This window comes from Streptomyces sp. NRRL B-1140 (assembly GCF_001280065.1).
In the GTDB taxonomy this organism is placed as follows: Bacteria; Actinomycetota; Actinomycetes; order Streptomycetales; family Streptomycetaceae; genus Streptomyces.
In genome coordinates this window covers 1-56,464 of the sequence record NZ_LGEA01000173.1, presented here as the reverse complement: position 1 = coordinate 56,464, position 56,464 = coordinate 1, and the positions used below count along the sequence as shown (strand labels likewise).

Annotated in this window: 51 protein-coding genes (1 of these 51 cut by a window edge); 31 read left to right on the top strand and 20 right to left on the bottom strand. The window is 71.9% G+C overall.

All coding sequences use genetic code 11. From position 1 onward, the window contains the following. The 3 genes from ADK65_RS35815 to ADK65_RS35805 form a co-directional block, all read left to right on the top strand. A protein-coding gene (locus ADK65_RS35815) for a formimidoylglutamate deiminase (RefSeq protein WP_107092467.1) crosses the window boundary here: on the top strand, positions 1 to 510 show its end. The gene continues 843 nt to the left of window position 1, outside the view; only the last 510 of its 1,353 coding nucleotides appear in the window; its start codon lies off the left edge, out of view; its stop codon occupies positions 508 to 510. Beyond that, the gene (gene hutI, locus ADK65_RS35810) at positions 507 to 1,784 is read left to right on the top strand and encodes an imidazolonepropionase (RefSeq protein WP_053675712.1); all 1,278 of its coding nucleotides are present in this window, start codon (positions 507 to 509) and stop codon (positions 1,782 to 1,784) included. Before ADK65_RS35815 ends, hutI begins: the two co-directional genes overlap by 4 nt. An 81-nt stretch (positions 1,785 to 1,865) precedes the next feature. Continuing rightward, on the top strand, positions 1,866 to 2,186 hold the full coding sequence (locus ADK65_RS35805) for a hypothetical protein (protein WP_053675710.1): 321 nt from the start codon (positions 1,866 to 1,868) through the stop codon (positions 2,184 to 2,186). A gap of 85 nt (positions 2,187 to 2,271) precedes the next feature. On the opposite strand, the gene ADK65_RS35800 is transcribed toward ADK65_RS35805, so the two are convergent. Further along, positions 2,272 to 3,186, bottom strand: coding sequence for an RNA polymerase sigma factor SigF (locus ADK65_RS35800; RefSeq protein WP_107092471.1), 915 nt, complete (start codon positions 3,184 to 3,186; stop codon positions 2,272 to 2,274). A 251-nt stretch (positions 3,187 to 3,437) separates the two neighbouring features. Between ADK65_RS35800 and ADK65_RS35795 the strand changes: the two genes are divergently transcribed. The 4 genes from ADK65_RS35795 to ADK65_RS35780 all read left to right on the top strand — a co-directional run bounded on the left by ADK65_RS35795 (position 3,438) and on the right by ADK65_RS35780 (position 6,797). After that, positions 3,438 to 3,815: an STAS domain-containing protein gene (locus ADK65_RS35795; RefSeq protein ID WP_031102780.1), complete on the top strand. Its 378-nt coding sequence runs from the start codon at positions 3,438 to 3,440 to the stop codon at positions 3,813 to 3,815. 243 nt (positions 3,816 to 4,058) lie between these two features. Continuing rightward, the gene (locus tag ADK65_RS35790; protein ID WP_053675706.1) at positions 4,059 to 4,613 is read left to right on the top strand and encodes an ATP-binding protein; all 555 of its coding nucleotides are present in this window, start codon (positions 4,059 to 4,061) and stop codon (positions 4,611 to 4,613) included. A gap of 276 nt (positions 4,614 to 4,889) precedes the next feature. Next, positions 4,890 to 5,591: an LPXTG cell wall anchor domain-containing protein gene (locus ADK65_RS35785; protein ID WP_053675703.1), complete on the top strand. Its 702-nt coding sequence runs from the start codon at positions 4,890 to 4,892 to the stop codon at positions 5,589 to 5,591. 216 nt (positions 5,592 to 5,807) lie between these two features. After that, positions 5,808 to 6,797: a hypothetical protein gene (locus ADK65_RS35780; RefSeq protein WP_053675701.1), complete on the top strand. Its 990-nt coding sequence runs from the start codon at positions 5,808 to 5,810 to the stop codon at positions 6,795 to 6,797. Between the two features lie 57 nt (positions 6,798 to 6,854). Here ADK65_RS35780 and ADK65_RS35775 read toward each other — a convergent pair whose 3' ends face one another. Further along, the gene (locus ADK65_RS35775) at positions 6,855 to 8,360 is read right to left on the bottom strand and encodes a peptide MFS transporter (protein ID WP_053675699.1); all 1,506 of its coding nucleotides are present in this window, start codon (positions 8,358 to 8,360) and stop codon (positions 6,855 to 6,857) included. A gap of 514 nt (positions 8,361 to 8,874) precedes the next feature. Here ADK65_RS35775 and ADK65_RS35770 point away from each other — a divergent pair. Together ADK65_RS35770 and ADK65_RS35765 are read left to right on the top strand one after the other, a co-directional pair. Then, positions 8,875 to 9,552, top strand: a complete 678-nt coding sequence (locus ADK65_RS35770; protein ID WP_053675697.1) for a response regulator transcription factor — start codon at positions 8,875 to 8,877, stop codon at positions 9,550 to 9,552. Positions 9,553 to 9,580: 28 nt separating this feature from the next. Next, the gene (locus ADK65_RS35765) at positions 9,581 to 10,858 is read left to right on the top strand and encodes an ATP-binding protein (protein WP_053675695.1); all 1,278 of its coding nucleotides are present in this window, start codon (positions 9,581 to 9,583) and stop codon (positions 10,856 to 10,858) included. Positions 10,859 to 10,901: 43 nt separating this feature from the next. On the opposite strand, the gene ADK65_RS35760 is transcribed toward ADK65_RS35765, so the two are convergent. Next, positions 10,902 to 11,402 carry a GtrA family protein gene (locus ADK65_RS35760; protein ID WP_053675693.1) on the bottom strand — a complete coding sequence of 167 codons (501 nt, stop codon included), beginning with the start codon at positions 11,400 to 11,402 and terminating at the stop codon, positions 10,902 to 10,904. 163 nt (positions 11,403 to 11,565) lie between these two features. Between ADK65_RS35760 and ADK65_RS35755 the strand changes: the two genes are divergently transcribed. The 3 genes from ADK65_RS35755 to ADK65_RS35745 are packed head-to-tail and all read left to right on the top strand — an operon-like array spanning position 11,566 to position 14,422. Further along, positions 11,566 to 12,705: a 5-(carboxyamino)imidazole ribonucleotide synthase gene (locus tag ADK65_RS35755; protein ID WP_053675692.1), complete on the top strand. Its 1,140-nt coding sequence runs from the start codon at positions 11,566 to 11,568 to the stop codon at positions 12,703 to 12,705. Then, positions 12,702 to 13,229 (top strand): 5-(carboxyamino)imidazole ribonucleotide mutase, encoded by a 528-nt coding sequence (gene purE / locus ADK65_RS35750; RefSeq protein WP_107092465.1) that lies wholly within the window; start codon positions 12,702 to 12,704, stop codon positions 13,227 to 13,229. The genes ADK65_RS35755 and purE overlap by 4 nt, the downstream gene beginning before the upstream one ends. Before the next feature lie 5 nt (positions 13,230 to 13,234). After that, complete coding sequence (locus ADK65_RS35745) at positions 13,235 to 14,422, top strand: dipeptidase (RefSeq protein ID WP_053675688.1); 1,188 nt, start codon at positions 13,235 to 13,237, stop codon at positions 14,420 to 14,422. Here the strand turns inward: ADK65_RS35745 and ADK65_RS35740 are convergent. Then, complete coding sequence (locus ADK65_RS35740; RefSeq protein ID WP_053675686.1) at positions 14,362 to 15,501, bottom strand: alkene reductase; 1,140 nt, start codon at positions 15,499 to 15,501, stop codon at positions 14,362 to 14,364. The two genes, ADK65_RS35745 and ADK65_RS35740, sit on opposite strands and share 61 nt — an antisense overlap. A gap of 54 nt (positions 15,502 to 15,555) precedes the next feature. Here ADK65_RS35740 and ADK65_RS35735 point away from each other — a divergent pair, with 54 nt between their 5' ends. After that, positions 15,556 to 15,915, top strand: coding sequence for a MerR family transcriptional regulator (locus ADK65_RS35735; RefSeq protein ID WP_053675684.1), 360 nt, complete (start codon positions 15,556 to 15,558; stop codon positions 15,913 to 15,915). A 111-nt stretch (positions 15,916 to 16,026) separates the two neighbouring features. Beyond that, positions 16,027 to 17,163 carry a dipeptidase gene (locus ADK65_RS35730; RefSeq protein WP_053675683.1) on the top strand — a complete coding sequence of 379 codons (1,137 nt, stop codon included), beginning with the start codon at positions 16,027 to 16,029 and terminating at the stop codon, positions 17,161 to 17,163. A gap of 40 nt (positions 17,164 to 17,203) precedes the next feature. On the opposite strand, the gene ADK65_RS35725 is transcribed toward ADK65_RS35730, so the two are convergent. Both ADK65_RS35725 and ADK65_RS35720 read right to left on the bottom strand, forming a co-directional pair. Then, a complete protein-coding gene (locus ADK65_RS35725; RefSeq protein WP_053675681.1) occupies positions 17,204 to 17,602 on the bottom strand; it encodes a VOC family protein in 399 nt (132 codons plus the stop codon). 14 nt (positions 17,603 to 17,616) lie between these two features. Beyond that, complete coding sequence (locus ADK65_RS35720) at positions 17,617 to 17,985, bottom strand: VOC family protein (protein WP_053675679.1); 369 nt, start codon at positions 17,983 to 17,985, stop codon at positions 17,617 to 17,619. 114 nt (positions 17,986 to 18,099) lie between these two features. Between ADK65_RS35720 and ADK65_RS35715 the strand changes: the two genes are divergently transcribed. Next, a complete protein-coding gene (locus ADK65_RS35715) occupies positions 18,100 to 18,606 on the top strand; it encodes a CGNR zinc finger domain-containing protein (protein WP_053675677.1) in 507 nt (168 codons plus the stop codon). Between the two features lie 189 nt (positions 18,607 to 18,795). Here the strand turns inward: ADK65_RS35715 and ADK65_RS35710 are convergent, their stop codons facing one another. After that, positions 18,796 to 20,139 carry a UDP-glucose dehydrogenase family protein gene (locus ADK65_RS35710; RefSeq protein WP_053675675.1) on the bottom strand — a complete coding sequence of 448 codons (1,344 nt, stop codon included), beginning with the start codon at positions 20,137 to 20,139 and terminating at the stop codon, positions 18,796 to 18,798. 189 nt (positions 20,140 to 20,328) lie between these two features. Here ADK65_RS35710 and ADK65_RS35705 point away from each other — a divergent pair, with 189 nt between their 5' ends. Continuing rightward, positions 20,329 to 21,486 (top strand): acyl-CoA dehydrogenase family protein, encoded by a 1,158-nt coding sequence (locus ADK65_RS35705; RefSeq protein ID WP_053675673.1) that lies wholly within the window; start codon positions 20,329 to 20,331, stop codon positions 21,484 to 21,486. A 39-nt stretch (positions 21,487 to 21,525) separates the two neighbouring features. Here ADK65_RS35705 and ADK65_RS35700 read toward each other — a convergent pair whose 3' ends face one another. Then, complete coding sequence (locus tag ADK65_RS35700; RefSeq protein WP_234353052.1) at positions 21,526 to 22,782, bottom strand: phospholipase D-like domain-containing protein; 1,257 nt, start codon at positions 22,780 to 22,782, stop codon at positions 21,526 to 21,528. Between the two features lie 225 nt (positions 22,783 to 23,007). On the opposite strand from ADK65_RS35700, the gene ADK65_RS35695 reads away from it, so the two are divergent. Then, positions 23,008 to 23,373, top strand: coding sequence for a four-helix bundle copper-binding protein (locus ADK65_RS35695; RefSeq protein ID WP_053675671.1), 366 nt, complete (start codon positions 23,008 to 23,010; stop codon positions 23,371 to 23,373). A 60-nt stretch (positions 23,374 to 23,433) separates the two neighbouring features. On the opposite strand, the gene ADK65_RS35690 is transcribed toward ADK65_RS35695, so the two are convergent. Continuing rightward, a complete protein-coding gene (locus ADK65_RS35690) occupies positions 23,434 to 24,735 on the bottom strand; it encodes an LCP family protein (protein ID WP_199825760.1) in 1,302 nt (433 codons plus the stop codon). Positions 24,736 to 24,853: 118 nt separating this feature from the next. Between ADK65_RS35690 and ADK65_RS35685 the strand changes: the two genes are divergently transcribed. Next, positions 24,854 to 25,411: an acyl-CoA thioesterase gene (locus ADK65_RS35685; RefSeq protein ID WP_053675667.1), complete on the top strand. Its 558-nt coding sequence runs from the start codon at positions 24,854 to 24,856 to the stop codon at positions 25,409 to 25,411. 54 nt (positions 25,412 to 25,465) lie between these two features. Here the strand turns inward: ADK65_RS35685 and ADK65_RS35680 are convergent, their stop codons facing one another. Continuing rightward, positions 25,466 to 26,947 carry an LCP family protein gene (locus tag ADK65_RS35680; RefSeq protein ID WP_053675665.1) on the bottom strand — a complete coding sequence of 494 codons (1,482 nt, stop codon included), beginning with the start codon at positions 26,945 to 26,947 and terminating at the stop codon, positions 25,466 to 25,468. Between the two features lie 126 nt (positions 26,948 to 27,073). On the opposite strand from ADK65_RS35680, the gene ADK65_RS35675 reads away from it, so the two are divergent. Next, positions 27,074 to 28,111 carry a glycosyltransferase family 2 protein gene (locus ADK65_RS35675; RefSeq protein WP_053675663.1) on the top strand — a complete coding sequence of 346 codons (1,038 nt, stop codon included), beginning with the start codon at positions 27,074 to 27,076 and terminating at the stop codon, positions 28,109 to 28,111. A gap of 75 nt (positions 28,112 to 28,186) precedes the next feature. On the opposite strand, the gene ADK65_RS35670 is transcribed toward ADK65_RS35675, so the two are convergent. The 5 genes from ADK65_RS35670 to ADK65_RS35650 all read right to left on the bottom strand — a co-directional run bounded on the left by ADK65_RS35670 (position 28,187) and on the right by ADK65_RS35650 (position 36,186). After that, positions 28,187 to 29,851, bottom strand: a complete 1,665-nt coding sequence (locus ADK65_RS35670; protein ID WP_078956312.1) for an LCP family protein — start codon at positions 29,849 to 29,851, stop codon at positions 28,187 to 28,189. A gap of 227 nt (positions 29,852 to 30,078) precedes the next feature. Continuing rightward, positions 30,079 to 31,833, bottom strand: a complete 1,755-nt coding sequence (locus ADK65_RS35665) for an LCP family protein (protein ID WP_053675661.1) — start codon at positions 31,831 to 31,833, stop codon at positions 30,079 to 30,081. Positions 31,834 to 32,065: 232 nt separating this feature from the next. Next, the gene (locus ADK65_RS35660; RefSeq protein WP_053675659.1) at positions 32,066 to 33,844 is read right to left on the bottom strand and encodes an LCP family protein; all 1,779 of its coding nucleotides are present in this window, start codon (positions 33,842 to 33,844) and stop codon (positions 32,066 to 32,068) included. Between the two features lie 241 nt (positions 33,845 to 34,085). Next, entirely contained in the window at positions 34,086 to 35,312 is a 1,227-nt protein-coding gene (locus ADK65_RS35655; protein ID WP_053675657.1) for an LCP family protein, read from the bottom strand. A 103-nt stretch (positions 35,313 to 35,415) separates the two neighbouring features. Then, positions 35,416 to 36,186 carry a TIGR03089 family protein gene (locus ADK65_RS35650; RefSeq protein WP_053675656.1) on the bottom strand — a complete coding sequence of 257 codons (771 nt, stop codon included), beginning with the start codon at positions 36,184 to 36,186 and terminating at the stop codon, positions 35,416 to 35,418. Between the two features lie 150 nt (positions 36,187 to 36,336). Between ADK65_RS35650 and ADK65_RS35645 the strand changes: the two genes are divergently transcribed. Both ADK65_RS35645 and ADK65_RS35640 read left to right on the top strand, forming a co-directional pair. Next, positions 36,337 to 37,797, top strand: a complete 1,461-nt coding sequence (locus tag ADK65_RS35645; RefSeq protein WP_053675968.1) for a peptidoglycan recognition protein — start codon at positions 36,337 to 36,339, stop codon at positions 37,795 to 37,797. A 133-nt stretch (positions 37,798 to 37,930) separates the two neighbouring features. Then, complete coding sequence (locus ADK65_RS35640) at positions 37,931 to 39,013, top strand: sugar phosphate nucleotidyltransferase (protein ID WP_053675654.1); 1,083 nt, start codon at positions 37,931 to 37,933, stop codon at positions 39,011 to 39,013. 164 nt (positions 39,014 to 39,177) lie between these two features. On the opposite strand, the gene ADK65_RS35635 is transcribed toward ADK65_RS35640, so the two are convergent. The 4 genes from ADK65_RS35635 to ADK65_RS35620 all read right to left on the bottom strand — a co-directional run bounded on the left by ADK65_RS35635 (position 39,178) and on the right by ADK65_RS35620 (position 43,058). Then, on the bottom strand, positions 39,178 to 40,179 hold the full coding sequence (locus ADK65_RS35635; RefSeq protein WP_053675652.1) for a DNA-3-methyladenine glycosylase family protein: 1,002 nt from the start codon (positions 40,177 to 40,179) through the stop codon (positions 39,178 to 39,180). Positions 40,180 to 40,241: 62 nt separating this feature from the next. Next, positions 40,242 to 41,561, bottom strand: coding sequence for a coenzyme F420-0:L-glutamate ligase (locus tag ADK65_RS35630; RefSeq protein ID WP_053675650.1), 1,320 nt, complete (start codon positions 41,559 to 41,561; stop codon positions 40,242 to 40,244). Further along, positions 41,558 to 42,517, bottom strand: a complete 960-nt coding sequence (cofD, locus tag ADK65_RS35625; protein ID WP_053675648.1) for a 2-phospho-L-lactate transferase — start codon at positions 42,515 to 42,517, stop codon at positions 41,558 to 41,560. Before cofD ends, ADK65_RS35630 begins: the two co-directional genes overlap by 4 nt. Before the next feature lie 34 nt (positions 42,518 to 42,551). Next, positions 42,552 to 43,058, bottom strand: coding sequence for a cysteine dioxygenase (locus ADK65_RS35620; protein WP_053675646.1), 507 nt, complete (start codon positions 43,056 to 43,058; stop codon positions 42,552 to 42,554). Between the two features lie 657 nt (positions 43,059 to 43,715). Here ADK65_RS35620 and ADK65_RS35615 point away from each other — a divergent pair. The 3 genes from ADK65_RS35615 to ADK65_RS35605 all read left to right on the top strand — a co-directional run bounded on the left by ADK65_RS35615 (position 43,716) and on the right by ADK65_RS35605 (position 49,364). After that, a complete protein-coding gene (locus ADK65_RS35615; protein WP_010034659.1) occupies positions 43,716 to 43,979 on the top strand; it encodes a WhiB family transcriptional regulator in 264 nt (87 codons plus the stop codon). Between the two features lie 163 nt (positions 43,980 to 44,142). Further along, positions 44,143 to 47,811, top strand: coding sequence for a glycosyltransferase family 2 protein (locus tag ADK65_RS35610; RefSeq protein WP_078956310.1), 3,669 nt, complete (start codon positions 44,143 to 44,145; stop codon positions 47,809 to 47,811). Further along, positions 47,808 to 49,364 (top strand): DUF5719 family protein, encoded by a 1,557-nt coding sequence (locus ADK65_RS35605; protein WP_053675642.1) that lies wholly within the window; start codon positions 47,808 to 47,810, stop codon positions 49,362 to 49,364. Before ADK65_RS35610 ends, ADK65_RS35605 begins: the two co-directional genes overlap by 4 nt. 43 nt (positions 49,365 to 49,407) lie before the next feature. Here ADK65_RS35605 and ADK65_RS35600 read toward each other — a convergent pair whose 3' ends face one another. Then, on the bottom strand, positions 49,408 to 49,863 hold the full coding sequence (locus tag ADK65_RS35600) for a metallopeptidase family protein (protein WP_078956309.1): 456 nt from the start codon (positions 49,861 to 49,863) through the stop codon (positions 49,408 to 49,410). Positions 49,864 to 50,158: 295 nt separating this feature from the next. Between ADK65_RS35600 and ADK65_RS35595 the strand changes: the two genes are divergently transcribed. The 7 genes from ADK65_RS35595 to ADK65_RS37790 all read left to right on the top strand — a co-directional run. Next, positions 50,159 to 50,581, top strand: coding sequence for a DUF3499 domain-containing protein (locus tag ADK65_RS35595; RefSeq protein WP_053675638.1), 423 nt, complete (start codon positions 50,159 to 50,161; stop codon positions 50,579 to 50,581). A 216-nt stretch (positions 50,582 to 50,797) separates the two neighbouring features. After that, positions 50,798 to 52,162, top strand: a complete 1,365-nt coding sequence (locus ADK65_RS35590; RefSeq protein WP_053675636.1) for a phosphomannomutase/phosphoglucomutase — start codon at positions 50,798 to 50,800, stop codon at positions 52,160 to 52,162. A gap of 69 nt (positions 52,163 to 52,231) precedes the next feature. Beyond that, complete coding sequence (locus tag ADK65_RS37795; protein ID WP_078956308.1) at positions 52,232 to 52,402, top strand: Trm112 family protein; 171 nt, start codon at positions 52,232 to 52,234, stop codon at positions 52,400 to 52,402. A 111-nt stretch (positions 52,403 to 52,513) separates the two neighbouring features. Beyond that, complete coding sequence (locus ADK65_RS35585; protein WP_053675634.1) at positions 52,514 to 53,641, top strand: SIS domain-containing protein; 1,128 nt, start codon at positions 52,514 to 52,516, stop codon at positions 53,639 to 53,641. A gap of 54 nt (positions 53,642 to 53,695) precedes the next feature. Then, positions 53,696 to 54,847, top strand: a complete 1,152-nt coding sequence (manA, locus tag ADK65_RS35580; RefSeq protein ID WP_053675632.1) for a mannose-6-phosphate isomerase, class I — start codon at positions 53,696 to 53,698, stop codon at positions 54,845 to 54,847. Positions 54,848 to 54,999: 152 nt separating this feature from the next. Further along, a complete protein-coding gene (locus ADK65_RS35575; protein ID WP_053675629.1) occupies positions 55,000 to 55,983 on the top strand; it encodes a cation diffusion facilitator family transporter in 984 nt (327 codons plus the stop codon). 298 nt (positions 55,984 to 56,281) lie between these two features. Continuing rightward, the coding region (locus tag ADK65_RS37790) for an adenosylhomocysteinase (protein WP_234353051.1) at positions 56,282 to 56,464 on the top strand (183 nt) is incomplete at its 3' end.

Sequence of the window (56,464 nt, the reverse complement as noted above, 5' to 3'; positions counted from 1 at the left end):
TCCCTCATCGGCGGCAGCGGCACCGGCACCTGCATGTGCCCGACCACCGAACGGGACCTGGCGGACGGCATCGGCCCGGCCGCCGCCCTGCAGAACGAGGGCTCACCGCTCAGTCTCGGCTCCGACAGCCACGCCGTGATCGACCTGCTCGAAGAGGCCCGGGCGATGGAGCTGAACGAACGGCTGCGCACCCGCACCCGGGGTCACTGGACGGCGGCGGCCCTCCTGCGGGCGGCCTCGGAGGACGGCCACGCGGCCCTCGGCTGGGACGAGGCCGGAGCCCTGGAGGCCGGCGCGCTCGCCGACTTCACCACCCTCGCGCTCGACTCGGTCAGGACGGCAGGGCCGCTTCCGCGGCTCGGGGCCGAGACGGCCGTATTCGCCGCGTCGGCAGCGGACGTGTCGCATACGGTCGTGGCAGGCCGGCACGTCGTACGGGACGGGGTCCACTCCCTCGTACCGGATGTGCCGCGGGCCCTCGCGGACGCCGTCGAAGCCCTGCGCGGATGAGGCCGAAGAATCCGGGCAGCGCATCCGAACCCACCGCCGACCAGGCCACCAAGGACGCCATGAGCAACGCGACGACCGTCAGCCCCGCCCACTCCGCGAGCACCGCAAGCACGCTCATCACCAACATCGCCAGTCTGGTCACCAACGACCCCTCCCTCGGTGACGGTTCCCCCCTCGGACTGGTCCAGGACGCGGCCGTCGTCATCGAAGGCGACCGCGTCGTGTGGACCGGTGACCGAAGCAAAGCACCCGCCACTGACAACCGGGTCGACGCGGGCGGCCGTGCGGTCCTCCCCGGCTTCGTCGACTCCCACTCCCACCTCGTCTTCGCGGGCGACCGGACGCAGGAGTTCAACGCCCGGATGTCCGGGCGGCCGTACAGCGCGGGCGGCATCCGCACCACCGTGGCGGCCACGCGGGCGGCGAGCGACGAGGAACTCGGGGCCAACGTCACCCGTTACCTGAGCGAGGCCCTCCGCCAGGGCACCACCACGTTCGAGACCAAGTCCGGCTACGGCCTGACCGTCGAGGACGAGGCCCGGGCCCTGCGCATCGCCGCCGCCCACACCGACGAGGTCACCTACCTGGGCGCCCACATCGTTCCGCCGGACTTCGCCGAGGACCCGGCCGGCTACGTCGCGCTGGTCACCGGCGAGATGCTGGAGGCCTGCGCCCCGCACGCCCGCTGGATCGACGTCTTCTGCGAGAAGGGCGCCTTCGACGGCGACCAGGCCCGCGCGATCCTCACCGCCGGCAAGGCGAAGGGCCTGCACCCCCGCATCCACGCCAACCAGCTCTCCTACGGTCCCGGTGTGCAGCTCGCGGTCGAGCTCGACGCGGCCAGCGCCGACCACTGCACCCACCTCACCGACGCGGACGTGGACGCCCTGGCCTCCGGCCGTACGGTCGCCACCCTGCTGCCCGGCGCCGAGTTCTCCACGCGGGCCGAGTGGCCGGACGCGCGGCGGCTGCTGGACGCGGGTGTCACGGTGGCGCTGTCCACGGACTGCAACCCCGGCTCGTCCTTCACCTCGTCCGTCCCGTTCTGCGTGGCGCTGGCGGTACGGGACATGGGGATGACCCCCGACGAGGCGGTGTGGTCGGCCACGGCGGGCGGGGCGGCGGCCCTGCGGCGCGACGACGTCGGCCGTCTCACCCCGGGCGCGTACGCCGACCTGACGCTCCTCGACGCCCCGAGCCACGTCCACCTGGCCTACCGGCCCGGCGTCCCCCTGGTCAGCGGGGTGTGGCGGCGCGGAGAGCGTGTGGTGTGATCACCGGCCCGCGATAATGCGATGCCGAGTCGGACGACGGCCGGCATCGGCTGAGGGCGGGGACACATGGGGCGGGGACGGATGGCGAAGCACTGGTCGGCACCACTCGTGGTGAACGTACTGCTCGGGATCCCGGGCGTGGTGCCGTTCTGGCTGCTCTGGTACCTCGCGGCGAACTGGCCGCTCGCCGACGCGGGCTGGACCACGCGGGAACCCACCGAGAACGACGGCATGGCCCCCGCGCTCGTGATCGTCGTCCCCGTCGTCACGCTCTACGGCCTGATCTGGTGGCTCGCCAACAGGCCGCTCCGGCGCCGGACGGCACTCGCCCCGCACACCTACTGGCTGCTGAGCCTGACGGCCCCGCTGCTGCCGACGGCGGCGCTGTTCCTCAACTCCTGAAGGGCCGCCGCCACCACCGGTGGCACGCGCCCGGGGGCGGGCCGTCCGGCCCGCCCCCGAGGGACACGTACACCAGGGTCGAGGATCAGTCCTCGACGGTCAGCCCCTTGCGCAGCTTCACCAGCGTCCGCGACAGCAGGCGCGAGACGTGCATCTGCGAGATGCCGAGCTCTTCGCCGATCTCCGACTGCGTCATGCCCGCGACGAACCGCAGGGACAGGATCTTCCGGTCGCGCGGCGGGAGTTCGGCAATCAGCGGCTTCAACGACTCGACGTATTCGATGCCTTCGAGTCCGTGGTCCTCGTAGCCGATGCGGTCCGCGAGCGCGCCCTCGGAGTCGTCCTCCTCCGGCTGGGCGTCCAGCGAGGAGGCGGTGTAGGCGTTCGACGCGGCCATGCCCTCGACGACCTCGTCCCTGGAGAGGCCGAGACGCTCGGCCAGCTCCGTCACCGTCGGGGCGCGGTCCAGCTTCTGGGCCAGCTCGTCACCGGCCTTGGCCAGGTCGAGCCGCAGCTCCTGCAGCCGCCGCGGGACCCGCACGGACCACGAGGTGTCGCGGAAGAAACGCTTGATCTCGCCGACGATGGTCGGCATCGCGAACGTGGGGAACTCCACACCGCGGGACAGCTCGAAGCGGTCGATCGCCTTGATCAGGCCGATGGTGCCGACCTGGATGATGTCCTCCATCGGCTCGCTGCGGGAGCGGAACCGGGAGGCGGCGAACTTGACCAGCGCGAGGTTCAGTTCGACGAGCGTGTTGCGGACGTACGAGTACTCGTGGGTCCCTTCCTCCAGCGTCTCCAGACGCTCGAAGAGGGTCCTGGACAACGCCCGGGCGTCGACCGCGTCGACTTCCTCGTACGGGGGGATGTCCGGAAGTCCGGCGAGGAGGCCGTCCTGTGTGACGAGCATCTCGGCCTGCTCGATGGGTTCCAGATGGTCCGGAGGGGGTGTCGACGTCGCTTTGTGGGTACGCGATCCGTCGAGCCGGGGTGACATGATGTCCTCCATCGTTCTCGGCATATGGCTGCCGGAGCCGTCAGGTGCACTGCGGTGTGCGGCGCCTCCAAAGCCGGCCGTGTCGGGTACGTGTCCTTACTAGGCCTACCCGCTTTCCCGAGCCCACCGCAAGTGCGTTCTGTGGGCATATGTCCGTTTGTGTGTAGTTGTTCGGGTGTCGGACCGTGCCGGGAAGGCGTAGTGTTCGAGGGCGTCAGCAACCAGCCTCGACGTCAGGAGAGAGAGACGGCATGGACCGCGGGACGGTCGGCAGCGCACAGTCTGGCCGGCTTCTGGTGGAGGTGCGGGAAGAGGGCTCTAGTGCCGTCGTGACCCCGGCGGGTGAGTTGGATCACCACACCGCCGATTTGTTGCGTGAGCCACTCGAGGACTGCCTCGCCAAGGGATTCAAGCGCCTGGTCATCGATTGCGCGCGCCTGGAGTTCTGCGACTCCACGGGGCTCAACGTGCTCCTCGGGGCGCGGCTGAAGGCGGAGGCCGCCGGTGGCGGCGTCTCGCTCGCCGGTATGCAACCGGTGGTGGCACGCGTGTTCGAGATCACGGGTGCGGACGCGGTCTTCAGTGTCCATGACTCGCTCGAGGCGGCCTTGGCCGACGAGTCGGGCTGACCGGCGGTGCGTCGGCGCGCGGTGCCTCGGCGATCCCTCTGTGACCGGTGTCCCAGCCCTGTCACGTCATTCGTGCGGAATGCATGGGTGTTCAGCCGGTCCACCCGGGCAGGAGACATCCTGAACCTGTCGGGCACCCGGGTGGCGGGGCGGCCGTGAAACCGATGTGCCGCACATCGCGTGACTGACTGTGTAGTGAACGTTTTGAATTGTGAACTGGTGAATCGGTGAGGTGAAGCGCTGATGAGCACCACCCGGCCCTACCCGCCGGGCGACCGCGGGCCGGAGCCCGGCGGCGCTTCCGGGGCGTCCGAGGGTGGCGTAGCGGCGACCGGTGCGTCCGGCGAGGGCGCGGAAGCGCCGTCCGGGGCCGCGTCGTCGCAGGGGGGTCCGCAGGTGCGTCGGCTGAGCTTCGAGGACGAGAGCGGCGTCGTTCCGATGGCCCGCGACTTCACCCGCCAGGCGCTGTACGCGTGGGGCTGGCTGCCTGCCGCCTCCGCCGACCAGCGGGCCGCGGCCGAGGATGTGCTGCTGGTCGTGTCCGAGCTGGTGACCAATGCGTGCCTGCACGCCGAGGGGCCGGACCAGTTGCGGATCTCCTGCGACAACAAGGTGATCCGCGTCGAGGTCGCCGACCGGGGAACCGGCCAGCCCGCACCCCGTACGCCGCACCGCGCGGGACGCCCGGGTGGTCATGGCATGTTCATCGTCCAGCGCCTCTGCCTGGACTGGGGCGTGGTCCGTACGCCGGGAGTCTCCGGCAAGACGGTGTGGGCGGAACTGGGCGCACCCGCCTGATCCTGGGGACTCCTGTTCGGCCGGGGGCGTCCGCGTCACGAGCGCGTCCGCCCGCATCCCGTGGGGCGCCTTCGGTCACGGTGCTCTCGGTCGTGCGTCCGAACGGGTGACTGCCCGCACCGCGCGGCCGCCGCGTTTCCCCCCGCGCGCGTCGCTCACCGCACGCCTGATCCCTCACAGATCCGGCGTGCGCCGTGTCTTCCTTCCTCGAGGCCCCGGGCGTACCTTGACGGCCCGATCTGATACGCCGTCAGAAACAGGAAGGGGAGCGGCACCGTGTCGTACCGGAAACGAACCGCCGCGCTCGCGTCCGCCGCGGCCCTGGCCGGCTCGGCGGTGTGGATGGCCGCCCCCGTCGCCCGGGCCGAGGTCGTCGACGTCGACTACCAGTGCAAGACGCCGATCGGCGACAAGAGTGCCGTCTCTCCCATCGACATCAAAGGCGTCAAGAAGGGCAACGGCTACCGGCTCACCATGTCCTGGCAGAAGGGCGTCTCCTCCAGCCCGGTCGAACTGGGCAAGGGCGCGATGACGCCGAGCGCCACCATCGCCCTGGGCGGTGCGGACAGCGGCACCCTGTCGGTGACCGGCCCCGCCAACGACGCCGCGATCCCGGCCAACACGCCCATCAAGATCAGCGACCTGAGCGGCACGTACACGCCGAGGAAGAGCGGCGCAGTGACCTTCACGGCCGGCGTGCTCACGATCAAGGCGCTCGGCACGACGACCACCTGCACCCCGACGAAGGACCCGGGCCCGTCCCTCACCCTCGACGTCGAGGCCAAGGGGGGCGGCGGCACGACCGGCTCCGCCCAGGGTGGCGATTCCGGCCCGGACACCGGCGCCGGACTTCCGCGGACCGGGCCCGAGGACTCGGCGGTCGCCCTCGGCACCCTGGGCGGCACGGTCCTGCTCGCCGGAGCGGCAGGTGCCCTGTGGCTGACACGGCGCCGTCGAGGAGCAGAAACGGCCCGTTGACCGGAGACCCTCCGGCAGACGTACCGCTCCGGGGGGTACGGGCGGGACCGCTGCCCCTGCGCCCCTCCCGGCCGGTGCACTGCCGAGTGGGCGACCGCACGCTGCTCGGCCGCGCACAGACCCCGTACGACCGTGTCCGGTGCACCGCTGAGCGCAGGACCGTACGCCGCCCGGTGCCGGCCCCGCGCCGGCACCGTACGACCGCTGGAGCCGCCGATGCCGCCCGCCTTCCGCCTTCCCTACGTGTCCCTGTGGGTGCTGTCGGCGCTGCTGTCGGTCCTGGCGGGCGCCGGGCCCGTCGCGGCGGCGGACCGGCCCCTCGTCGAGCTGTCCAAGGCCCAGGCCGGCACGGGCGGTTCGGTCACGGTCAGCGGCAGTGGCTGGCGGCCGCGTGCCCTGCTGACACTGCTCGTGTGCGGGCAGGCCGAGCCGCGGCGGGGCGTGACCGGCGGCACCAACTCCTGTGCCAACGCCGACGGTCGCGCCGTCACCACCGGCGCCGACGGGCGCTTCCGCCGCGAACTGCCTGTCGTGGAGCCGCCCGTGCCGTGCCCCTGCGTGGTGCACGTGGCCACCGCGACCGGAGCCGCCGCCGAGGCCGACGCGGCCCTCCAGGTCGCCGGGCACGCGGTCGAGCCGCTGCCCGCCGACGCGGCCGGCGGACGGCTGTCCCCGCTCACCGACACCCGGCTGCGGGGCTCGGGAGGACTGCTCACCTGGTTCGGCTCCCCGCCCTCCCGGACCCTCGTCGTCACCGTCGGCAACGTCGGCACGTCCCCCGTGAGGAACCCGGTCTTCCAGGTCGGCACCTCGCACGGCGTATACGCCCCCCAGTGGCAGGCCCAGCGGTGGCGCGGCACGATCCGGCCCGGCGGCAAGGCCCGCATCGAGCTGCCCGTGGAGCTCGGCGCCGGGGCGCACGGCGACTACACCGTGTCGCTGAAGTACGGCGGCAAGGTGCTCGCGGAACATCCCTGGGGCGTGGGCCGCCCCTGGGGTGTGACGCTGTTCTGGGTCCTCGTCCTCCTGGTCGTACCGGCGGCGCTGGTGCGCGGCGCACTCGCCGCGATCGACCACGCACGGCCCCGCAGCCCGGGCCACGCGGCCCGCCCGGCCCGCCGCCTGCCGCCACCGGCCCCACGCCGGGCCTCCGCCACGCCCTGGTTCGCCCCGGAGGGTGATCCCCCGAGATCGACCGGGACATGAGGAAGGGCCGTCACACCCCGGTGTGACGGCCCTTCTCCCGTGGTCAGGCAGCGGCGGTCAGCGGACGTCGCCCATCATGGCCTTGACCTTCCGGCGGTACATGTACACCGCGAAACCGGCGACCACGGCGAGCGCCGCCTCCAGGGCCACGAAGCCCGTCCTGTCGAGGTTGACCCCGCCGACGGCCGGGTTGGACAGCAGCGCGGTGACGGAGTCGCCCGCGGTGACCGCGAGGAACCAGACACCCATCATCTGCGAGGCGTACTTCGCCGGCGCCATCTTCGTCGTCACGGACAGACCCACCGGCGACAGCGTCAGCTCGCCGACGGTCTGCACGAAGTAGATCGCGACCAGCCACATCGCCGCGGCCTTGTGGCCGCCCTCGGCGATCGAGAGCGGGGCGAGGAAGAGGAAGAAGGAGGCACCCACCAGGACCAGGCCGGAGGCGAACTTCACGATGGTGCTCGGCTCCTTGCCGCGGCGGTTCAGCCACAGCCACAGCCAGGCGAAGACGGGCGCCAGGGCCATGATCAGGACCGGGTTGACCGACTGGTACCACGAGACCGGGAACTCCCAGCCGAAGATCGTGTTGTCGGCGCTCTTCTCGGCGAACAGCGACAGGGTGGAACCACCCTGGTCGTAGATCATCCAGAACACGGCGGCGGCGACGAAGAACCAGATGTACGCCGACACCTTCGACCGCTCGCCGGAGTCCAGGTCCTTGTCCCGCATGATCCGGGAGATGACCAGGATCGGCACGATCAGGCCGAGGAGCGTGAGCGGGATCAGCGCCCAGTTCAGGGTGAAGTGGCCGGTGCCGCCGACGAGGCCGTAGAAGACCACGGCGACGGCCAGCCAGATCAGGCCCTTGCGCAGGGTGGAGGCCTTCTCGGCGGGCGTCAGCGGGGTCGGGACCACACTGCTCTTCGCGTCCAGGTGGCGGCTGCCGAGCAGGAACTGGACGAGGCCCAGCGCCATGCCGAGCGCGGCCAGCGCGAAGCCCAGGTGCCAGTCGACGCTCTCACCGACGGTGCCGATGACCAGGGGCGCGATGAAGGCGCCGAGGTTGATGCCGATGTAGAAGACCGTGAAGCCACCGTCGCGGCGCGGGTCCTCCGGACCGTCGTAGAGGTGGCCGACCATCGTGGAGATGTTGGCCTTCAGCAGGCCGGAACCGACGGCGACGAGACCCAGGCCGACGTAGAAGCTCGCGGCCGCGGGCAGCGCCAGGCACAAGTGGCCCAGCATGATGACCACGCCCGCGACGGCGACCGTCTTGCGGGGGCCCAGTACCCGGTCGGCGAACCAGCCGCCGGGCAGGGTGAGCAGGTACACCAGCGACAGGTACACGGAGTAGATCGCCGTCGCCGTACCGGCGCTCAGGTGCAGGCCACCCGGGGCCACGAGGTACAGCGGGAGCAGGGCCCTCATGCCGTAGTAGGAGAAACGCTCCCACATCTCGGTCATGAACAGAGTGGCCAGTCCGCGGGGGTGGCCGAAGAAGGTCCGCTCGGCACCGGGGGTGCCCGGTCGGGCCGAGTCCTTCGTCAGGCTGGACGCCATGGTCGTTCCTTGCTGCTCGGGACGCGCCCCGTGGCAACGGAGGTGCGCCCGGTGGGGGTGTGCCGGCACCGGCGGGCAAGGCCGTCCGCCCGACGCCTTCGGGAGGTCCGCTCCGGGTCACGAAGCGGTGGGCGGTAGCCGCCGGGATCCATGCCTCTACGCGCGTCGCCGCACGACGAGGCCCGGCCACAGGTCGTTTCGGTGGGGGGCCGGCGAGAACCGGCCCGCACACAAAAGAGACCTTCAGGGCAAAGGCCTCCGAAGGTCGCCATGGTGCTACAGGCGTTGATTCACCATACGGCAGGACACCGCCCCATATGGAAGGACTTGAGACAAGGATCACAGGTGTCGCTGGAACCGCACACCCGTTTCCAAGGTCCTTCTTACATTCCCATCCCAGAGGCGGAGGTTCTTACGCTTACCTCAAGGACGTAAGAACCGTGCATGCCGACGGTAAGAATCAAGGGTTCCGGTCACACCCCAGCTCAGGGCGTCGCAGGTCTACCATCACCTCATGACCCGTGTACTGCTCGCCGAGGACGATGCGTCCATCTCGGAGCCGCTGGCCCGTGCTCTGCGCCGGGAGGGCTACGAGGTCGAGGTCCGTGAGGACGGACCCACCGCTCTCGACGCCGGACTGCAGGGTGGCGTCGACCTGGTCGTGCTCGACCTCGGTCTGCCCGGCATGGACGGCCTGGAAGTGGCCCGCCGCCTGCGGGGCGAGGGACACGCCATCCCGATCCTCATCCTGACCGCGCGCGCCGACGAGGTGGACACCGTCGTCGGGCTCGACGCGGGCGCCGACGACTACGTCACCAAGCCGTTCCGGCTCGCCGAGCTGCTCGCCCGGGTGCGGGCCCTGCTCCGGCGCGGCGTCTCCGAGCCGCAGCAGCCGCCCGCCACGCACGGCGTGCGCATCGACGTCGAGTCGCACCGCGCCTGGATGGGCGAGGAGGAGCTCCAGCTCACCGCCAAGGAGTTCGACCTGCTGCGGGTGCTGGTGCGCGACGCGGGCCGGGTCGTCACCCGCGACCAGCTGATGCGGGAGGTCTGGGACACCACCTGGTGGTCGTCGACCAAGACCCTCGACATGCACATCTCCTGGCTGCGCAAGAAGCTCGGCGACGACGCGGCCAACCCCCGCTACATCGCCACCGTGCGCGGTGTGGGTTTCCGTTTCGAGAAGAGCTGAGCCGCGAGGCGGGCTCGGGTAACAGGACATGCGTCGCCGACTGATCCAGTCCACGCTCGCCGTGGTGCTCGTCGTGATCGCCGTCTTCGGCGTCTCCCTCGTCATCGTCGAGACCCGGACGATCAGCAACAGCGCCCAGGAGCGGGTGGACTCCGAGGCGGTCCGCCTCGCCAGCGTCGTCGACAGCCGGCTCTTCGGGGCGCAGCAGGTCGACGCGGAGGTGCTGCGCCAGCAGGTCACGCAGGACCGCTACTACGCGGTGATCCGCATACCCGGCGAGGCGCCCATCGAGGTCGGCGACAAGCCGGACGGTGACGTCATCACCGCGACCGCGCCCGGCGAGGAGGGCGAGACGGTCACCGTCCAGGAGCCCCGTTCCTCGGTGACCCGTGAGGTCGGACGGACGCTGCTGATCATCGCGCTGGTCGCGCTGCTGGCGGTGGTGGCCGCGGTGCTGCTGGCCGTCCGCCAGGCGAACCGGCTGGCGTCGCCGCTGACCGACCTCGCGGAGACGGCCGAGCGGCTCGGCTCGGGCGATCCGAGGCCCCGGCACAAGCGGTACGGGGTGCCCGAGCTGGACCGGGTGGCGGACGTGCTGGACGGCTCCGCCGAGCGCATCGCCCGCATGCTGACCGCCGAACGACGGCTGGCCGCCGACGCCTCCCACCAACTGCGCACGCCGCTCACGGCGCTGTCGATGCGGCTGGAGGAGATCACCCTCACCGACGACCCGGACACGGTGAAGGAGGAGGCGACGATCGCGCTGACGCAGGTCGAGCGGCTCACGGACGTCGTGGAGCGGCTGCTGACGAACTCCCGCGATCCGCGCACCGGCTCCGCCGTCTCCTTCGACCTCGACGAGGTCATCCAGCAGCAGCTCGCGGAGTGGCGGCCGGCGTACCGCAGCGCGGGGCGGGCGATCGTCAGCTCCGGCAAGCGGCATCTGCGCGCGGTGGGCACGCCCGGCGCGGTCGCGCAGGTCCTGGCCGCCCTGATCGAGAACTCCCTCATGCACGGCGGCGGCACGGTGGCCCTGCGCACCCGCGTCACCGGCAACCAGGCGGTCATCGAGGTCACGGACGAGGGGCCCGGCGTCCCCGCCGACCTGGGCGCGCGCATCTTCGAACGGGCGATCAGCGGCCGCAACTCCACGGGCATCGGCCTGGCGGTCGCCCGCGACCTCGCGGAGGCCGACGGCGGCCGTCTGGAGATGCTCCAGACCAAACCCCCGGTCTTCGGCCTGTTCCTGTCCCGCACGCCCCTGCAGAAGCCCGCGGACGACGACGAGGAACCGACGGTCCGCTAGAACCGCCGGTCCGCCGAAGCCGCGCCGCCGGGCCTCGGGAGGGCTACGGCACCTGCTGCTTCGTCTTCTCGTGGGCGGCGGGCCCGGTTGGCTCGAACGGGGCCGGGGCCGACTCGTCGGCGGGCAGCGCGCGGAAGACCCAGGAGCGGTAGGACCAGAAGCGGAACAGGGTCGCGATGCCGATGCCCAGGAACTTGAAGACGTTGTTCTGCAGCGGCGTGTTCCAGCCGAAACCGTACGTGGCCGCGTACAGGACGCCGTTCTCGATGACCAGGCCGATCGCGCTGAACAGCAGGAAGAGGGTCATCTCACGCGTACGGCGGCTCTTGTCGCGGTCACGGTAGGTGAAGTAGCGGAAGCCGACGTAGTTGAAGACGATCGCCACGACGGTCGCGATGACGCTCGCGCGGACCACCTGCAGGTCCGTGGTGTGGCGTACGAGGTTGAAGACGAGGAGGTTGACCAGCACCCCGGCGCCGCCCACCGCGCCGAACTTGGCGACTTCGTGAACGACCCGTCGGAGCCGGGAGGCACCATGTCCCATGGTCGTACAGGCCCCCGTCCGTTCGTCGGCGTCAACCAAGCCATGCTAACCACCCTCCCGCGCGATCTTCCTGCCGATGCCGGTGGGCGGCCGGAGATGGTCCGGGGAGAGCCGGTGGGGGACAGGAAACCGGCCACTCTGGCGCGGCCGATACCCTGGGGGCGTGACGTTCCCGGTAGTCGGCATGGTCGGCGGTGGCCAGCTCGCTCGTATGACACACGAGGCGGGCATCCCGCTGGGCATCAGGTTCAAGCTCCTCAGTGACACCCCGCAGGACTCCGCTGCGCAGGTCGTGAGCGATGTCGTCATCGGCGACCATCGCGACCTCGACACGCTGCGCGAGTTCGCCCGGGGGTGCGATGTGATCACCTTCGATCACGAACACGTACCCACCGAGCACCTCAGGGCCCTGGAGGCGGACGGCATCCCCGTCCGCCCCGGCCCCGACGCGCTCGTGCACGCCCAGGACAAGGGGGTGATGCGCGCGAAGCTCGACGCGATCGGCGTTCCCTGCCCCAGACACAGGATCGTCTCCGATCCGCAGGACGTGGCGGCCTTCGCGGCCGAGGGCGAGGGCTTCCCGGTCGTCCTCAAGACCGTCCGCGGCGGCTACGACGGCAAGGGCGTGTGGGTCGTCGACTCCGTCGAGGAGGCCGCCGACCCCTTCAAGGCCGGTGTGCCCGTGCTCGCCGAGGAGAAGGTCGACTTCCTCCGGGAGCTCGCCGCCAACGTGGTGCGCTCCCCGCACGGTCAGGCCGTCGCCTACCCGGTCGTGGAGTCCCGCCAGGTGGGCGGCGTCTGCGACACGGTCATCGCCCCGGCCCCCGACCTCGACGAGGCCCTCGCCCTGGAGGCCTCCGAGATGGCGCTGAACATCGCCAAGGAGCTCGGCGTCGTCGGGCACCTCGCGGTCGAGCTGTTCCAGACCCGCGACGGCCGCATCCTCGTCAACGAGCTCGCGATGCGCCCGCACAACTCCGGCCACTGGTCGATGGACGGCGCCGTCACCAGCCAGTTCGCCAATCACGTGCGGGCCGTCCTGGACCTCCCGCTCGGCGATCCGCGCCCGCGCGCCCCGTGGACCGTGATGGTCAACGTCCTCGGCGGGGACTTCCCGGACATGTACTCCGCGTACCTGCACTGCATGGCCCGCGACCCCCAGCTCAAGATCCACATGTACGGCAAGGACGTGAAGCCCGGCCGCAAGGTCGGACACGTCAACACCTACGGCGACGACCTGGACGACGTGCTGGAGCGCGCCCGTCACGCAGCCGGCTACCTGAGAGGCACCATCACCGAATGAGCCCTGTTGTTGGCATCGTCATGGGGTCGGACTCCGACTGGCCCGTCATGGAGGCCGCCGCCAAGGCCCTCGACGAGTTCGAGATCGCCTACGAGGTCGACGTCGTCTCCGCGCATCGCATGCCGCGCGAGATGGTCGCCTACGGCGAGCAGGCCGACGCCCGCGGGCTCAAGGTGATCATCGCCGGGGCGGGTGGCGCCGCCCACCTGCCCGGCATGCTCGCCTCGGTGACCCCGCTGCCGGTCATCGGCGTGCCCGTGCCGCTGAAGTACCTCGACGGCATGGACAGCCTCCTGTCCATCGTGCAGATGCCGGCCGGTGTCCCGGTCGCGACGGTCTCCGTCGCCGGGGCCCGCAACGCCGGTCTGCTCGCCGCCCGCATCCTCGCCGCACACGACGAGGAACTGCGCGGCCGGATGCGCGACTTCCAGCAGGAGCTGAACGACCAGGCCACCGAGAAGGGCAAGCGCCTGCGCTCCAAGGTCGAGGGCGCGGGCGGATTCGGCTTCGGCGCGGGGAAGTGACGGCGGTGACCTCCCAGGAGGCGGCCCGGGAACTCCTGCGCGAGTTCCCGGTCGTCGACGGCCACAACGACCTGCCCTGGGCGCTGCGCGCACAGGTGCGCTACGACCTCGACGCCCGGGACATCGCCGCCGACCAGAGCGCCCATCTGCACACCGACATCCCCCGGCTGCGCGCCGGCGGGGTCGGCGCGCAGTACTGGTCGGTGTACGTCCGCACCGACTCGCCCGACCCGGTCGCCGCCACCCTCGAACAGATCGACTGCGTACGGCAGTTGCTGACCCGCCACCCCGAGGACCTGCGTCCCGCGCTCACCGCGGCCGACATGGAGGCGGCGCGCGGGGAGGGCCGGATCGCCTCCCTCATGGGGGCGGAGGGCGGCCACTCCATCGCGGGCTCCCTGGGCACCCTGCGCGGCCTGTACGGCCTCGGCGTGCGGTACATGACCCTCACCCACAACGACAACGTCGACTGGGCGGACTCCGCGACCGACGAGCCGAAGGCCGGCGGCCTGACCGCGTTCGGCCGTGAGGTCGTCCGGGAGATGAACCGGCTCGGCATGCTCGTCGACCTCTCCCACGTGGCGGCGACGACCATGCGGGACGCGCTCGACGCGAGCTCCGCCCCGGTGATCTTCTCCCACTCCTCCGCCCGGGCCGTCTGCGACCACCCGCGCAACGTCCCCGACGACGTCCTGGAGCGGCTGCCCGCCAACGGCGGCATCGCGATGGTGACGTTCGTGCCGAAGTTCGTGCTCCAGGCGGCCGTGGACTGGACCGCCGCGGCCGACGAGAACATGCGCGCCCACGGCTTCCACCACCTCGACACCACGGCGGAGGCCATGAAGGTCCACCGCGCCTTCGAGGAGCGGTACCCGCGCCCGGTCGCGACGGTGTCGACCGTCGCCGACCACCTGGACCACATGCGCGAGGCGGCCGGCATCGACCACCTCGGCATCGGCGGCGACTACGACGGCACGGCCTTCACCCCCGAGGGCCTCACCGACGTCTCCGGCTACCCGAACCTCCTCGCGGAACTGCTCGACCGCGGTTGGTCCAAGGCCGATCTGGCCAAACTGACCTGGAAGAACGCGGTCCGGGTGCTGGACGCGGCGGAGGAGGTCGCCCGGGGTCTTCAGGCGACGCGGTCGCCGTCCAACGCCACGATCGAGTCGCTGGACGCGCCCGCCGGCTGAGCGTCGAGGGCGGGGTAGTCGGTGTAGCCGGTCGCCCCGCCCACGTACATGAAGGTGCCCTCGCGCATCGCGTTCAGCGGTGCGCCGAGCCGCAGCCGCGTCACCAGGTCGGGGTTGGCGAGGAAGGGCCGGCCCAGCGCGATCAGGTCGGCTCCGGCGGCCAGCAGCGCCCCGGAGGCCCGGTGCACCTCACGCGTGGAGACCTCCTTCAGCACCGGATTGCCGACCAGCACGCCCGGCCAGGCGGCGCGTACGTTGCGGAACACCCTCGTGTCCGGGTCGGCGTGCACCAGGTGCAGATAGGCGAGCCCCAGCCCGCCGAGCCGCTCGGCGAGCGCCGGGTAGAGGTCCTCCGTCTCGCCCTCCGCGATGCCGTTGACGGTGTTGCCGGGGGAGACCCGCAGCCCAGTGCGCCCGGCTCCGATCTCGGCGGCCACGGCTTCGGTCACCTCGGCGGTGAACCGTATCCGGGCGGCGACGGAGCCGCCGTAGCCGTCGGTGCGGAGGTTCGTGTTGCGGGCGAGGAACTGGTGCAGCAGATGGCCGTTGGCGGAGTGCACCTCCACGCCCTCGAACCCGGCGTCGATCGCGTTGCGGGCGGCCCTCGCGAAGTCCGCGACGGTGGTGCGGATGTCATCGGAGGTCATCTCGCGCGGGACGACCGACGGCAGGCGTCCCCGCGGCGTGTGGATCGTCTCCGGCAGCGGGACGGGTGAGGGTGCGACCGGCGTGAGCCCGCTGGTCGCGGGATGGCCGACCCGGCCGCCGTGCTGGAGCTGCAGGAACATCCGCCCGCCCGCCTCCCGCACGGCATCGGTGACCTGGCGCCAGCCGGCCACATGCGCGGGGCTGTGGACGGCGGTGATGTTCGGGTACGTCTGCCCGGTGGCGTTCGGTGTCGAGGCCTCGGCGATGATCAGCCCGGCCGAGGCGCGCTGGGCGTAGTACGTGGCCATGAGCGGGGTCGGAGTGCCGTCGGCCCCTGCCCGGTTCCTGGTCAGCGGAGCCATCACCAGACGGCTGGGCAGGTCCAGACCGGGCAGACGGGCCGGTTCGAAGAGTGCGGTCGAGTACGTCATGCCGGTACGCTAAAACCTGACACTGATGTCAGATTCAAGTCCCGGGGGTGGCGTGTGCGGATCGGTGAACTGGCCCGGCGCACCGGCGTGAGCGAGCGGTCGCTGCGCTACTACGAGAAGCGGGGGATGCTGTTCGCCGAGCGCACCCCGGGCGGCCACCGGGAGTATCCGGAGGCGGCCGTGGACCGCGTCATCCGCATCCAGGAACTGTTCGCGGCGGGGCTTGGCAGCGAGAAGATCGTCCGGTTGCTCCCCTGCATGCGGGACACCGACGGCGGCCCCTCCGTCGTCGCGACCCCGAAACTGGTCGCCGACCTCACTGCCGAGCGGGCCCGTATCGAGCGGATGATCGCCGATCTGGTCCGCTCGCGGGACACCCTGGACGAGGTCATCGAGGCCGCCCGGCTGCCCTGAGGGCACTCGCGCGCGGCGCCGGTTCCGTACTCCGAACGCCCCGCCCACCAGGAACCACGTCCCGCTCCGTGCGACGGTGACCGTATCTCACGAACGACGTACGGAGCCGCCATGGCAGATCTTCAGGACGACCTGCGCACCGCCGCCCCGGCCGCCGACGAGTTCGACGAGCTGGCCGAGCCGTACCCCGACGAGGGCCTTGTCCCGGCGGAGCCCTACGAGCCCGTCTCCGATCCGGACGACGCACCCATGACCCGGGCCCGCGCCATCCTCGCCGCCCACCCCGTCGCCGACGGCTACAACGGGCTGCCCTGGGCCCTCAAGCGCCTGTCCTGGTACGACCTGCGGGACGGCGAGAGCACCGTCGACACGGACGTGCCCCGGCTGCGCAGCGGCCATGTGGGCGCCCTGTTCTGGTCGTTGCATCTGCCCGAGGGCATCGACGGCGACCGGGCCGTCGGCGCCACCCTGGAACAGCTGGACCTGGCGAAGACCATCGTGCGCACGTGCGAGGAGGGTCTGCGGCCGGCCTGCACGGCCGGGCAGGTCGCCGACGCCCGTAACTGCGGCCGCGTCGCCGTGCTGCTCGGCCCCGCCGGTGCCCCGGCCCTGGGCGACTCGCTCGGCATCCTGCGTCAGCTGCACCTGCTCGGGTTGCGGGTCCTCACCCTGACCGGGGTGTCCTGGGCGAGTGACGCGGGGCTGACCCGGTTCGGTGAGGAGGTCGTGCGCGAGATGAACCGTCTCGGCGTGATCGCGGACCTCTCGGGTGCCTCCGCGCAGACCCTGCGCCGGGCCCTGAGCCTCTCCCGGGCTCCCGTCCTGTGCAGCCGCTCCGCGGCCCGCAGCCTGCGCCCCCACCCCGCCAACCTCCCCGACGACCTGCTGGCGGAGCTGGGCGCGGCCAAGGGGCTCTGCCTGGTGCCGCTGACCGCCGAGCAGGCGGGCCCCACCGTCCGCGACGTCGCCGACCACCTCGACCACATCCGGGACGTGGCCGGAACACACTGCGTCGGCCTGTCCGGCACCTACGACTCCGGGGCGGCCCACCCGCGGGAGCTCGGCGACACCTCCTGCTATCCGCGGCTGATCGCCGAGCTGCTCCGACGCGGCTGGGAGGAGGCCGATGTGGCCCTGCTGACCTGGGGCAACGTCCAACGCGTCCTGCGGGGGGCCGACTTCACGGCCCGAGCCGCCCAGCAGCGCCGGGAGCCGTCGACGGCGACGATCTCGGAGCTGGACGGCTGACGGAGCCACAGGCAGGAGCCCGCAACCGTCTCCTGCCCGGCTAGCCGTGCTCGATCCGGCACAGGCAGAACGGGTGCCCCGCCGGGTCGGCGTAGACGCGGAAGTCCTTCTTCTCGTAGTCCTCCTTGTCCAGCACTCGCGCACCCAGCGCCAGCACCCGCTCCTCGGCCGCGTCGATCTCCTCCCAGGTCGCCCCGGCGTCGAAGTCCAGGTGCAACTGCTGGGCGTTGCGGTCGGCCCGCGGCCACTCCGGCGGGGTGTGGTCCGGGGAGCGCTGGAAGGCGATCCGGGGCCCGCCGGGGACCCGCAGCACCACCCAGCCGGGGTCGTCGTCCTCCCGCTCCGGCGTACCGCCGACGACCTGCGCGTAGAAGCGGGCCAGCGCGTGAGGGTCGGGGCAGTCGACGACCACGGAACGGAAACGGGCCACGGCGGACATGGAGCCTCCAGGGGTCAGCAGGCGCAGAGGCAGAACGGGTGCCCGGCCGGATCGGCGTAAACCCGGAACGACCGCTCCCGGTCCTCGGCGTCCAGCGCCTTCGCGCCGAGGGCCAGCACACCCTTCTCGGCCGCGTCCAGGTCGTCCACCACCAGGTCGAGGTGGAACTGCTGCGAGCCGTCGGACGGCCACTGCGGCGGTACGTGCCCGGGAGCCGACTGGAACGCCAGGGGGGTGCCGCCCGGCACCTCCAGGTCGATCCACACGTCGTCCCCGTCGGTCTCCACCGTCGGCGTGCCCCCGAGCACCTCGGCGTAGAAACCGGCGAGTGCGTGCGGGTCCGGACAGTCCAGGACGACGACACCCAGCTTGGCGAGAGCCATGACTTCCTCCTCGAAGTCGGTTACCCGAAGAAGCGGGTAACCAGTAACCGTTACTGAATGCTCCCCCATGGGCGGTAACCTCGCAAGGGGATTCGCGAGAGGTACGGTCCAGCCATGACGGAGAGATCGCCCGCGCCCGGCGGCCTGGCCCTGGTCGAGGCCCTGGTGAACACGCTGGACATCGAGTCCGGCGCCGACGCGCTGGGCACGCCCGAGGGCCGGGAGCGCCTCGGCATCACCGCGGACGGGACCGACCGGGCCCGCATCCTGCGCGAGTCCCTGCGCGCGACCCTGCTCGCCCACGCCGGCCACCCGCCGCACCGCGATGTCACCCCGCTCGGCGAGCTCCTGGCCGAAGCCCCGCTCCTCGTCACCGTCGACGCGGCGGACGGCTCGGCCGCCCTGGCCCCCGCCGACGACCGCTCCCTGCACGCACGCGTGGCCGCCGCGGTCGCCGAGGCCCTCGTCGCCGGCACCTGGACCCGCCTCAAGGCCTGCGAGGCCGCCGACTGCCACTGGGCCTACTACGACCGCAGCCCGGCCGGCCGCGGCCGCTGGTGTTCCATGCAGGTCTGCGGGGCCCGCGCGAAGATGCGCCGCTACCGGGCCAAGGGGGCGTAGACCGCCTCCGGCGGATCTCCGCGGCGCCGCGCCGCCCGGCACCCACCGGGCGGCAGCCCCGGCACACTTCGCCCGGAAGCCCTCCGGTCGCCCCGCCGTACGTCCGGGTGGTGCAGAATGCACGAAGACGCCGGTTCGGCCGACTGAGCCTCGGCCGAACCGGCGTCGCCTGTCTCACGCCTCCGGCGTTCAGGCCTTGGGACGCCCCATCGCCCGGTACGTCCACCCGGCCTTGCGCCACAGCTCCGGGTCCAGGGCGTTGCGGCCGTCCAGGATGACCCGCGCCGCGGCGACCTCGCCGAGGGCCTCGGCGTCCAGCTCCCGGAACTCCCGCCACTCCGTCAGATGCAGCACGATGTCGGCCCCGCGCACGGCGTCCAGGGCCGAGTCGGCGTAGCCGAGGGTCGGGAACACACTGCGGGCGTTGTCCATGCCCTTGGGGTCGTAGACCGTGACCTGGCCGCCCTGGAGGTGGATCTGCCCGGCGACGTTCAGCGCGGGGGAGTCCCGCACGTCGTCCGAGTCGGGCTTGAAGGTCGCACCCAGCACCGCCACCCGCTTGCCCAGGAACGGCCCACCGCCCAGCGCCTGCCGGGTCAGCTCCACCATCTGCCCCCGCTGGCGCATGTTGATCGAGTCGATCTCCCGCAGGAACGTCAGCGCCTGGTCCGCGCCCAGCTCACCGGCGCGCGCCATGAACGCCCGGATGTCCTTCGGCAGACAACCGCCGCCGAAACCGATCCCGGCCCGCAGGAACTTCCTTCCGATGCGGTCGTCGTACCCGATGGCCTCCGCCAGCTTGGCGACGTCACCGCCCGCGGCCTCGCACACCTCCGCCATCGCGTTGATGAACGAGATCTTCGTGGCGAGGAAGGAGTTCGCGGAGGTCTTCACCAGCTCCGAGGTCGGGAAGTCCGTCACCACGAACGGCGAGCCCTCCGCGATCGGCGTCGCGTACACCTCCCGCAGCAGCTTCTCGGCCCGCTCGCTGCGCACACCCACCACGAGACGGTCGGGGTGCAGTGTGTCGTCGACGGCGAAGCCCTCGCGCAGGAACTCCGGGTTCCATGCCAGCTCGGCGTCCTGACCGGCGGGCGCGTGCGCGGCCAGGTAGGCCGCGAGGCGGTCAGCGGAGCCGACCGGCACGGTCGACTTGCCGACGACCAGCGCCGGACCGTGCAGGTGCGGGGCGAGCGAGGAGATCGCGGAGTCGACGTAGCTCATGTCGCAGGCGTACTCGCCGTGCCGCTGCGGGGTGTTCACGCAGACGAAGTGCACGTCGCCGAACGCGCCCAGCTCGGCCCAGTCCTGGGTGAAGCGCAGCCGTCCGCTGGAGCCCTCGATACCGGCCACGTGCTTGCGCAGCAGGTCCTCCAGGCCCGGCTCGTACATCGGGGCCTCGGCGCGCTCCAGCTTCTCGATCTTCTCGCGCACCACGTCGAGTGCGAGCACCTCGAAGCCCAGTTCGGCCATGGCCGCCGCGTGTGTCGCGCCGAGATAACCGGTGCCGATCACGGTGATCTTCAGGGCCATGGGGTGCTCCAGGGGTCTACGGCATGCGGTGCGCGCCCGAGCATAGCCGGGGCATGGCCGCACGCTTCACCGGGCAACTTCTCCGCTGTCGCCTAGCTCACGTATCACTCGGGTGGGCGACCCCATAAACTTTTGATTACTTAACGGTAGTTAGCGTCACCATCGCAGCGTTTTGGAGCGTGAGAGACCTTGGCCGGATCGGCTGACTTCGACCTGTACCGCCCGTCCGAGGAGCACGACATGCTCCGTGACGCCGTCCGCTCGCTGGCCGAGGCGAAGATCGCGCCGCACGCCGCCGCGGTGGACGAGGAGGCCCGCTTCCCCCGCGAGGCCCTCCAGGCCCTGGTCGCGAACGACCTGCACGCCGTGCACGTACCGGAGGAGTACGGCGGCGCCGGCGCGGACGCGCTGGCCACCGTCATAGTGATCGAGGAGGTCGCACGCGTGTGCGCCTCCTCCTCCCTCATCCCGGCCGTGAACAAGCTGGGCTCCCTGCCGGTGATCCTCTCCGGCTCCGAGGACCTGAAGAAGAAGTACATGACCCCGCTCGCCAAGGGCGAGGGCATGTTCTCCTACTGCCTCTCCGAGCCGGACGCCGGCTCCGACGCCGCCGGCATGAAGACCAAGGCCGTCCGCGACGGCGACCACTTCATCCTCAACGGCGTGAAGCGCTGGATCACCAACGCCGGCGAGTCCGAGTACTACACGGTGATGGCCGTCACCGACCCCACCAAGCGCTCCAAGGGCATCTCGGCCTTCGTCGTCGAGAAGTCGGACGAGGGCGTCTCCTTCGGCGCCCCCGAGAAGAAGCTCGGCATCAAGGGCTCCCCGACCCGCGAGGTCTACCTCGACAACGTCCGCATCCCCGCCGACCGCATGATCGGCGAGGAGGGCACCGGCTTCGCCACGGCGATGAAGACCCTCGACCACACCCGCATCACCATCGCCGCCCAGGCCCTCGGCATCGCCCAGGGCGCCCTCGACTACGCCAAGGGCTACGTCCAGGAGCGCAAGCAGTTCGGCAAGCCGATCGCCGACTTCCAGGGCATCCAGTTCATGCTCGCCGACATGGCCATGAAGATCTCGGCCGCCCGCGCCCTGACCTACCAGGCCGCAGCGGCCTCCCAGCGCGTCGACGCCGACCTCACCTACCTGGGCGCCGCCGCCAAGTGCTTCGCCTCGGACGTGGCGATGGAGGCCACCACGGACGCCGTCCAGCTCCTCGGCGGCTATGGCTACACGCGCGACTACCCGGTGGAGCGCATGATGCGCGACGCCAAGATCACGCAGATCTACGAGGGCACGAACCAGGTCCAGCGCATCGTCATGGCGCGCAACCTGCCGTAGCCGGGCTCCGGGGGCCGGACGTTCCGGCCCCCGGTGTTCTCACAGGAAGCGGCGGATCGGCGTCACCGCTGCCTCGGCGAGGCGCTCGGTGAAGGGCCGCCGCTTCCAGCGGGTCGCGTCGATCGGCTCGCTCCGCTCCGTGTCGGCCTCGAAGTCGGCGTCGAGCCGGGCGGTGAAGTCCTCGTCGAGGACGGCCAGGACGACCTCCTCGTCGTGCTCCATGGAGCGGCGGTTGAAGTTCGTGGAGCCGATGAGGGAGCAGACCCCGTCCACCGTCATGATCTTCGTGTGGAGCATCGTCGGCTGGTACTCCCGCACGTCCGCACCGGCGTCGACGAGCGTCTGGTAGTGCTGCCGCCCGGCCAGCAGGCACGCCCGCTGGTCGGTGTGCGGTCCGGGGAGCAGGATCTCGACCCGGACCCCGCGGCGGGCCGCGGCGGCCAGGAGGTCGATGAAATAGGTGTCGGGGGCGAAGTAGGCCGTGGACAGCCGCAGGCGCTCCTGCGCCGAGGTGATCAGGACCCGCAGGATCGTCTGCATGTCCTGCCAGCCGAAGGAGGCCGAGCCCCGCACCACCTGGACCGTGGCCTGTCCCGGCTGATCCTGGGCGGTGAAGCGGTCGTGCTCGTCGTAGAGGTCGTCGTGGCACTCGGCCCAGTTCTGGGCGAAGGCCGCGGCGATGCCGTCCACGGCCGGCCCACGGACCTGGACGTGGGTGTCGCGCCACTCGTCCGGGTTCCGCGCGTCGCCGCACCACTCCTCCGCGATGCCCACGCCGCCGGTGAAGGCGGTGTGTTCGTCGGTGACCAGCACCTTGCGGTGGCAGCGGTGGTTCTGCCGCATCGGTGACAGGCGCGTCGGTCTGCGGAACCAGGCCACGTGGACGCCCGCCTCGTCCATGGCGTCCAGCAGGTCCCGCTCTATCTCCTTGGCCCCGAAGCCGTCCAGCAGCAGCCGCACCCGCACACCCGCGCGGGCCCGCTCGGCCAGCGCGTCGGCGAACTCGTGGGCGACCTCGCCGCGCCAGTACACGAACGTCATCATGTCGACGGTGTGCTCGGCGGCCCGGATGGCGGCCAGCATCGCGGGAAAGATCTCGTCCCCGTTGCGCAACGGCACCAGTTCGTTGCCCTCGGTCGCGGCGATGCCGATCAACCGCTCCAGCCGTCTGCGCAGCCGCTGCTTCTGCTCCTCCGGGCCTCCCGGGCCCGTATCCGACTGGCCTCTTTGCCCTCTCTGCCCGTCCTGACCGCTCGGACTCGAGGTCCGGGGTTCGTCGTACATCTGCTGTGTCATGTGTGGGTCTCCCCCCTGCGCGTTTCGCCGCCCCGCCCTGTCGCGCCGGGCTCCGGCGCGCCTGCATCCCCCCTTTTTGCCGCTGTCGGCGCTTTCACGCAGAGCCCGCTGAGTCGTGCCTCACACACGTGGAAGGGTCCGCCCTGTGGTGCTCATGGGGCCGGAGGCGTAGGACGAGAGGAGCGGGCGTCGATCCGCGGCTCCCGCCACCCCTGGGAGGACGTCATGACCCAGCAACCCGCCACCGCCGCCCCCCTGAGCAAGGAGATGCAGGACTGCGTCCAGACCTGCATGACCTGCCACAGCGTGTGCGAGGAGACCATGAGCTCCTGCCTGCAGACGGGCGGCCCGGCCCAGATGCAGATCATGCGCGCGGTCATGGACTGCGCCGAGATGACGCGCATGTGCGCCGACATGATGATGCGCCGCTCGCCGCTCATGGCCGACATGTGCGCGATGTGCGCCCGGGCCTGTGACATGTGCGCCGAGGCGTGTATGTCCATGCCGGAGGACGCGCAGATGATGCGCTGCGCCGAGGCCTGTCGCCGCTGCGCCGAGTCGTGCCGCTCGATGGCGGGCGCCTCGATGTGAGCACCGCGTCAGCGCGAAGGGGGCACCCGCCCGGGTGCCCCCTTCGCCTCGCCTGCCCGCTCAGTTGCCGGAGACGGTGACCTTCTCGTCGTTCTTCAGCTCGTTCACCAGCGTCTTCACCTTCGCGGTGTCCCACTGGAGGTTGCCGTTGGAGGTGTTGCCGGCGATCGGCATGTTCATCGACTTGCCCTCGCCGCCGCTGACGCCCTTCATCGCCCAGAACATGTCGGCCAGGTCGAACAGGCCCATGTCCTTGTCGACCACGAGGGTGTCGAGACCGGCGCTCATGGTCGGGTACAGCTTGAAGGGGTTCAGGACCGTGCCCGGGGTGGCGACCTGGTTGGCCAGGGCCGAGAGGAACTTCTGCTGGTTCTTCGTACGGTCCAGGTCGGAGCCGGCGAGCGCGTAGCGGGTGCGGACGAAGGCGAGGGCCTGTTCGCCGTTCAGCGTCTGCTTGCCCTTCTTCAGGTCCGCGCCGGACTTGGTGTCCTTGATGTCCTGCGGGATGTCCATCTCCACGCCGCCGACCGCGTCCACGATGTTCGCGAAGCCGGCGAAGCCGATCTCGACATAGTGGTCGATGTGCAGGCCGGTGTTGGCCTCGACCGTGCGGACCAGCAGCTCCGGGCCGTCCTCGGCGTAGGCCGCGTTCAGCTTGGTCTGGCGGCCCGTGGCCGGGTAGAGCTTGCCGGAGTCGGAGCCCTTGAACGACGGGATCGTGACGTTGGAGTCGCGCGGCAGCGACACCAGCGTCGGGGCGCCGCCGCCGGTGTGCAGGATCATCATCGAGTCCGTGCGCTTGCCCTCGGCGGACCCGGTGTGCAGCTTCTTCTTCTCCTCGGCCGACATGCCCTTGCGGCTGTCGGAGCCGACGATCAGGTAGTTCGTGCCCTCGCCCGCCTCCGGACGGTCGATGACCTTCGACAGGTCGACCTCGCGGTTGAGCTTGGAGTCGGCCCAGAAGTACGTGCCGACGCTCGTCACGACCAGGAGCGCCACCAGCGTGATGGACGTCACCTTGATACGGCGGCGCCAGTCCGGCGCGGGACGCGGCTCGTACAGGCCGTCGCCCGGGCCGCCGGGGCCTCTGCCGCCGGGGGAGCCGTAGACCTGGCCGGTGTTGTAGCCGCTGTCGTACCCGTCGCCGGGGCCGTAGCCACCGCCGTCCACGTAGGACGGCTGCTGCGGTACGCCTCCGCCGTACGGCGGGGCGCCGCCGTATCCCGCTTGCCCGGGCGATGCCGCCGGGCCGCGGCGGACCTGCCGCATGACGCGTGCACTCTCGGGCTGGGAGCTCGAGCTGCCGCGTCCGAAGCGGTTGCCGCGGTTGTCGCCGGTGAATCCCTCGGGCCAGTCATTCATGCGCCCAGTGTGCAGGTCCCCGTAGTGCGCCATACAAGAGTCGTCGGAAAATCAGAGCACGGCTGTGGCGAAGCTGACACAAAACCCCCACGCGCGGCCTCCGCTTAAGGTGGAGTCCATGACAGACCAGGCCCCGGCTGCGGATTCCGGCAGTCCGGATATCCCGGGCAAGCCGACTTCCGCGTCCCGCACCACGCTCAGCCACATCATGACCCACAACGACACGAACCTTCTGGGGACCGTGCACGGTGGGGTGATCATGAAGCTGGTCGACGACGCGGCGGGGGCCGTGGCCGGACGGCACTCCGGCGGGCCGGCGGTCACCGCGTCCATGGACGAGATGGCGTTCCTGGAGCCGGTCCGCGTCGGTGACCTGGTCCACGTCAAGGCGCAGGTCAACTGGACCGGCCGGACGTCCATGGAGGTCGGTGTCCGGGTCCTGGCCGAGCGCTGGAACGAGTCCGCCCCGCCCACGCAGGTCGGCTCGGCCTACCTCGTCTTCGCCGCGGTCGACGCCGACGGCAAGCCCCGCCGGGTCCCGCCGGTCCTCCCGGAGACGGAGCGCGACAAGCGCCGCTACCAGGAGGCCCAGATCCGCCGCACCCACCGCCTGGCCCGCCGCCGCGCGATCATGGACCTGCGCGAGAAGCGCGCGGCGGAGGGTTTCGAGGACTGACCCGGGTCGGACGCTCGCCCCGGAGCCCCGTCAGCTCCAGGCGGGACGACAGCCCTAACCGCACCCCACCTCGTCCCCCCGCACCACCCCGAACTCGCCCTGTCCCGGGTCCTCGGCCCGCACCTTGCGGACGCGCTCGAAGTCCTGGCCCGCGATCACCTTCAGGGTCGGGCCCAGGCCCGCGACCGCGCGCAGCTCGCTGCCCGGCAGGGCGGTCGCGAGGGACTTCGCCGAGCGGTCCCAGCGGGGGTCGTAGGCGACGACCGTGCGCTTCACGTCGAGGGTGGCGGCGTTCACCGGCGCGTGGGTCGTGCTGAAGCCCGTCGCCGCCAGGGCCGCGTCCACCCTGCGGCCGAGGCCGGGTGTGCGGGTGCCGTTCTCCACCTGGACGCGGATCTGCTGCGGGGCGACCGGGACGACCCGGGCGGCGCCGCGCGGCCGGTGCACCGACAGCGGCTGGTCCTTGCGCAGGGCGTGGAAGAGGCGCTCCGCCTTCACCGGGTCCCACTTCAGGGTGGAGCCGACGCCCTCCACGACGTACCCCATCTGCTCGACCGGGACGGTGGTGAACTCGGAGGAGGAGGGGGAGAAGTTCCGCATGGCGCGGCCCAGGTCCAGCATCTCCTGGGTGCCGAAGCCCTTGTCGGCCCGTACCGAGCCCAGCACCGCCCGCGTCACGTCCCGGAACTTCATCGGGTTGAGGAGGATCCCGGAGGAGGTGAGCCGTTCCACGAGCGCCGCCATGAAGTGCTGCTGCCGCTTCATGCGGCCCAGGTCGGAGGCCGCGTCGACATGGCGGGCGCGCACGAACTGCAGCGCCTGTCCGCCCCGGAGCGTGTGCCGGCCGGCCGGGAGGTTCAGCCCGGTGTAGCTGTCCTGGAGAGGGGCGGCCGTGCAGATCCGCACGCCCCCGACGACGTCGACCGTCTTCATGAAGCTGGTGAAGTCGACCTCCAGGTAGTGGTCGATCTTCACCTTGGTCATGTTCTCGACGGTGCGCACGGTCAGCTGCGGCCCGCCCTCGGCGTACGCGGCGTTCAGCTTCAGGGGGTGCCCGTCGTGCCGCTTGCCGGACGTACGGTCGACATGCGCCGGCGTCACCGCGTACGAGTCACGCGGCAGGCTCACCACGCTGGCCCGGTCCCGGTTCTCCGAGATGTGCACGATCATGATCGTGTCGGTGCAGTGGCAGGGCGCGCCGCCCAGCCGGTACGTGCGCCGCTCCTCCCGGCCGATCTTCTCCCGGCCGTCGGTGCCGACGAGCAGGAGGTTCATGCCGTGGCCCGCCTGCGGGCGGTTCTTCATGTCCTTGAAGGGGTCGACCCGGGCGATGTCCGCGTCCAGGCTCGTCATCACCGCGTGCCCGATGCCGGCGGAGGCGAGGACCACCACGGACAGCGTCGTGACCGCCCGCAGGACCCAGCGCGGTTTGCGCGCGGGCGGTGCGGGCCTGCGGGGAGCGCGTCGGGGCGACGGGGGCTGCGGGCGGCGCTGGGGGCCGGCGGTGGACCGGGAGGACCGCGGCGGCGTGGGCATGGAACACCTCCGGACGACGGCCGTACGTGGGATCTGTGAAACCGTAGGCCGATACGATCTGCGGCCTGCGGTACCGCCCCGGCGGCGCGCAACGGTGTCCCCCGTTCGCGGTAACGTGACCCCCCTATGAACGCCAATCCCGACGTGCGGCTCCCCGCCGTTTCCGTGATCATGCCCGTCCTCAACGAGGAGCGGCATCTGCGGGGAGCAGTCCAAGCGATCCTCGCGCAGGAGTACGCCGGCGAGATGGAGGTCGTGATCGCCCTCGGTCCGTCCACGGACCGCACGGACGAGATCGCCGCCGAGCTCGTGGCCGAAGACGCGCGTGTCCACACCGTCCCCAACCCCACCGGCCGTACGCCCGCTGCGCTGAACGCGGCGATCGACGCCTCCCGGCATCCGATCGTCGTCCGCGTCGACGGGCACGGCATGCTCTCGCCGAACTACATCGCGACCGCGGTACGGCTCCTGGAGGAGACCGGCGCGCAGAACGTCGGCGGCATCATGCACGCCGAGGGCGAGAACGACTGGGAGCACGCGGTCGCCGCCGCGATGACCTCGAAGATAGGGGTCGGCAACGCCGCCTTCCACACCGGTGGCCAGGCCGGCCCGGCCGAGACCGTCTACCTCGGTGTGTTCCGGCGCGAGGCGCTGGAGCGGCAGGGCGGTTACAACGTGGAGTTCATCCGCGCCCAGGACTGGGAGCTGAACTTCCGCATCCGTGAGGCGGGCGGCCTGATCTGGTTCTCGCCCGAGCTGAAGGTGTCGTACCGGCCGCGGCCGAGCGTGAAGGCGCTCGCCAAGCAGTACAAGGACTACGGCCGCTGGCGGCACGTGGTCGCCCGCTTCCACGAGGGCTCGATCAACCTGCGCTACCTCGCCCCGCCGACCGCCGTGTGCGCGATCGGGGCCGGGATCCTGGTGGGCGCCCTGCTGACCCCGTGGGGCTTCGTGGTGCCCGGCGGCTACCTCGCGGCGATCGTCCTCGGCTCGGTCCCGGCGGGCAAGGGCCTGCCGCTGAGGGCGCGGCTGCAGATCCCCGTGGCGCTGGCCACCATGCACATGTCGTGGGGCTGGGGCTTCCTGACCAGCCCGCGGGCGCTGGCGAGGAAGGTCATCGCCTCCCGGCGCCCCGCGGTGCGCGCCGACGCCGCCGCGAACTGACGCGCCTCCGGACGCGAAGCGGGGCCCGTCGTCCTTCCGGACGGCGGGCCCCGCTCTGTCATGCCGTGGAGATGTTCACCACTGGTAGGGCTTGTACACGTCCATGCATTCCGTCTTGTCCGCGGTCAGCGCGTCCGCGGAGTCGGGCAGGTCGCCCGCCTCGGGCGCCTTCTGCTTCGGGTAGGTCGTGCCCTCCCGCCAGTCGCCGCCGATGGTCAGCGTGGTGGTCAGGTCGTCCGTGGCCCGCACCTGGCTGCTCGGGACGCCGACCGCCTTCGCCACCGACAGCGCGTTGGCCCGGCCCTGCTCGCCGGTGCTCTTCGGGTACGTCACCTGGGTCCGGGCCTGCGGGTCCTGCCCGCTCGCGGCGACGGCGCGGGTGAAGCCCTCCTGCTGCAGCGCCGCCGCGATCGCGGCGGCCCGCTGGGGGACGGCGGCCCGCTCGTCACCGGCTGTGCCGTTGACGACGGAGACCGACAGCCCCGCGGCCGGCGCGGCGGCGGGTCCGGTGGCCTTCGCCGGGGCCGGGGACGGGTCCGCGTCCGCGTTCGCGGCTGTGCGGGCCTTGCCGCTCTTGTCGAACGAGACGTCGTCGCGGAGCATCGCCCACAGCTTGTCGGCGTCCTGCGGCTTGGGCACCAGGTGGTTGCGGTTCAGGGGGTCCTCGATCCACGGCATCGTCGTCATCGTGATGCGGTTCGTCGGGACCGACTTCAGCTGCATGCCGACGTCGTACAGCTCCTTGACCGTACCGATCTCCTCGGACACCTTCAGCGCCTTCGTCCCCGCCTCGGCCAGGCCCATCAGGCGGCCGGTGTCGGTGAAGACGTTCTGCTGCTTCAGCGTCCGGATCATCGCGTTCATGTACATGTGCTGGGCTTTGGCGCGCAGCGGGTCACTGCCCCAGGCGTGGCGGGTGCGCAGCCACTGCAGCGCCTCCTTGCCCTGCACCTTGTGCGTGCCGGCCTTCAGCTTCAGCCCGGAGCCGCCGCCCTGCCCGGGCAGCGGCCGGTCCCACACGTTCTGGTTGACGCAGACCGGGACACCGCCGATGGCGTCCGCCATGTCCACCACTCCGGCGAAGTCGACCATCATCCAGTGGTCGATGTACACACCGGTCAGGTTCTGCCAGGTGGCGAGGGTGCAGCCCGGGCCGCCGCGCTGGAGCGTCTCGTTGATGATCGTGTTCTTCGCCGGGTACTTCTCCCCGGTGTCGGGGTCGACGCACTTGGGGATGTCCACCCGGGTGTCCCGCGGGATGCTCACCACGGACGCGCTCTCGCGGTCCGCCGAGACGTGCAGGAGCATCTGCACGTCCGCCAGGGGCTTGCTGCCGACGTTGTCCCTGCCGCCACCGAGCTTGACGTTCTCCGCCGAGTTCCGGCTGTCGGAGCCGATGAGCAGGATGTTGAGCGGGGTCTGGCCCGCCGCGTTGGGACCGGTCTTCTTGACGTCGGTCTCGCCGGCGTTGCGTTTGCCCTTGTCGATGTTGCCGTTGAGGTGGCGGTAGTAGAGGTATCCGGCGCCGGCCGTCCCGAGTATCAGGACCGACAGCACGAGCGCCGACCAGCGCAGTATCCGGCGTCCGCCGCCGCGCCGCCGGCCGCGCCGATGGTTGCGGCCGCCTCTGCCGCCCTCGCCCCCGCCCGCGTCGGGCGCCGCCGTCCCCGGACGCTCGTCCTGGGCCGGGCCGCCCGAAACGCGCCGTGTGCCGCCTGCGCGCACGTCACTCTGCGCCATACCCCTGCCTCCCCACCCCAATGGCCGACCCACGGGTCTGCCCCGCGTCGTGTTCGGATCACGGGTGACCCGTGTCCGTCCGGACCACGGGTTCCCCCACTGCTCCGCCGGAGCACGGTCGTCCCCGCTTCTGGTTGGACCTCTGACATGCCCGGTCGGATGTACACCCGGCCGATTCGTCCGGGCTTGCTCCGTCCACCTGTGAGACGCAGGAAGGGGCGGTCAGGTCACTTCGCGCACTCGACCTTGTCGGCCGTGGACTTCTGCACCTCGTCCGGCACCTTCGCCGGAGTGGTGAGGGGAACGCCCGCGCCCTCGAAGTCCTTGCCCAGGGTCAGGGTCATCGCGGGCAGCCCCTGCGAGTTGGTCACGCTCTTGCCCGGCTTGAGCGCGGCCCCGGACAGACCCATGATCTCCGCGAGCCGGCGTGCCTGGTCCGCCTCGTCGGGCCCGTACTCCAGCGTGGTCCTGGCCAGGGGCTGTTCGGCGTTGCCCGCGTTCTCGGACTTGGTCACGCCCTCCTGGACCTGCAGCCAGCTGAGGGTCTCCTGGGCGCTGCCCGCGACGGCACCGCCGTTGAGGATCCGCACCCGGACCTCGGAAGCCGGCGCCTTGGTGCCCTTCAGCCGGGCTGCCTCGGCGGCCTTCTCCTTCTTCTTCTCCTGCTTCACCGCGGTCAGCGACACGTCGTCACGGACCATCGCGAACAACTGCTGGGCCTGAGGCTCCTTCAGAACCACCGTGGCCTTGACCTTCTCCGCGGGGTTGTCGACGACGGGCACGGTCGCGAAGGTGAGGTTCTTCGTGTCGAACTTGCCCAGCTCCGCCCCGAGATCGGCCAGTTTCTTGATCGTGCTGATCTGCGAGTCGACCGTCAGCGCCTTGGTGCCCGCCTCGGCCAGCTTGATCATCTTGGAGGGGCTGGTCAGGGTGTCGTTGGACTTCAGGCTGCGCATCATCGAGCTCAGGAACTGCTGTTGCAGTTCGATCCGGCTCAGGTCTCCGCCGAAGCCGACGGAGTGCCGGGTCCGGACGAAGGCCAGTGCTTCCTCGCCCTCGATCAGATGCTCGCCCTTGGGCAGGTCGAGCTTGGAGTCGGGGTCCTTGATGTCCTTGGCCAGACAGACCTTGACCCCGCCCACCGCGCTGGACAGCGTCTTGACCGCGTTGAAGTCGGCCACCATGAAGTGGTCCATCTTCAGCCCGGTGAGCTCGGTGATCGTGCGCATGGTGCAGCTCGGCGTCCGGTTCTCCTGCCCCAGGCTGTTGTTGAAGCGGGTGCCCTGCTTGCCCGGGATGATCTTCTCCGAGCCGTCCTCCTGCGTCGTCGGACAGTCCGGGATGTCGGTGATCAGGTCACGCGGGATGCTCAGCGCGGTGGCGTTCGTCCGGTCCTTGGAGACGTGCAGCACGAGCGTGGTGTCCGCGTGCCCGGCGCTGTTCTTGTCGCCGTAGCCCTCGTTGCCCGTGCCGGTGCGCTTGTCCGTGCCGATGAGCAGGATGTTGATCGCGCGGTCCTTGCTGAACCCGCCGGTGCCGGCGCCGTCGTCCGAGACGGACGTGATGTTGTCGTTGAGGTGCTCGTAGTAGAGGTACGCGGCCGCGCTCGTCCCGACGAGAACGAAGGCCAGGGTGCCGCCGGTCCACACCAGGACCTTCTTGCCCTTCCCCTTCTTCTGCGCGGGACGGCGCCCGCGCCGCCCCGCGGCCGCGTCGGCCGGGGCGCCGGTGCGTCTGCGCGGGGAGGGAGCCTCACCGCCGGGTGCCGCGGCCCCGGAACGCCGGGCGGGTTCGGTCCGGCGGGCGCGTGGCGTACCGCCCGCCCCGGCCGGACCGCGGCCACCGGAACCACGGGGCCCGAGGGCGGACGACTGCGCTGCGGAAGGGGCCAGTCGCAGCTCGTATTCGCCGGTGTTCGGGTTGAGTACCCACTGGTCTGCGGGATCGACGTCGTCCGCCCGCCCACGGCCTTGCGCGTCCACGGTTGCCTGTTCCTCCGTCGGGCCACGCGGCGCCCTCCCCCGGAAGGCGCACGGTGCTGGTCAAGCAGCGCACTCCTCCAGGACGGAGCTCATGGGGGAGAGCACTGGATCGCACACACTATCCGCACACTTCGGCGTCGAGCGACGTGGGTGAGAAATTGCACGTTCTCACAACTGGGCAATTCCGCCCATTTGTTTGAAGGAAATTCGGCGAACGCGAAGGGTATTCGCGTCACTTGGCGCACTCCACCTTGTCGGCGGTGGACTTCTGCACCCCCTCCGGTGCCTTCGTGGGTGCGGTGAGGGAGACCCCCGCCCCTTCGAAGTCCTTGCCGAGGGTCAGCGTCATCGCGGGCAGCCCCTGGTCGTTGGTCACGCTCTTGCCGGGCTTCATCGCGGACCCGGACAGACCCATGAGGTCGGCGAGGCGGCGGGCCTGGTCGGCCTGGTCGGGCGCGTACTCCAAGGTGGTCTTCGCCAGGGAGGCGGGGGCGTTGCCCGCGTTCTCGGACTTGGTCACGCCCTCCTCGTTCTGCAGCCAGCTCAGCGTCTCCTGGGCGCTGCCGGCGACGGCACCGCCGTTGAGGATGCGCACCCGGACGTCGGAGGCCGGGGCCTTGGTGCCCTTCAGGCGGGCGGCGACCGCGGCGGCCTCCTTCTTCTTCTGCTCCTTGACGGCGGTGAAGGAGACGTCGTTCCTGATCATGTCGAAGACCTGCGGGGCCGTCGACTCGTTGAGCACGACGGTGGCCTTGACCTTCTCCGTCGGGTTGTCGATCACCGGGACGGTCGTGAACGTCAGGTTCTTGGTGTTGAGCTTGCCCAGCTCCAGGCCGAGGTCCTTCAGCTTGCCGATGCTGTCCAGCTGCGAGTCGACCGTCAGCGCCTTGGTGCCCGCCTCGGCCAGGTCGAGCATCTTCGACGGGCTGGTGAGGGTGTCGTTGGACTTCAGCTTGCGCATCAGCGCGCTCAGGAACTGCTGCTGCAGCCCGATCCGGCTCAGGTCCCCGCCGAAACCGACGGCGTGCCGGGTGCGCACGAAGGCCAGCGCCTGCTCGCCCTCGATGGTGTGCATGCCCTTGGACAGCTTCAGGTGCGAGTCCGGGTCGTCGAGGTCCTTGCCCACACAGACCTCGACCCCGCCCACCGCGCTGGTCAGGGTCTTGACCGCGTTGAAGTCCGCGACCATGAAGTTGTCCGGCTTGACCCCGGTCAGCTCGGTCACGGTACGCGCCGTGCAGCTGGGCGTACGGCCGTCCTGGCCGAGGCTGGTGTTGAAGCGGACCTGCTGGGTGCCGGGGATGATCTTCTGGGTGCCGTCCGCCTGCGTGGTCGGGCAGTCCGGGACGTCGGTGATCAAATCGCGCGGGATGCTCAGCGCGGTCGCGTTCGACCGGTCCTTGGAGACGTGCAGCAGGATCGTGGTGTCGGCGTGCCCGACACTGCCCGCGTCGCCGTAGTTGGCGTTGCCCTTGCCGGTGCGCTTGTCGGTGCCGATCAGCAGGATGTTGATCGCCTTGTCCTTGCTGAAGCCACCGGTGCTCGCGCCGTCGTCGGAGACGGACGCGATGTTGTCGTTCAGGTGCTCGATGTAGAAGTACCCGGCACCCGCGCCGGCGACCAGCACGAACGCCATCGTGCCGCCGGTCCACAGCAGGACCTTCTTGCTCTTGGAGACCTTCTTCGCCGGGCGTCGTCCGCGCCGTCCCGGCAGCGGCTCCTCGGGCGCCCCGCGGCGCCTGCGCTGCGACGGCGCCGCGCGGCCGGGCGTCTCGGGCCGCGACCGGCCGGGCGCCTGCGCGCGTCCGGCTGTCTCCGTACGTCCACCTGCCTCCCTGCGGCCGCGTGCGGGCGGGGCCGCCTCGGAGGGGCGGGGCCTGCGAGGGGAGGGGACGCCCGGCTGCGGCGCCGAAGCGCCCAGTCGCAGTTCGTACTCGCCGGTGTTCGGGTTGAGCACCCACTGATCTGCGGGGTCGACGTCGTCCGCCCGCCCACGGCCTTGCGCGTCCACGGTTGCCTGATTCCTCCGTCGGGGGACGCGGCGCCTTCCCCCTCCTAGGCGCCCGGGTCTCGGTCACACAGTGCGCGACCTCGGGATCGTCCCTCGGGGCCGGGCGCACCGGATCGCTCACACTAACCGGCCCTTTCGGCGCCGGGCGACGACGGTGACCCATGCCACGTCTCCACATCCGGGCAATTCGCCCATTACCGGGTGGAGAGTCCCTTGCTTTGGAGCGGCCTTGGTGCCCGCTTTACCCGCAGGTGTCCTCGGCTGCCGTGTTCCCCCGATACGTCGGTGGAGGAGAAACGGTGACGGCGGGACGGAGCCGAGGGCCCGGACGCGCGTGTCCGTACGGCCCGTCGTGCGCGCCGGAGAGGCTCAGCGAGGCGGAAACCGGCGGGCCGTTCCCCGCCACGACCAGGGGTCCGTCCGTGCGCAGCCGTTCGAAGAGCCGGTCCGCCGCGGGCTCCACGAGTTGATCGCGATTGGCGTCGTACGCATACGACTCCCGGGGGACGGTCAGGAATTGCACTTCTTCCATGGGGATGTCGCGCAGACCGCGCACAAGATCGTACAAACCACGCAAGCTGGCCAGTGCCGGGTCGGTGGTGAGGGACGACGTGGCGGCGTCCAGCACCGGGTACAGCTTCACCGGGTTCAGCAGGACGTCATTGCTGCGCACCTTGTTGACGAGTGCCCCGAGGAATCGCTGCTGCCGCTCCATCCGCTCGGTGTCGCTGCCGTCGCCGAGGCTCTTGCGGGCGCGGACGTAGCCGAGGGCCTGCTCGCCGTTCAGCGTCACGTGCCCGGCGGGCAGCCGCAGCTTGGCGGCGCGGTCGTCGATCGGCTCCCGCAGGCACACCTCGACACCGTCGACCGCGTCGACCATCTTCGTGAAGCCGTGGAAGTCGACGACGACGTGGTGGTCGATGCGGATGTCGGTCAGCTTCTCCACGGTCCGGATGGTGCAGGCCGAACCGCCCACCTGAAAGGCCTGGTTGAACATGGCGAACCGGGGCGCGCTGCGGGACCCGTCCGGGCGCCGGCAGCCCGGCAGGTCCACCATCAGGTCCCGGGGGAGGGAGACCGCGGTGGCGCTGCCCCGGCCCGCGGACAGGTGCAGCAGGATCGTGGTGTCGGACCGCTCGGTACCGGAGTCCCGCCCGTAACGGGCGTTGTCGGTCCCCTCACGCGAGTCCGAGCCGATCAGCAGGATGTTCCGGGCGTCCTTGACCAGCGAGGTGGGCCGCTCCTTGTCGTACCGCGCGAGCTCGGCGGCGGCCGCCTCGTCGGGCGTGATGTTCCCGCTGAGCTTCGCGTACACGGCCCAGCCGGCCCCGCCGGCCGCCACGAGGAGAGCCGTGACCCCGAACGCCGTGATGCGCACCCACCGCCGTCGGCGCCGCCGCACCAGCCCCCGCCCGCTGGCGGACGCCCCCGCGCCCGGACCGACCCTGTAGCCCACGGCAGCAACCACCCCTCCTGAACCGGGAACGCCCCGCGCGCACTGCTCCTACGACCATGGCGCGGATGGCGGACGGGGGGCGGGTGGGGATGGGCCGAAAGGGGGAGCGGCGGAGCTACCGGCCCGCCGTGCCGCGGGCGATCACCGTGACCCGTTCGCTTTCCACCCGCTTGTCCAGCACGCCATCCCCGGCCTGCTCCGGATGCCGGCACAGCACCACGGATCCCCCGGTGGCCAGCGGCCCGAACAGCCCGGCGTTCAACCCGTCCCACGTGTCGTACGGCAGCCCCGACAGGATCCGCGACCCGGGCCCGGTCAGCCCCAGTTCCGTCGCCTCGGCCCGGGCCCGCTCGACCACCTCGGCCCCGCTGAACTCCCGCCCGGCCACGATCAGCGCGGGCTCCTCGGGATCCACGGGTGCGTACGGCACGAACCGGTCACCCTGCCCCGGCACCTCCACCGCGTAGTCGGTGAAGCCCTCGGGCACCTGCGGGAACCGTCCCCCGAGAGGCCGCAGCGCCATCGCGACCCGCGCACCGGAGCACGCCCGGGCCTCCTCCAGCCGGTCCGGCCCACTCACCACGACGTCGGCCGTCCGGGCCTCCCCGGACACGTCCGCGACGACGCCCACCGACGCGCACGCCAGCAGCCACACCGCCGTCTGCCAGTGCGCGGGCAGCAGCAGCGCCACCCGGTCCCCGGGCTCGACGGACAGCTCGTCCTGGAGGAGGTTCGCGGTCTTGGCCACCCAATTGGCGAAGGTGGCCACGGACAGTTCGACCCGTTCCCCCGTGGCGTCGTCGTAGAAGGTCACCAGGGGGCGTCCCGGATCCGCGGCGAGCGCGGAACCCAGCAGGTCGGCAGGGGTGCGATCGGTGGCGTTCACCCGCGCAAGCGTACGCAACGCACCGGCCCCCGCCCAACGGCCCGCCCGGCGTCGCGCCCCGGATCCGCCACCGGTTCGGCCGAACCGGAACCGATGGACCGTCAACTCACAAATAGACAGACTTGTACGACTATGTCCAAGATCAGGGGCATGCGTGGATTCCTTGCTTCCTCGATCGGTGTCACCTGCGCGGCCGCTCTGGCCCTCCCCCTCACCCCTCCTGCCCTCGCGGCGCCGGCGAGACCGGCGCCGGCCACGGAGGCCGCGAGACCCGCGCTCCCCGCGGGTTCCCCGGCCATGGACCCGGCCGAGCGGCGCGAGGCCGAACCGTACGCCGCCGGCAGCACCCAGTCCCTCCCTCTCGAACCCCTCACCCGCACGCGCGCCACTCCCTCCGCCCCCGCCACCGAGCAGGGCCTGTCCCGCCGCGCCGTACGTCACTTCTCCCTCGTCGGCGTCATCTGGGACGACCCCGACGCCGAACTGCACGGCCGGGTCCGGGTCCGCACCCGAGCCGCCGGCTCCGGCACCTGGTCGAAATGGCAGGACCTGGACATCCACAACGCCGACCACGCCGCCGACCGCGGCACCCCCGAGAGGGCCTCGGGCCGTGTCCGCGGCGCCACCGCACCGCTGTGGGTGGGCGATTCCGACGGCGTGGAACTCCGGGTCAGCTCCGAGTCCGGCAGCACAGCGGCCGCGTTCCGCGCGCGCCCCGCGGACACCCGCAACCTGCGGGCCGCGCCCCCGCTGCCCTCGGGCCTCCGCCTCGAACTCGTCGACCCGGGCAAGGCCGACACCACATCCCTCGGCGTCGGGGGCCCCCGCGCCGCCGACGCCCGCAACGCCGAGTCCTCCGCCCTCGTCGAGGCCTCCTCCGCCAACGCCGGCCTCGCCCCCCTCGGCGCCCGCGAGATCGCGGCACTGAGCCGCGCCAAGACCGAGCGGGAATACCGCGCCCTCGACGCCGCCGGGCTGACGGAGCAGCAGCGGCAGGCCAAGCCCTACATCGGCCCCCGCCCGGCGATCGTCACGCGGCGCGGCTGGGGCGCGAACGAGGGGTTGCGGGAAAGCGGCTTCCGGTACACGAAGAAGGTCAAGGTGGCCTTCGTCCACCACACGGCGAGCGGCAACAAGTACCGCTGCTCGCAGGTCCCGTCACTCATCCGCGGTATCTACCGCTACCACGTCAAGAGCATGGGATGGCGGGACATCGGCTACAACTTCCTCATCGACAAGTGCGGAAAGATCTACGAGGGCCGCGCCGGAGGCGTGGCGAAACCGGTCCTCGGCGCGCACACGCTGGGTTTCAACAGCAACAGCATGGGGATCGCCGTCCTCGGGTCGTACGGCACCAAGAAGCCGTCGAAATCCGCGGTCAAGGCCATCGCCCGGCTGACCGCGTGGAAACTCGGGCTGTACCGGGTGAACCCGAAGGGAAAGACCTACCTGACGTCGGCCGGCAGCAACCTCCACCGGAAAGGCAAGAAGGTTCGACTGAACGTGATCTCGGGGCACCGGGACGGCTTCCAGACCGAGTGCCCGGGACGCAAGCTCTACGGAAAGCTCGGCTCGGCCCGCTCCAAGGCGGCCCGCTACCAGGGCCGCTGAGCACACGTTCACCGTCGTCGGGGGGCAGCGGGCGGCACGCCGCACGGCCAACGAAAGCGCCACGGAACGATCTGCATACACTGACCGGCCGAAAGACAGTTCGGCCGGTCCCGGCAGGAAGCAGAGACGACACGTGACTGAAGCGATCCTCCTGGTCGGCGGCAAGGGCACCCGGCTGCGCCCCCTCACGGTGCACACGCCCAAGCCCATGGTCCCGGCGGCCGGGGTGCCCTTCCTCACGCACCAGCTGGCGAGAGCGAGAGCGGCCGGTGTCGAGCACATCGTCCTGGCCACCTCCTACCTGGCCGAGGTCTTCGAGCCGTACTTCGGTGACGGCTCCGCGCTGGGACTCCACCTCGAGTACGTCACCGAGGAGGAGCCGCTCGGCACGGGCGGCGCCATCCGCAACGTCGCCTCCCGGCTGCACTCCGGCCCCGACGACCCCGTCCTGATCTTCAACGGCGACATCCTGACGGGCCTGGACATCCGGGCCCTGGTCGACACCCACGAGACGACGGGCGCGGACGTCTCCCTGCACCTCACCAAGGTCACCGACCCGCGCGCCTACGGCCTGGTCCCCACCGACGACACGGGCAGGGTCCTGGCGTTCCTGGAGAAGCCGCAGACCCCCGAGGAGATCGTCACCGACCAGATCAACGCGGGGGCGTACGTCTTCCGCCGCTCGGTCATCGACTCGATCCCGCTGGGCAGGCCGGTGTCGGTGGAACGCGAGACCTTCCCCGGCCTGCTCTCGGCCGGCGCGCACCTCCAGGGCATGGTCGACTCGACGTACTGGCTCGACCTGGGCACCCCGGCGGCCTTCGTCCGGGGCTCGGCGGACCTGGTACTGGGCCGGGCCCCCTCGCCCGCCGTCCCCGGCCGCTGCGGCGACCGCCTGGTACTGCCCACGGCCCAGGTCGCCTCCGACGCGAAACTGGCGGGCGGCACGGTGGTGGGCGAGGGCGCCTTCGTCGCCGAGGGCGCGCGGATCTTCGGCAGCACGATCCTGCCGGGCGCGGTCATCGAGCCGGGCGCGGTCATCACCGACTCCCTGATCGGCACCCGGGCCCGCGTCGGCCAACGCTCGGTCCTGACCGGCACGGTCATAGGGGACGGCGCGGTGGTCGGCCCCGACAACGAACTTCTGGAGGGCGCCCGCATATGGTGCGACGCCCGCATCCCGGCAGGAGCGGTCCGCTTCTCGTCGGACCAGTAGAGGGATTCCGCCCCCGCTCCGAGCACCCGTGCCGCCGCTCGCCGCCCCGCTGCGGGCATGCGTGCCGCTGGGGGCGGCACGGGTGGGCGCAGCGGTACCCCGCTACGCCGGGCTGCGGACCCACCCGCCCTGAGCACGGACGCCGAGCACCCGAAACCAATAGCTCACAACTGCCCGATATCCCACCGAGGCATCTTCGGCGCCCGACGCGTCGGCACCCTCCCGCTCAGCAGAATCAACCGCGCCGCCCGATGCCGCTGCCCCGCATACGGCTCCAGCAGCTCCAGCATCGCCGCATCGTCCGCATCCCGGTCCCCGGCCAGCGCCCACCCCACGATCCCGGGCAGATGCAGATCCCCCACCGTCACCTCGTCCGCCGCCCCATGACTGCGCTGCACCGTCTCCGCGGAGGTCCACGGCCCGACCCCCGGCACCAGCTCCAGCCGCGCCCGAGCCGCCCCGGGCTCCATCCCCACGGCCTGCTCCAGCCGCGCGGCGACCCGCACCGCACGCAGGATCGTCGACGCCCGCTTGTTGTCAACCCCGGCCCGGTGCCACTCCCACGACGGGATCAGCGCCCACGTCCGCGGGTCCGGCATCACGTACATCCGTGCGGGAGCCGGCCCCGGCGCCGGCTCCCCGAACTTCCGCACCAGCAGCCGCCACGCCCGGTACGCCTCGTCGGTGGTGACCTTCTGCTCCAGAATCGACGGGATCAGCGACTCCAGCACGAGGCCGCTGCGCGTCAGCCGCAACCCCGGCCGCCGGTGCCGCGCCGACGCCAGCAGCCGGTGCCGTGGCACGAACGCCGACGGATCGTCCGCGGCCCCGAGCAGCTCCGGCAACCCCTCCAGCAGCCACTGCGCCCCAGGCCCCCAGGCCTCCCCGCGCACCCCGCCGCCGAACGCGCACACACGCAGCGTCCCGGGCCCGGCCGGGGTGAGGCTGGTGCGCCACACGGACCCGTCGGGGGTCGCCCGGAACGTCGGGTCGCCGGGCCCGCGCCGCAGCGGCCCGAGCACCAGGCCGAGATCCAGCGGCCCGTCCGGCACCCACTCCCGCACCCGGCCCGGCCCCGTCGCCTGCCGCGGCACACCCGGAGGCACGGCGACATGCCCACCGCGCACCGAAGTACGTGTGGGCCGCTGCGCGAACCGTCCTGCCATGAATGACGTCCCTGGGATCCGTGAGAAGTGGCCCTACGAGCGTAGGCGCCGCCCGGCTCCTGTCACCGCACCTCGATGAACGCGCCCGCGTCCCGCTCGGGCCGCGGCCGCGGTTCCCCGGCAGGATGCCCGACCGCCACCGCCCCCATCGGATCCCAGTCCGCCGGCAGGTCCAGCACCTCGCGCACCACGTCCCGGCAGAACATCGTCGACGACACCCAGGCTGACCCCAGTCGCTCCCCGGCCAGCGCGACCAGGAAGTTCTGCACGCCGGCGCCGGTGGCGACGACGAACATCTCCCGCTCGGCGGCGTCCCTGCGCGGGTCGCCGTACGTGTGCGAACCGTCCATGACCAGGCAGGGGACGACGAGGCAGGGGGCGTTGCGCAGCACGTCCCCGCGCCGGATCCGCTTGGCGACGGACTCCTCGCTCTTGCCGTCCCGCCGCAGGTCGGCGATCCACGCGTCCCGCATGGCGTCGAGCAGCCGCGTCCGCGACTCCTGCGACTCCAGGAGCACGAACCGCCACGGTGTCGTGTGGTGCGGGGCCGGAGCGGTCACTGCCGCGGCAACGGCCCGCCGCACGGCACCGGCGTCGACGGGCTCGTCCGTGAAGGAGCGGACCGTGCGCCGCTGGGTCACGGCCTGCCGGACCGCCTCGGAGGTGCCGAGGCGGAACATGTCGTCGCGTGCGCCGCGGACCATGGCCCGCGCTCCCTCGCCGTCGTCCCCCCGTGAGACCAGGTGCCCGAGCCCGCGTACCACGGCGACGGGCAGCCCGGAGGCCTTGCCCTTCACGAGGTCGCCGGCGGCGGCGAGTTCGTCGGCGGTGGCGACGACGGTGGCGCTGAGCGGATTGCCGTACGCGTCCGTGCCGCCGCGCAGATCGTCGAGCACACGCACTCCGGCGGCGCCGATCGCGACGTCCGTGAGCCCGGAGCGCCAGGGCCGGCCGAACGTGTCGGTGACCACGACCCCGACGTCCACCCCGAGGGCGTCCCGCAGCCCCTCCCGGATGGCGCGGGCGGAGGCGTCCGGGTCCTCGGGCAGCAACAGCACCGTCCCGGAGGGGGTGTTGGACGCGTCGACCCCGGCCGCGGCCATGACCAGGCCCTGCCGGTTCTCCACGATCCGCAGGGCGCCGCGCCGGGCCACCACCCGGACCGTCTCCGCATCGATCGCCGCCTCCCGGTCGGCGGCCCGGACGATCCGGCCCTCCGCCTTGGACACGATCTTCGAGGTGACCAGCAGCACGTCCCCGTCGGCCAGGCCGGGCCCGGCGGCCGCGATCAGCTTCGCCAGGTCGTCCCCGGCCGTGACCTCCGGTATCCCGCCCAGGGCCCACACCCGGTATCCGGCGTCTTCCCGCGTCCCACCGCTCACGCTCCCCGCACCTCCTCGGCCAGCGCCAGCGCCTCCTGGGCCATCCGCGCGGTCGCGTCGACGTCGCTCATCATCAGCGGCACGGCCCGGCAGCGGATCCCGGCCGCCTCGACCCGCTCCACCGCCCCGGCGTCCACCGAGTCGACGAGCCAGCCGTCCAGCAGGCCCGAGCCGTAGTGCTCGGCCACGGCCGTGGCGGTCGACTCGACGCCCACGGCGGCGAGCACCTTGTCGGCCATGCCCCGCACGGGCGCGTCCCCGACGATCGGGGAGAGGCCGACGACCGGCACCCCGGCGTCGGCGATCGCCTCGCGGATGCCGGGCACGGCGAGGATCGTGCCGATCGACACGACCGGGTTGGACGGAGGGAAGAGGATCACGTCCGCCTCGCCGATGGCCTCCAGCACGCCCGGGGCGGGCTTCGCCTGGTCGGCGCCCACCGGCACGACCGCCCGGGCCGGCACCGAGGCGCGCAGCCGCACCCAGTACTCCTGGAAGTGGATCGCCTTGGTCTCGCCGTCGATCTCGACGGCCACATGGGTCTCGACGCGGTCGTCGGACATGGGGATCAGCCGCACGCCCGGCTTCCAGCGGTCGCACAGCGCCTCCGTCACCGCGCTGAGCGGGTATCCGGCGCCGATCATCTGCGTCCGCACGATGTGCGTGGCGAAGTCGCGGTCGCCCAGGCCGAACCACTCGGGCCCGACGCCGTAGGCCGCGAGCTCCTCCTTGAGGTGGAAGGTCTCGTCGGTACGCCCCCAGCCCTGCTCCTCGTTGATGCCACCGCCGAGCGTGTACATCACCGTGTCGAGGTCCGGGCAGACCTTCAGCCCGAAGAGGTGGATGTCGTCCCCGGTGTTGCCGATGACCGTGATGTCCGCGTCCGGGACGGCCCGCTTCAGACCACGCAGGAACCGGGCACCGCCGATGCCGCCTGCCAGAACCACAATGCGCATGGGAGCAAGTCTCGCAGGCCCCTGCGGCAATCGGTCAGGCAGTCACCACGCCCGGTACGCTCCGGGCCTCGCAGTGCTGAGCGGTGTGCATCGGCATGTCCGTCAGGCCCGGGTAGTACACGTGCAGGCTCACCGCCGGCTCCAGCGCGTCGTTCACGACCTCGTGCACGTACCCCGGCGCGAACACGCGCTGCGCGCCCGCCCGCAACGCGCGCGTGCCCCGCTCCGTGCGCTCGGTCAGCGTGCCGTCCAGGACGGTGAGCACACCGGAGGAGCGGCCGTGGTCGTGCAGCCCGCTGCCCTGCCCCGGCACCCAGGACAGCAGCCACACCTCGTAGCCCGGGCCCGTGCGCAGCCGGTGGTACCAGCGGCTGGTCGCGTCGTAGCGGACGAGGTGCTCCCACTGGGAGCGGTCCTCGGCGATGGAGCGGGCCAGTCCGGCGAACTCGGCGACGGTGGCCGGGTGCTCGCGCGGGGTCTGCAGGAGGTGGGTGACTTCGAGGATGTCGCCGGCGATCTGGAGGTCGCTGTCGCTGTTCATGGGGTGTGTGGTTCCTCAGTGAAAGAAGGTCAGAGGGAACGGCAGCCGAGAGACGGGTGGCTCGGCCTTCAGCTGGAGCAGGTGTGGCTCAACAGCTGGAACAGAGACAGCTACAGCGAGCGCGGGCAGCACCGTGGGACCCGGCGGTGCGGGTCGAGGTGAGTGCCAAGTTCGCGAGCATGCCCACAAGGACACCGGTTCACACCTTCACTGTCAACTCGACACCCGGTATGTGGGACGTGGTTCACCTCATCCGGTCGATCGCTCAGATGAAAGGTTTGTTCATGGCCCGCCCGGGACACATGGCGTCCATCCGGGCGCACAAACCCCGTTGCGTAGTCGTGATCCGACTGTGATCCGTTTCGCTTCGACGTGCGTGTCGGAACGAGATCGAACTCCTTGTCGTCCTTGTTCGTACAGGGCTGCGGGTGGTCCGGCGGAAGAGGTGAGCCCTCGCGGGCTCTATCGGTGTGTCAGGTTTTATGGTGATTTGAACACTTTCCGCATGGGCTTGGTTCCGCAGAGTGAATAAGGGGCTCAATAGCAGATCTCGGCTTGACTCGCCCGGAGCAGCACACTTGTAATTTCACTCGTGTCGTTCAGCCGGAATCGGTAACGGCTAGATCACGGGGACGCGAAGACAGACGAGGGGCGCACATGACCGAGACGGTGCAGCAACTGCTGGTCGACGACGCGGACGAGGAACTCGGCTGGCAGGAGCGCGCGCTGTGCGCCCAGACCGACCCCGAGTCCTTCTTCCCCGAGAAGGGCGGCTCGACCAGGGAGGCCAAGAAGGTCTGCCTCGCCTGCGAGGTCCGCTCCGAGTGCCTCGAGTACGCGCTCGCCAACGACGAGAGATTCGGCATCTGGGGCGGCCTGTCCGAGCGGGAGCGCCGCCGGCTCAAGAAGGCGGCCGTCTGACCCCTCGGCCCGCTGCGTGAACGGCCCGTCGCCCATGGGTTATCCACAGGCGGCGGGCCCTTCGCTGTGCAGCCGATAGTGTGGTCGCTCGTCCGAGACGCCCCGCCGCCCCCACCGGGCGCAGGCGTCCACCGCAGTCCACCGAACCGGGGCCCGTACCTCGATGTCCGTGCACAGCCACCCGGCAGCTTCCCACGACAACGCTGCCGCACCTGAGTTCCCGCGCCATGTGGTGACCGCGGTCCTCGTCTCCCACGACGGCGCCCGCTGGCTGCCCGACGCGCTCGCCGGGCTCCTCGCCCAGGAGCGACCCGTCCAGTACGCGATGGGGGCCGACACCGGCAGTTCGGACGCCTCCGCGCAGCTGGTCACCGACGCGCTCGGCGCCGACCGGGTGCTGCACCTCGCCCGCCGCACCGGCTTCGGCCAGGCCGTCGAGGAGTGCGGCCGCACCGCCCCGGTCCTCACCCCGGACGAGCTGCCGTACCTCAAGCGCCCCAGCGGCTGGGACCCGGTCACGCGCTCGTGGCGGGACGACGCCTACGACCTGCCCGAGCTCCCGCACGGCGAGCCGGTCCAGTGGCTGTGGCTGCTGCATGACGACTGCGCCCCCGCCCCGGACGCCCTGGCCCAGCTGCTGCGGGTCGTGGACAACGAGTACGAACTGGGCCGCGAGGACGTGGCCGTCGTCGGCCCCAAGCTCCGCGGCTGGTACGACCGGCGGCAGTTGCTGGAGGTCGGCGTCTCCATCGCCAACTCCGGCCGCCGCTGGACCGGCCTGGACCGCCGCGAGCAGGACCAGGGCCAGCACGACCACGTCCGGCCCGTGCTGTCGGTGTCCACCGCCGGCATGCTCGTGCGCCGCGACGTCTTCGAACAGCTCGGCGGATTCGACCGGCACCTGCCCCTCATGCGCGACGACGTCGACCTCTGCTGGCGCGCCCACGCGGCCGGATACCGCGTCCTGGTCGCCCCCGAGGCGGTCGTCCGGCACGCCGAGGCGTCCAGCCGCGAGCGCCGTACGGTCGACTGCGTGGGCCGCACCGCGGCCTCCCCGCACAAGGTCGACAAGGCCGGCGCCGTCTACACCCTCCTCGTCAACTCGCGTACGGCCGTGCTCCCCTGGGTGATCCTGCGGATCGTGGTCGGCACCCTGCTGCGCACCGTCGCCTACCTCGTGGGCAAGGTCCCCGGGCAGGCCGTCGACGAGATCCGCGGCCTGATGGGCACACTGCTCCGGCCCGAGCGGATCCTCGCCGGGCGGCGCGGCAGAGGCGCACCCCGGATCGACAAGGGGGAGCTGCGGGCGCTGTTCCCGCCGCCCGGCGCAACGGTCCGCGTCACCGTCGAGCAGGTCGCGGGCAGCCTCGTCGGCCGCTCCGACCCGGAGGCCGCGGCCGGCGCCGGACGGCACGGCAGCGCCGTCGAGTCGGGCCCCGGCGGCGACGACGCCGACTTCCTGGAGATCGAGCAGTTCGCCCGGCTCAAGCGCATCGCGCGCAAACCCGGCCCGGTGCTCTTCCTCGTCCTGTTGCTCGTCTCCCTGGTCGCCTGCCGCCAGCTCCTCGGCGGCGGCGCGCTCGCGGGCGGCGCCCTGCTGCCCGCCCCGGCCGACTCCGCGGAACTGTGGGCGCGTTACCTGGACGCCTGGCACCCGGTGGGCGCCGGCGGCACCTCGTCCGCACCCCCCTACGTCGCGCTCGTGGCGATGCTGGCGTCCCTGCTGTTCGGCTCGACCGGCCTCGCCGTCACCGTCCTGCTCGTGTGCTCGGTCCCGCTGGCCGGCGTCACCGCCTACTTCGCCTCCCGTCCGCTCGTCGAGTCCCGGCTGCTGCGCGCCTGGGCCGCCGTCGTCTACGCCTTCCTGCCCGCCGCCACCGGCGCCCTCGCCGGCGGCCGCATCGGCACCGCCGTCCTGGCCGCGCTGCTGCCGCTCATCGCCCGCGCGGCCATCGCGGCCGGAGGCCTGACGAACTCCACCGGAGCGCGTGGCAGCTGGCGGGCGACCTGGGCATACGCGCTGCTGCTGACCATCACCACCGCGTTCACGCCGATCGTGTGGCCCCTCGCGCTGCTCCTCGGCATCGGACTGCTCGTGCTGCGCCGGAGCGACATGACGGCCTACGGGCTGCGGTTCCTCGCCCAGCTCGGCACACCCCTGCTGCTCTTGGCGCCCTGGTCGCTGACCCTGCTCCCGTTCGGCTTCTTCACGGAAGCGGGCCTCGCGTACGGCCCCTCGGCCGCCTCCCCCCTCGACCTGCTCGGCGCCAGCCCCGGCGGCCCGGGCACCGTCAGCGGCCTCATGCTCATCGGCATCGTGCTCGCCGCCCTCGCCGCCCTGCTGCGCTCGGAACGCCAGGCGGGCATCCGGACGGCCTGGGCGGTCGCCCTGACCGGTTTCGTCTTCGCGGTCCTGTCCAACAGCTCCACCTGGGCCGGACCGGCGACCCTCGTCTACGGCATCGCCCTCCTGGCCGCCGCCGCGCTGGGCGCCGACGGGGCACGCGCGCGCGTGGCCGAGCAGAGCTTCGGCTGGCGCCAGCCGGTCGCCGTGCTGATCGCCTTCGCCTCGGCCGCGGGCCCCCTGCTCATTGCCGCCGGCTGGATGATCCGCGGCGCCGACAACCCCCTGGAGCGACGCGACCCGACCCAGGTCCCCGCGTTCGTCGCCGAGGAGAGCAGCACCCGCGACCAGGCCCGCACCCTCGTCCTCGACAGCGACTCCGCCGCCCGCGTCGGCTACATGCTGGTCCGCGGCTCCGGCGCCCGTCTCGGCGACGGCGAGATCGCCGCGGCCGACGGCGAGAACAGCGGGCTCGACAAGGTCGTAGCCAACCTGGTCGCGGGCTCCGGCGCCGACCAGGCCGACCAGCTCGGCGGCTTCGCCGTGCGCTACATCCTGGTCCACCGGGGCGCGCCCCGCGAAGTCACCCGCGTCCTGGACGCCACACCCGGCCTGAGCCGGCTCAGCCAGCAGGCCGGCGGCGCCCTGTGGCGCGTCAACCGCGAAGTCGCGCGCGCCACCATCGTCCCCGCCTCCGGCGCCGGTACCCCGCAGCCGGTCGCCGCCGGGCCCGTCGACATCCACACCACGATCCCGGCCGGCGCGGCCGGACGCGTGCTGCGCCTCGCCGACTCCGCCTCCGACGGCTGGACCGCCACGCTCGACGGCAAGCCGCTGACCCGCACCACGGTCGACGGCTGGGCCCAGGGCTTCCGGCTCCCCGCCACCGGCGGCACGCTGGACGTCACCTACGACGACCCGGTCGGCCACACGGCCTGGCTGTGGGCGCAGGGCCTCCTCGCGCTCGTCCTCGTGGTGCTCGCCCTGCCCGGCCGGCGTCGCGACATCGACGACGACCTCCCCGACGAGCCGGCGGCCCCGGCCGAGGCCGTCACCGGCGAGGGCCGCCGCGCCCGCCGTCTGCGTGCCCAGGCGGAGGCCGAGTCCGAGGAGGCCGCCGCCCCCGAGGAGTTCGAGCCCCCGCAGCCCCAGCAGCCCCCGGCGGCGGTGCCCCAGCAGCAGAACCACGGCCAGTGGGACGACGCCGGCTACCAGGGCGGCGGCGCGTACGCGGGCTACGGCGACCCGTACCAGAACGCCCCGTACCCGGCGGACGCCTACGGGCAGCACTACCAGCCGGACCCGTACCAGGGCGGCCAGTACGACCCGTACGCCTACGGCGGCCAGGGCCAGACCCCGTCCTACGGCGGGCAGGGATACGACCAGGCCTACGACCACGGCCAGGGCTACGGCACGCCGTACGACCCGGAGCAGCAGCACCACCCCCACGGCACGGGCAGTGAGCGTCCCGACGGGAGCCAGCAGTGAACCGCACCACCCTGTCCCTGATCGCCGGCACGACCGCGCTCGCCGCCGTCACCGGCTTCGCCGCACTGTCCGCTCCGGACGACACCCCCGGCCCGGACACCGCCAAAGCGGCCGCCCAACTGCCCGTGGAGCGCACGAGCCTGCTGTGCCCGGCGCCCAGCACGTCCGACCTCGCCGAGACGTCCTACACCTCCTTCACGCCCGTTACGAAGGGCACCGGGAGCGGCGGCAAGGCCGAACTCGACGCGGCCACAGAGGAGTCGGCGGACGCGCCGCCCGACGGCAAGGGCACGGGTGACGGCAAGTCCGGTGGCAGGGACGGCGGCAAGGAAGGCGGGAAGTCCGGCAAGGACAAGCCCGCCGAGCCCGTGCTGACACCCAAGGAGCCCGGCAAGCCGGTCACCGGCGACAGCTCCGGCGGCGATGCGCCCGCGCTCGTCGGGACTGCGGACGGCAGGTTCGCGCCCGGCTGGACCGTCCAGGAGACCACCGAGGTCGCCGCGGGCACCGGGCGCGGCCTGCAGGGCGTCAACTGCGCCGCCCCGGACACCGACTTCTGGTTCCCGGGCGCCAGTACGCAAGCCGACCGCACCGACTACGTCCACCTGACGAACCCGGACGACTCGGCCGCCGTGGTCGACATCGAGCTCTACGGCAAGGACGGCGCCCTGAAGTCCACGGTGGGGGAGGGCATCACGGTCCCGCCGCACGCCTCCGAGCCGGTCCTGCTGTCCACCCTCACCGACGAGCGGCAGACCGACCTCACCGTGCACGTCAACGTCCGCAGCGGACGCCTCGGCGCCGCCGTGCAGGCCCTGGACGACAAGCTCGGCGGCGACTGGCTGCCCGCGTCCACGGACCCGTCGGGCAGCCTGGTCCTGCCCGGCATCCCCAAGGACGCCACCTCCGTGCACCTGGTCGCCTTCGCCCCCGGCGACGCCGACGCGGACCTCAAGGTGCGCCTCGCCTCCCCCTCCGGGCTCATCACCCCGGCCGGACACGAGACCGTGCACGTCAAGGGCGGCATGACGACCGCCACCGACCTGGGCGACGTCACCCGCGGCGAGGCGGGCTCCCTGGTACTGACCCCGACGGACCGGTCCGTGCCGGTCGTGGCGGCCCTGCGGGTCGTGCGCGGCAAGGGCGGCAAGCAGGAGACGGCGTTCATCCCGGCCACCCGCCCGGTCGGCACCCGCGCGACGTCCGCCGACAACAGCGGCAAGGGCAGCACCCTGTCCCTGACGGCCCCCGGCGCCGCCGCCACGGTCAAGGTCACCGCCTCGGCCGGCAGCGAGGGCGGCACACCGGTGTCGAAGACGTACACGATCAAGGCCGGCACGACCCAGGACATCGAGCCCCCGGTCCCCGGCGGCCTCAAGGGCACCTACGCGCTCACGGTCGAGCCGGTCTCCGGCGGCCCGGTCTACGGGGCCCGCACCCTGGCGGCTGACGAGGACGGCGTCCCGGCCTTCACCGTGCAGACATTGCCGGACGACAGGGGGACGGTGGCCGTACCGAAGGCGGACGAGGACCTGTCGGTGCTCCAGAAATAGGCCGGCGGTCGCTCCGGAGGCAGGCGGAGGCAGGCCGGCCGTCTCAGCCCTGGTCCTCGCCGTACCTCGGATCCACCGTCTCCGGCGTCAGCCCGAGGAGCTCGGCGACCTGCTCGACGACGACCTCGTGCACCAGCGCGGCCCGCTCGTCGCGCCCCTTGGTGCGGATCTCGACCGGCCGCCGGTAGACGACCACCCGGGCGGGGCGGCCGTCGCGCGCGCTGATCGTGCCCCCGAGCGGGACGGCCTCGTCGTTCCACGCCTGGCCCGGCCCGTCGAGCCGCGGCACCTCGAGGACCAGGAAGTCGATGTCCGCGAGCTGCGGCCACCGCCGCTCCAGGCGTTCCACGGAGTCCTGCACCAGATCGGCGAACGCCTCCGCGCGGCTCGCGGCGAGCGGCACCTGCGGCGGCGCGATCGGGCCGCGCATGCCCCGCCCGTGGCGATCACGGCGGCGGGGCCCGGGGGCGGCGACACGGGGCGTTACGGGCTTGTCCATCACTGGTGAAGGGTAGTCCCCGCCGCGCCCCCACGCCCGGCACCGCACGGCGGCAGGGGCGGCTTCCGGCCGCCGCCCTGCGGCATGTCGTTACATGACCATTCAAGCCAAGGTTGGGCTCAAATCCGTATCCCGACGAGAGCTGCGCCCTCACGGTATTTGAGGGTTTTGTGATAACTCTTGATCGCATGCGGGGGCGATCTCCATCTCGGGCGCCGATGTCCTGGCAGGTCAGGAAGGTGCGCCCAAAGGGGTGTGTGCGGCGTTTCACAGCACGACACGGGGGAGTGACCTGGTGGAGAGTCGTCGCGGCCCGCTCAAGAGTGCGGTACCGTCCAACGTCGTGAGCCCTGTACGTCGCTGTTCGCGCACCGCCTGCGGCCGTCCCGCCGTCGCGACGCTGACGTACGTCTACGCCGACTCGACCGCGGTCCTCGGCCCGCTCGCCACCTACGCCGAACCCCACTGCTACGACCTGTGCGCCGAGCACTCCGAGCGCCTCACCGCCCCGCGCGGCTGGGAGGTCGTCCGGCTCCTCGACGGTTCGGCCCCGGCCCGCCCCAGCGGCGACGACCTGGAAGCGCTCGCCAACGCCGTGCGCGAGGCGGCCCGTCCGCAGGAGCGGGCGGCCGAAGCCGGCGGCGCGGGCCGCGGCGCCGACCCGAGGGAAGTCGCGCGGCGCGGCCACCTGCGGGTCCTGCGATCGCCCGACAACTGACCCCACCAGGGCCGCCGTCTGCGCCCACCCACGCCGTGAAGCCGAGGTCCCTTGTCGGTGCCGCGCCTGGTCGTGGCCGGCCAGACCCCCGCCCCGAACGTGATGCTGCCCTGACCTGAGGTTACGGCTGGGAGTCCTCTCGGCGTCCGCCCGTCGCGTCGCCGATGGGCGAAGGTAGTTTGTGCGGACCGACATACTTTTTCAGGAAGGCTGGCCGTGGCTGCTGATCTGTCGCAGGTCGTGAAGGCGTACGACGTCCGCGGGCTCGTCCCCGACCAGTGGGACGAGTCCCTGGCCGAGCTCTTCGGGGCGGCCTTCGTACGGGTCACCGGCGCGAGCGCCATCACGACCGGGCACGACATGCGCCCCTCCTCCCCGGGCCTGTCGCGGGCCTTCGCGCGCGGGGCGGCAGCCCTGGGCGCCGACGTGACGGAGATCGGCCTGTGCTCGACGGACCAGCTGTACTACGCCTCGGGCGCCCTGAACCTGCCGGGCGCCATGTTCACCGCCTCCCACAACCCCGCGCAGTACAACGGCATCAAGATGTGCCGCTCGGGCGCCGCTCCCGTCGGGCAGGACACCGGCCTCGTGCAGATCCGTGAACTCGTCGAGCGCTGGAGCGAGTCGGGCGCGCCGGAGCCGGCCGCGCGGGCGGGCACGGTCACCGGCCGCGACACGCTGTCGGACTACGCGGCCCATCTGCGCTCCCTGGTCGACCTGACCGCCATCCGCCCCCTGAAGGTCGTCGTCGACGCCGGCAACGGCATGGGCGGGCACACCGTCCCCGAGGTCTTCGCCGGCCTGCCCCTGACCCTGGTGCCGATGTACTTCGAGCTCGACGGCACCTTCCCCAACCACGAGGCCAACCCCCTCGACCCGGCCAACCTCGTCGACCTGCAGAAGCGGGTGCGCGAGGAGGGCGCCGACCTGGGCCTCGCCTTCGACGGCGACGCCGACCGCTGCTTCGTCGTCGACGAGCGCGGCGAGCCGGTCTCCCCGTCCGCGATCACCGCCCTGGTCGCCTCCCGAGAACTGGCCCGGCACGGCGGCAAGGGCACGGTCATCCACAACCTGATCACGTCCTGGTCGGTGCCCGAGGTCGTCGAGGAGAACGGCGGCAGCCCGGTCCGCACGCGCGTGGGTCACTCCTTCATCAAGGCCGAGATGGCCCGCACCGGCGCGATCTTCGGCGGCGAGCACTCCGCCCACTACTACTTCCGCGACTTCTGGAACGCCGACACGGGCATGCTGGCCGCCCTGCACGTCCTCGCGGCCCTCGGCGGCCAGGACGGCTCCCTGTCCGCCCTCGTCGCCCAGTACGACCGCTACGCGGGCTCCGGCGAGATCAACTCCACGGTCGCCGACCAGCAGGCCAGCCTCGCCGCCATCCGTTCCGCGTACGGCAGCCGCGAGGGCGTCACCCTCGACGAGCTCGACGGCCTCACCGTCTCCTGCGCCGACTGGTGGTTCAACGTCCGCCCCTCCAACACGGAGCCGCTGCTGCGCCTGAACGCGGAGGCGAGGGACGCCCGGACGATGGCCCGGGTACGGGACGAGGTACTGGGGATCATCAGGGGCTGAGGCCCCGTCCCCACCGGCGGTAATCTGACCAGGCACGACCCCAAGCGCCCACACCCCCGGAGAAGCCCCATGCCCCTCGAATCCGGCCTCCTCGAGATCCTCGCCTGCCCGGCCTGCCACTCCGCCCTCACGGAACAGGACACCGAGCTGATCTGCACCGGCGCCGACTGCGGCCTGGCCTACCCCGTCCGCGACGGCATCCCCGTCCTGCTCGTCGACGAGGCCCGCCGCCCCGCGTGAGGGCCGGGTGCGCACGCACCCGAGCGACACCCCGGTGCACATGACCCCGGGCCCAGCGGGCACGATCCAGGACACCTCACAACGGACCCCGGCGATGGGAAGCTGCCGCCCATGCTCGACGAATCGCTGCTCGACTCTCCGGAGGGCCTCGCCGAGGCCGACCACCGCGGGCTGCTCCGCGGCGCCGCCGAAGCCGGCGCCCGCGTACGCACCGCCGCCCGCCACGCCGCGGAGGCGGGCGTCCACGACCTCAAGCCGGACGGCCGCCCCCGCGCGGTCCTCATCGCCGGCCCGGGTGCCGCCGCCACCCACGCCGCCGACCTGATCGGCACGCTCGCCGGCGCCGGCAGCCCGGTCACCCGCCTCGCCCCCACCGGCGTAGCCCCGGCCGCAGGCGCCCTGCGCTGGGAACTGCCCGGCTGGGCCGGCTCCGTGGACCTCCTGCTGATCACCACCCCCGACGGCACCGAACCCGGCCTGTCGCTCCTCGCCGAGCAGGCGTATCGCCGGGGCTGCAGCGTCGTCGCCGTGGCCCCCGCCCGTACCCCGCTCGCCGAAGCCGTCGCCGGCGCGCACGGCCTGTTCGTCCCCATGGCGACCGCCCCCTACGACCAGGACGAGCCCTTCGCCGCGTCGGCCCCCGGCGTCCTGTGGGCCCTGCTTACCCCGCTGCTGGCGCTCCTGGACCGCACCGGCGTGCTCGCCGCCCCGCCGGACGCCCTCGGCAAGGTCGCCGACCGGCTCGACCGCGTCGCCGAACGCTGCGGCCCGGCCATCGCCACGTACAGCAACGCCGCCAAGACCCTGGCCGCCGAACTGGCCGACGCGCTGCCCCTCGTCTGGACCGAAGGCACCTCGGCGGGTCCCGCGGGCCGCCGCTTCGCCGCCGCCCTCGCCGAGCTGTCCGGCACCCCCGCCGTCGTCGCAGAACTCCCCGAGGCCCTCGCCGCCCACGGTGCCCTGCTCGCCGGCCCCCTGGCCGCCAGCGCCGACCCCGACGACTTCTTCCGCGACCGCGTCGAGGAACCACCCGCCCTGCACGCGCGCGTGGTGCTGCTGCGCGACCGCCCCATCGGCGGCCTCACCGCCGCACCCGGCGCCCGCGACCTCGCCCTCAGCCACGACACACCGATCAGCGAGCTCGAACCGGAGGCGGGCGGCGAACTGGAGACCCTCGCGGAACTGATCGCCATCACGGATTTCGCCGCCGTTTACCTGGCGCTCGCTTCGAGGGCCTGATCTTGCCCGGGAGACCCTGACGCGCCCGCCCCCGCACCACGCAGAGAGAACCCCATGGACCGCCTCGACAACACCATCCGCCCCTACGCCTGGGGATCCACGACCGCCATCCCGCAGCTGCTCGGCGTCGAACCGACCGGCCGGCCGCAGGCGGAGATGTGGATGGGCGCCCACCCTGGCGCACCCTCGCGCACCGGCCGGGGCACGCTCGTCGAGGTCGTCGACGCCGACCCGGAGAAGGAACTCGGGCCCGCCGCCGTGGCCAGGTTCGGCCCGAGGCTGCCCTTCCTCCTCAAGATCCTCGCCGCGGGCGCCCCGCTCTCCCTCCAGGTCCACCCCGACCTCGTCCAGGCGCAGGAGGGTTACGCGGACGAGGAGCGGCGCGGCATCCCGGTGGACGCCCCGCACCGCAACTACAAGGACGCCAACCACAAGCCCGAACTGATCTGCGCCCTCACCGAGTTCGACGGCCTGTGCGGCTTCCGCGCCCCCCTGGCGGCAGCGGCTCTCCTCGACGACCTCGGGGTCGACTCCCTCAAGCCCTACGTCGACCTGCTGCACGCCCACCCCGAGGACGCCGCCCTGCGCGAGGTCCTCACCGCGATCCTCACCGCCGACCCCGACGAGATGTCCCGCACGGTCAACGAGACGGCGACCGCCTGCACCCGCCTCGGCGGCGCCTACGCCCCCTACGCCGACATCGCCCACCACTACCCGGGCGACCCGGGCGTCCTCGCCGCGATGCTGCTGAACCACGTCCGGCTCCAGCCCGGCGAGGCTCTCTACCTCGGCGCCGGCGTCCCGCACGCCTACCTGAACGGCCTCGGCGTGGAGATCATGGCCAACTCCGACAACGTCCTGCGCTGCGGCCTCACCCCCAAGCACGTCGACGTCCCCGAACTGCTGCGCATCGTCCGCTTCCTCCCCGGCGACCCCGGCGTCCTGCGCCCCGAGGCCTCCCCGGACGGCGAGGAGGTCTACGAGACCCCCATCGACGAGTTCCGCCTCTCCCGCTACGTCCTCCCCGAGGCGGGCGCCGCCCACGACCTCACCCGCCCGACCCCGCAGATCCTGCTCTGCACGGCCGGCACCGTCCGGGCCGGCGAACACGACCTCACCCCCGGCGCGTCCGTCTTCGTCCCCGCCGGAGAAAAGGCCGAAGTGTCCGGAACGGGAACGCTTTTCCGGGCCACCGTCGTCACCTGACCGTTTCGAAGACCCCGTGCTGGTGACCTGACTCACCGCTCTCACGGCAGGCTGCAACAATGGCCCACCGTCAAGCACGGGCAAAGCCACGGGCGCGCACCAAGGCGGTCGCCCGGGCCCTGGAACGGCGTACGAAGGGACAACGCGGACATATGAGCGCGTCAGGCGGAACCAAGGCGATCGTGGCGGCACTGGCCGCCAACCTCGCCATCGCGGTAGCGAAGTTCGTGGCGTTCCTCTTCAGCGGCTCGTCGTCGATGCTCGCCGAGTCCGTGCACTCCGTCGCCGACTCCGGCAACCAGGCACTGCTCCTGGTCGGCGGCAAGAAGGCCAAGCGCGAGGCCACCCCGGAACACCCCTTCGGTTACGGCCGCGAGCGCTACATCTACGCCTTCCTCGTCTCCATCGTGCTCTTCTCGGTCGGTGGCATGTTCGCCCTCTATGAGGGCTACGAGAAGATCAAGCACCCCCACGAGCTGACCCACTGGTACTGGCCCGTCGGCGTCCTGGTCTTTGCGATCATCGCCGAGGGCTTCTCCTTCCGCACGGCCATCAAGGAGTCCAACACCCTGCGGGGCAAGCGCTCTTGGAAGGACTTCGTCCGCCACGCCAAGGCCCCCGAGCTCCCGGTCGTCCTCCTGGAGGACCTCGGCGCCCTCGTCGGCCTGGTCCTCGCCCTCGGCGGCGTCGGCCTCGCCCTCCTGACCGGCGAGAGCGTCTGGGACGGCATCGGCACCCTCTGCATCGGCGTCCTGCTCATCCTGATCGCCCTCGTCCTCGCCGCCGAGACCAAGTCCCTGCTGCTCGGCGAGTCCGCCGGCGCCGAGGAGACCCGGAAGATCGAGGCCGCAGTCGTGGACGGTGACACGGTCACCCGCATCATCCACATGCGCACGCTCCACCTCGGCCCCGAGGAACTCCTCGTCGCCGCCAAGATCGCCGTTCAGCACGACGACACGGCCACCGAGATCGCCGCCGCCATCGACGCAGCCGAGGCCCGCATCCGCGACGCCGTCCCGATCGCCCGCGTGATCTACCTGGAGCCGGACATCTACAGCGAGAAGGAAGCGGCCAAGGGCCCCGACCCCGAGGCATCCCCGGGCGGCCCCGCCCCTCACCCCACCGACGAGCACTGACCTTCCCGCTCCGGCCCACGGGGCCCGCCGAACCACTCGGCGGGCCCCGCCCGCTTTCCCGGCCCCACCACCCCGCCCGACGTCCGGCCCGTCCTCCGGTCCGACACATGATCGGCTCGATGTGTTCGCCCACGGACTGGGGATCGCACCCGCGCCCGGTGTAGCTTGGGACGGAGCCAGACGTCGCTGCTGATGGCGGTCGGGCGGTCCCGAAGCGGACCGGCCGAGGGAGAGAGGGCCTCCGACGGACTGCGCTGCGCGTACGCGGGCATGCCTGTGTCCTCTTCCGGGCACCCCTGTGTCCGCCGCCGCGCAGACCAGCCGTACCCACCCTCGACCCACACCCGAGGAGCAGCTCGCAATGACGACTGTCGAGAACCGACAGGACTTCAAGGTCGCCGACCTGTCCCTGGCCGCGTTCGGCCGCAAGGAGATCACCCTCGCCGAGCACGAGATGCCGGGCCTGATGGCGATCCGCAAG

Excerpts from the sequence above, each read along its gene's own strand:
- ADK65_RS35725 (WP_053675681.1), bottom strand. The coding sequence starts at position 17,602 with ATGTCCGCCGTGGCCCGTTTCCGTTCCGTGGTCGTCGACTGCCCCGAC.
- ADK65_RS35765 (WP_053675695.1), top strand. The coding sequence starts at position 9,581 with ATGCGTCGCCGACTGATCCAGTCCACGCTCGCCGTGGTGCTCGTCGTG.
- ADK65_RS35685 (WP_053675667.1), top strand. The coding sequence starts at position 24,854 with ATGACAGACCAGGCCCCGGCTGCGGATTCCGGCAGTCCGGATATCCCG.
- ADK65_RS35700 (WP_234353052.1), bottom strand. The coding sequence starts at position 22,782 with ATGACACAGCAGATGTACGACGAACCCCGGACCTCGAGTCCGAGCGGT.
- ADK65_RS35720 (WP_053675679.1), bottom strand. The coding sequence starts at position 17,985 with ATGGCTCTCGCCAAGCTGGGTGTCGTCGTCCTGGACTGTCCGGACCCG.
- ADK65_RS35780 (WP_053675701.1), top strand. The coding sequence starts at position 5,808 with ATGCCGCCCGCCTTCCGCCTTCCCTACGTGTCCCTGTGGGTGCTGTCG.
- ADK65_RS35740 (WP_053675686.1), bottom strand. The coding sequence starts at position 15,501 with ATGACGTACTCGACCGCACTCTTCGAACCGGCCCGTCTGCCCGGTCTG.
- ADK65_RS35675 (WP_053675663.1), top strand. The coding sequence starts at position 27,074 with ATGAACGCCAATCCCGACGTGCGGCTCCCCGCCGTTTCCGTGATCATG.
- purE (WP_107092465.1), top strand. The coding sequence starts at position 12,702 with ATGAGCCCTGTTGTTGGCATCGTCATGGGGTCGGACTCCGACTGGCCC.
- ADK65_RS35690 (WP_199825760.1), bottom strand. The coding sequence starts at position 24,735 with ATGAATGACTGGCCCGAGGGATTCACCGGCGACAACCGCGGCAACCGC.
- ADK65_RS35575 (WP_053675629.1), top strand. The coding sequence starts at position 55,000 with ATGAGCGCGTCAGGCGGAACCAAGGCGATCGTGGCGGCACTGGCCGCC.
- ADK65_RS35805 (WP_053675710.1), top strand. The coding sequence starts at position 1,866 with ATGGCGAAGCACTGGTCGGCACCACTCGTGGTGAACGTACTGCTCGGG.
- ADK65_RS35790 (WP_053675706.1), top strand. The coding sequence starts at position 4,059 with ATGAGCACCACCCGGCCCTACCCGCCGGGCGACCGCGGGCCGGAGCCC.
- hutI (WP_053675712.1), top strand. The coding sequence starts at position 507 with ATGAGGCCGAAGAATCCGGGCAGCGCATCCGAACCCACCGCCGACCAG.
- ADK65_RS35585 (WP_053675634.1), top strand. The coding sequence starts at position 52,514 with ATGCTCGACGAATCGCTGCTCGACTCTCCGGAGGGCCTCGCCGAGGCC.
- ADK65_RS37795 (WP_078956308.1), top strand. The coding sequence starts at position 52,232 with ATGCCCCTCGAATCCGGCCTCCTCGAGATCCTCGCCTGCCCGGCCTGC.
- manA (WP_053675632.1), top strand. The coding sequence starts at position 53,696 with ATGGACCGCCTCGACAACACCATCCGCCCCTACGCCTGGGGATCCACG.
- ADK65_RS35680 (WP_053675665.1), bottom strand. The coding sequence starts at position 26,947 with ATGCCCACGCCGCCGCGGTCCTCCCGGTCCACCGCCGGCCCCCAGCGC.
- ADK65_RS35710 (WP_053675675.1), bottom strand. The coding sequence starts at position 20,139 with ATGGCCCTGAAGATCACCGTGATCGGCACCGGTTATCTCGGCGCGACA.
- ADK65_RS35795 (WP_031102780.1), top strand. The coding sequence starts at position 3,438 with ATGGACCGCGGGACGGTCGGCAGCGCACAGTCTGGCCGGCTTCTGGTG.
- ADK65_RS35610 (WP_078956310.1), top strand. The coding sequence starts at position 44,143 with ATGTCCGTGCACAGCCACCCGGCAGCTTCCCACGACAACGCTGCCGCA.
- ADK65_RS35600 (WP_078956309.1), bottom strand. The coding sequence starts at position 49,863 with ATGGACAAGCCCGTAACGCCCCGTGTCGCCGCCCCCGGGCCCCGCCGC.
- ADK65_RS35635 (WP_053675652.1), bottom strand. The coding sequence starts at position 40,179 with ATGGCAGGACGGTTCGCGCAGCGGCCCACACGTACTTCGGTGCGCGGT.
- ADK65_RS35775 (WP_053675699.1), bottom strand. The coding sequence starts at position 8,360 with ATGGCGTCCAGCCTGACGAAGGACTCGGCCCGACCGGGCACCCCCGGT.
- ADK65_RS35645 (WP_053675968.1), top strand. The coding sequence starts at position 36,337 with ATGCGTGGATTCCTTGCTTCCTCGATCGGTGTCACCTGCGCGGCCGCT.
- ADK65_RS35770 (WP_053675697.1), top strand. The coding sequence starts at position 8,875 with ATGACCCGTGTACTGCTCGCCGAGGACGATGCGTCCATCTCGGAGCCG.
- ADK65_RS35670 (WP_078956312.1), bottom strand. The coding sequence starts at position 29,851 with ATGGCGCAGAGTGACGTGCGCGCAGGCGGCACACGGCGCGTTTCGGGC.
- ADK65_RS35800 (WP_107092471.1), bottom strand. The coding sequence starts at position 3,186 with ATGTCACCCCGGCTCGACGGATCGCGTACCCACAAAGCGACGTCGACA.
- ADK65_RS35760 (WP_053675693.1), bottom strand. The coding sequence starts at position 11,402 with ATGGGACATGGTGCCTCCCGGCTCCGACGGGTCGTTCACGAAGTCGCC.
- ADK65_RS35620 (WP_053675646.1), bottom strand. The coding sequence starts at position 43,058 with ATGAACAGCGACAGCGACCTCCAGATCGCCGGCGACATCCTCGAAGTC.
- ADK65_RS35730 (WP_053675683.1), top strand. The coding sequence starts at position 16,027 with ATGGCAGATCTTCAGGACGACCTGCGCACCGCCGCCCCGGCCGCCGAC.
- ADK65_RS35695 (WP_053675671.1), top strand. The coding sequence starts at position 23,008 with ATGACCCAGCAACCCGCCACCGCCGCCCCCCTGAGCAAGGAGATGCAG.
- ADK65_RS35615 (WP_010034659.1), top strand. The coding sequence starts at position 43,716 with ATGACCGAGACGGTGCAGCAACTGCTGGTCGACGACGCGGACGAGGAA.
- ADK65_RS35715 (WP_053675677.1), top strand. The coding sequence starts at position 18,100 with ATGACGGAGAGATCGCCCGCGCCCGGCGGCCTGGCCCTGGTCGAGGCC.
- cofD (WP_053675648.1), bottom strand. The coding sequence starts at position 42,517 with ATGCGCATTGTGGTTCTGGCAGGCGGCATCGGCGGTGCCCGGTTCCTG.